Source organism: Lysinibacillus sp. NPDC096212 (assembly GCF_044763105.1).
Taxonomy (GTDB): domain Bacteria; phylum Bacillota; class Bacilli; order Bacillales_A; family Planococcaceae; genus Lysinibacillus.
Genome location: NZ_JBIWFQ010000011.1, coordinates 96,432 through 145,685 on the forward strand (window position 1 = coordinate 96,432; position 49,254 = coordinate 145,685).

A 49,254-nucleotide genomic window follows, 5' to 3' on the forward strand; every position below is an offset into this window, starting at 1 on the left:
TTTCCGTCACTTTGGCTCTTCTTTCCATCACTCTGTCGGGGCTATCCATGATTTTGGCTGTTCTATCCACGACTTTGGCGGGGCTATCCACGATTTTGGCTGTTCTATCCACGACTTTGACGGTTCTTTCCGTCGCTCTGTCTTCTATCCGTCTCTTCGCGGTGGCTTTCCGTCACTTTGGCTCTTCTTTCCATCACTCTGTCGGGGCTATCCATGATTTTGGCTGTTCTATCCACGACTTTGGCGGGGCTATCCACGATTTCGGCTGTTCTATCCACGACTTTGACGGTTCTTTCCGTCGCTCTGTCTTCTATCCGTCTCTTCAGGGTAGCTTTCCGTCGCTTTGACGTTTCTTTCCGTCACTTTGGCTCTTCTTTCCGTCACTTCGGCCTTTCTATCCGTCACTCTGTCTTGTATCCGTCTCTTCGAGGGTGCTTTCCGTCGCTTTGACGTTTCTTTCCGTCGCTTTGGCTCTTCTTTCCGTCACTTCGAGGGTGCTTTCCGTCGCTTTGACGTTTCTTTCCGTCACTTCGGCCTTTCTATCCGTCGCTCTGTCTTGTATCCGTCTCTTCGGGGGTGCTTTCCGTCGCTTTGACGTTTCTTTCCGTCGCTTTGGCTCTTCTTTCCGTCACTTCGGCCTTTCTATCCGTCACTCTGTCTTATATCCGTCACTTCGAGGGTGCTTTCCGTCGCTTTGACGTTTCTTTCCGTCGCTTTGGCTCTTCTTTCCGTCGCTTTGGCTCTTCTTTCCGTCTCTTCGACTCTTCTTTCCATCACTCTGTAGGGGCTATCCACGATTTTGACGTTTCTATCCACGATTTCGGCTGCTTTATCCACGACTTTGACGATTCTATCCGTCGCTTTGACCATTCTTTCGATCACTTCGCCGGTGCTTTCCGTCACTTTGGCCCTTCTATCCGTCACTTCGATGGTTCTTTCCGTCGCTCTGTCTTCTACCTGTCACTTTGGAGGGCGCTTTCCGTCGCTTTGATCACCTTGGCTCTTCTTTCCGTCGCCCCAATCTTCTATCCGTCTCTTCGCTGGTCCTTTCCGTCGCTTTAGTCCTTCTTTCCGTCACTTTGGTCCTTCTATCCGTCACTTCGCCTCTTCTATCCGTCGCTCCATCTTCTATCCATCACTTCGACCTTTCTATCCGTCTGAATCTAAAAAAGGGCTACCTCACAATTGAGGCAGCCCCATTTCTTATTGAATAACGCCTAGCTCACGACCGACTTTTTCATAGATTGCTAGAGCGTCGTCCAGCATTTCTTTTGTATGTGCCGCTGTAGGCATGTTACGAACACGTCCTGTGCCTTTTGGAACCGTTGGGAAAACGATTGATTTAGCGTAGACGCCCTCTTCAAATAGGCGACGTGAAAATTCCTGCGTAAGCTTTTCATCACCAATAATACATGGTGTAATTGGTGTTTCAGATGCACCGATATTAAAGCCTAGCTTAGCAAGACCCGCTTTTAAATAATCGCCATTTTTCCACAACTTATCGTGAAGCTCTGTTGAGTCAATCAGCATTTGTACTGCTGCTGTAATTGCTGCTACATCACCTGGTGGTAATGCTGTTGAGAATAAAAATGGACGAGAACGTACTTTTAGCCAGTCAATTAAATTTTTCTTACCTGCTACATATCCACCAACAACACCAATTGCTTTAGAAAGTGTACCAATTTGGAAGTCAATTTCTTTTTCTAAACCGAAATGCTTCACAGTACCCTTTCCTTTACCTGTTACGCCTGATCCGTGTGCATCATCGACGTATGTTATTAAATCAAACTCTTTCGCAATCTCAACGATTTCTGGTAATTTTGCAATATCACCGTCCATTGAGAATACACCATCAGTAATGACCATGACTTTATTGTATAAGCCTGATTCTTTTGCTTCCTTTGCCTTCGCACGTAAATCGTCCATATCTGAGTGATTAAAGGCAATGATTTTCGCACGTGATAAACGACAGCCATCAATAATCGATGCATGGTTTAATTGGTCTGAAAGAATCGCATCATTTTTATCCATAACAGCTGAAATAGCTGCCATATTACAGTTAAAACCTGATTGGTAAGAGATCGCTGCTTCTGTACCTTTAAATTCAGCAAGCTTTTCCTCTAATTTTACATGTAAATCAAGTGTGCCATTAATTGTACGAACTGCTCCAGCTCCTACACCGTATGTCTCAATTGTTTCTTTAGCAATACGCTTTAACTCTGCATTCGTTGCTAAGCCAAGATAGTTGTTTGATGATAGATTAATTAGATTTTTGCTACGTACCTGAATAATTGGTCCGTTTGCTCCCTCTACTGGATCAATTTCATTATATAAGCCTTGATCGTGTAAGGCTTTTAGGTTTTCATCTAAAAATGCATTCAATACTTTTGACAAGCGTATCATCCTTTCCTAGGAACACTATTCTAGTTCCTAGTGTAGCACAAGCATACTATTAGAAAAATTACTTTGTTAATCTTTCGAATAGTGGGGCAGTTTTTTCTCGCCAAAGGGATGATGATATACAATTATCTAATAATCGACGGACAGTATACTCCGCTTCTGCGTAACGCTTCGAATAACCCATTGCATCCTGCATCGCCTCTTTATACTTTGCCCGAATATCTTCAATTCGAACTTCTGCTTCCTGTGAAATTGCGCAATGTTTCCCTATATCGAAAATTTCATCCCCTAGTCTTCCGTCCTGTGGGTCAAAGATATGAGGCTCTGTACTATCAAAAATACAGAAATTCAATTCCGGGATAATAACCATGTCAACCGAGTTTGAATCCAAGCCACACCAAATAATTTGTGCATCGAGTCCTCTTGCATTTGCTTCGTCTGCTAAACCTTTCATTAAAGAAGATTTACCTGTACCTGGCTTCCCTTTGATCATCAATCTTTTAGATACATTTTTTGTTATGCTATCTACTGTATTTTCGGCGCCTCTCGGTGTTAATGTTCCGAGTAAGCGATGGGTGCGCATTCCTGTTTTGTTTAAGATGATTGATTGGAAAACATCTGTCTTTAAATTTTCAACCTGATCATTCAACGCCTGCCAGTTCATACAACTCTGAGTGACTACTTCCCAATCATCATGGATCTTTATAGCATTATTAAGCTTCGAAATACACTTCTCACACCATGACTCTCGTTCCGTCATTGCATCAGCGAGCTGTTCGCCGACCCTTTCAAGCTGAATTTCTTCTAAGCAATCATAAAATGACATCACCCGATGCTTTGTTCCAAGGAAAACCGGTTCAATCCCCCACCCCGATGACCATACAAATAGTCGATTACATCCTTGAACATACACTGCCTCAACAATATCCTCCAGCAAAGCATGCTTGAACCACTCCACTGCAAAGCCTTGCTTCACATAAAAATACCCAAGCTCTTTAAGAAGCTCTGATCCTTTAAACGTCGGTGCACCCTGCAAAATATAAACTAATTCAGCCTCATCCATCATTTCTTTATATAAATGTTTAATTCCTTGCCCAGTCAGTGCGTGTCCATAATAGTAGGTCACATTTCCGTTCAATTTCGATCCCCCTTTATCTTATGCCTTGCATTATATGAAGGAACCTTAAAAAAAATGAAGAGCTACTTTTATTTTTTACAAATAAAAGTAGCTTCTTATTTAATAGAATGGCTTCATGCCCTCTATATTACCAATACACTTCATCAATACCTTTCGACAATAAGGTAACGAATATTGCACAATATAGCCTGATGTTAAAGCAATCATCACAGTGCCAACGCCAACAGGACCTCCGAGTAACCAGCCAAGAATTGTTACAAGCACCTCGATACCCATTCGTGCTGTTTTAATCGTTCCTCCAAATTTTTCAACAAGAATCATCATTAATGTATCCCGAGGACCTGCCCCCATATTCGGAGCAATATACATACCACAGCCAAAACTTAAAACAAATAAACCTACCACAAAATAAGTTATCTGTATGCCATAAATATTTGTTGACGGCAATAGCCAATTAAAAACATCTATAAAAGATCCGATAAGTAGCATATTGAGCCATGTCCCGATTTTTGGCCATTCTCTTAAAACAATTGAAGTTGAAATAACAATTAAAAGCCCTGTTAAAATAGACCATGTACCAATTGATAAACCCAAATTCTGAAATAAACCCACATGCAACACATCCCAAGGGCTCGTTCCTACGATTTTCCCTTTAATGGACATTGTAATTCCAAGCGACATCACTATTAAGCCACCAATAAAAAACGTCCAACGCCACCCCGTAATTTTCCTCATTTCATATCCTTCTCTCTATGTATGATATTGCTCTAACAGCACCCTATTTTCTACAAAAATCCTACTCTTACTTCCTGACAACTTAAATAAAAAAACTACCCAGCATATCATTCTTGGGTAGTGATAATTGGTGCGAGCTTTGCCTTTGTTGCAGCGACTAAATCATCTAGTTGTACATGGATTTGCATGCCGATTTTCCCGGCACTTACAATAATACTTCCTTGCTCTTGAGCCGACGCGTCGATGACAGTTGGATAAAGCTTTTTCATCCCGATTGGAGAGCATCCGCCTCGTACATAGCCTGTATAGCTGAGCAACTCCTTGACAGGGAGCATGTCGATTTTCTTCTCGCCTACAACCTTTGCAGCAGCTTTTAAATCAAGCTCATCTGCTACAGGGATAACAAATACAAAAAGCTTTTGTGCACTTGCCTTTGCTACTAATGTTTTGAAAACGCGAGAAACTGGGTGACCAATTTTTTCAGCAACCGAAATTCCGTCAACTTGGCCGTCACCAGTCTCATATTCAATTACTTCGAACTGTATTTTTTGTTGCTCCAACAATCTTATAGCATTCGTTTTTGCATGCTTTGCCTTAGCCATGTTAAAAAACTCCCATCTGCAGCATTAGGCTATCATGGAGAACATAGAGTCACTTCCTGGTGGATAGCCATCTTTCGCCATTTGTATATGAGTAGCATATTTTTCAGAAGCGTATTTAAATGTTCGCGCCTTATATGCCTCTGCATAACTCTTACCGAAAATTGTATCTGCAAATGGATCCAATTTCAATTCCTTCGAAAAACGTTCTGGTACTTTAACTTCAATTACTTCACGTACAAAAGTAGGCTCATCTAGATCACTTTCATCTAGCTCTTGGCCATTTAATTGTGCTTGCATTTGTTGTATTTGAGCATTTGCACTTGCCGCTACACGAAAATCTTGTGGTGATGGCTGCGCGGGTGCTAGCGCTGTATTCCTCACCTGATCTAAAATTTGTAACGTCTCCTCATCTACATGCTCTAACTGTGAATTTTCAAGAGCTTCAGGCTTTTGCGTTTGCTCATGAGCGAGCACATTCTTTTTCGTTTGTTGCAAATCTTGAATGATTGCTTGCTGTTGAGGCGTGACTTCGTTTGCTTCCTCTTTTTGTTGCTCATAGAGTTCTTGATCTGTATGCCCTAAAAGTAAATTTTCTAGCTCAAGCAATAACGGATTTTTCTTTGGCTGAAAATACAGTGAGTTTTTTCGATATGCATCACCCGCTTGTTTTCGCTGTAAAATCTTTTTACGATTATACTGTGATGTAATTCTTTCTTGTTCTATTAAACTTGATAGTTTCATATAAATTCACCTCGGCTTTCTTATTTAATATGCAAGTTAAATAATAGATATGATAATCTCTTCTCTAATAGTTTCTGTACACTAATTATCGGAATTTTCTTTACCAAATTCAAGAACAAATTAATACTAAGCTCCTAAAGGAATAATCCATTTTCGATAAAACAAGCACAAAGACCTATCATCAAATTCGTTTTTTCGTTCATTTATTACTGTAATATATAATTTCAATAAAAATTATTACTGTTACCACTTTATAAATGGTGTTAATTCACCACTAAAAAAACAGCCCCTCAGCAAGGACTGTTTGTTTCTATCTATCTTTTTTAGGTTTAATAAGTATACTTTTATAGGCTAAGTAACCAAGCCATGCTCCGAGTGTATTTAAAATTAAATCATCAATATCTGCCGACCCAACTGTAAAAATAAACTGGATAGTTTCTACCGCTAGACTAGAGAAAAAGCCTGCCCAAATAACTGTCCGAGCTTTACGAAACTTTTTTGATAATAACGGAAGTAAAAAGCCCATTGGGGTAAATATTAATAAATTGCCTAGTAAATTAATAATAATGATATCCAAATTAAAATACTGAGAGTAATTTATATAGCGAAGAATTGTATCAAAGGGAATAAAATTTGTGGTTAAACGCCAGTCACTATAATCAAACAGCCCTAATTCATTTAGGGAATATTCGCCATTTAATAAAATAATGATTACATTCACAAGACGATCAATGACCAGTTTATAAAAAGCTATAACGGAATAAATACAAAAAAATATCCAACCTGTTACCTTGATTGGTAAATAATATGTATCTATCAATGAACGATAAGGTAATGGTAGCTTGGCACTACCCTGTATATTATTTTTTGTCATGCCTATACCACCTACTTCCCTATATCCTCTCATCATTTTAATATGCTCCACTTCCCCAAGCAAGTGGTAATAATAAGATGGGTAAAGCGTTTTAAAGCATACTAGCATATTAGGAGTACTTTTTCCCCCTATACTATACGTTTGTCCAGGTTCAATTAGAAAGACAAATAAACAAATTTTAACAAAATACCCCCTCAGATGAACAAAAAAAGCTGCCTCAATTTAACTGAGACAGCATTCTTTCAGACTTTATACTGGATTTACTCCGTGCTTACGTTCTGAGAATAATAAGTACTTCGACATATACAGCTCTAAACGTGATTCAAGTGCTTTTCTTAAATCATTTGGCTCAATAACATCGTCAATGATTAGCTCTGAAGCTAGACGATAAACATCGATTTCCTCTTGATATTCCTTGCGTTTCTCTGCAATAAAGCTCGCTTGCTCCTCTTTTGGAAGTTCAGCAATTTTATTTGCATATACTGCGTTGACCGCTGCCTCCGGGCCCATTACAGCAATTTGTGCGTTGGAAAGCGCAATACAGCAGTCTGGCTCAAAAGCCGGACCTGCCATTGCATACAGCCCTGCACCATATGCCTTACGAACAATGACCGTTAATTTAGGGACAGTCGCCTCACTCATGGCAAAAATCATTTTCGCACCATGGCGTATAATCCCAGCTTTTTCAACTTGCGTACCAATCATAAAGCCTGGTACATCTGCAAGGAAAAGAAGCGGAATATTGAAAGCATCACAAAGAGAAATGAACTTTGCTGCTTTATCAGCTGAATCATGGAACAAAACGCCACCCTTTACGCGCGGTTGATTGGCGATAATTCCAACGGATTGCCCATTAATGCGCCCTAATCCAGTAATTAATTCTGGAGCGAATAATTTTTTCACTTCACAAAACGAATCTTCATCAATAATACGTTCAATTAGTTTATACATATCAAAAGGAACGTTTTGATTTTTTGGTATTAGCTCTTCAATCGATTTATCAAATGAAGCTGGTGGCTTTGGAGCCTCTACCTTACCGCGCTCTGCATAATTATTCGGGAAGTAGCTCAAATATTTACGAGCATAGGCAATTGCTTCCTGCTCGCTTTTAGCAAGTACATCTCCGCAACCGGAAACAGAACAGTGCATTTTCGCTCCACCCATCGTTTCCAAATCTACCTTCTCACCAATAACCATTTCCGCCATACGCGGGGATCCTAAATACATCGATGCATTGCCCTCTACCATGACCACAATATCGCAGAATGCAGGGATATAGGCACCTCCTGCTGCAGAAGGTCCAAACAGTAAACATATTTGAGGGATTTTACCTGAAAGCTTTACCTGATTATAGAAAATGCGTCCTGCTCCTCTTCGACCAGGAAACATTTCTAATTGGTCAGTAATACGTGCACCTGCCGAATCGACTAGATACAGTAATGGGCAATTTAGCTTTTCGGCTGTTTCTTGAATACGAATCATTTTTTCTACTGTACGTTTACCCCAAGAGCCAGCTTTAATCGTCGAATCGTTTGCTAATACACAAACAGTACGGCCATGGATTTTACCGATTCCTGTTACAACGCCATCTGCCGGTAAGTCACCAGCTAAGCAGTTTGCGTACAAGCCATCCTCTGATTGCAGCCCATCATCTAATAATAATTCGAGTCGTTCACGTACAAATAGTTTTCCTTGCTGCGCATTTTTATCGTGATATTTTGGTAGACCACCTGCTAAAATTTGTTCCTTCATTGTTTTAGTCGTATTTTCTGTCGGTACATTGCTCATATTTAATTCCTCCTTTTGCCCATTCGGTTACGCCTTAACATAATTGCGATAGCACTTCGTATAACTTCTTCCTTACATTACAATAATCGGTTCATCACCCTAGCGTGGGGTTGATTTCCGTTACGGCTGGACGCTTTCCTGGGGGCGTCCGATGAGCCGCTTCACTCGCGGGGCTCGCTCCAGGGTCTCATCTGTGACGTTGATCCCCAAGGAGTCGCCAGCCTCCACTCCAATCAACTTATACATGTGGCATACTTTTAAAAAATATATCCACAACTTTTTGATGATGAGCATAGATTTTATTGTTTTTAAAATCCTACTTTAAAACCATTCAAAATCCTTCATCAGAGTCTTTACTTCCCTAAGTATTGCGGTGTTCGCTTTTCTTGGAAAGCGAGTAAGCCCTCTAATCGATCTTCAGTAGGAATCAGAGCATTATATGCAAGTGATTCGATTTTTAAACCCGTAGCTAAATCTACTTCAACCCCTTGATTCATGGCGATTTTCGCCTGAACTAAAGAAAGTGGAGCATTCTTTGCCATTTCGAGTGCAAGCTGCTGCGCCTTTTCAAGTACTTCATGCCCCTCATGAACATACTCCACAATACCGTAGCTTCTCGCTTCCTCTGCATTTAATCGACGTGCTGTATAAATTAATTCCTTCGCTTTTCCAATGCCAATTAGTCGTGGAAGTCGTTGCGTGCCTCCTGCCCCTGGGATGATGCCGAGAGATGTTTCCGTAAGGCCAATCTTTGCATGTGCAGCTGCAAGACGTAAATCACAGGCTAACGCTAGTTCGAGTCCGCCACCAAAAGCAACACCATTTAGTACGGCGATAACTGGTTGAGCGAGTGCTTCTACCTTTGCTACCGTCGCCCCGATTAATTGCACAATCTGCTTTACTTGTCGGTCTGGCATCCCTTTACGCTCTTTTAAATCTGCTCCTGCGCAAAAAGCTTTTTCCCCTGCTCCTGTTAGTAAGACAACTCGCACGGCCGGGTCACCGTTTATGTTGTCGAGAGTCGTGCTAAGTTCTTGGAGAAGTTGTACTGACATTGCATTCGCAGCTTCAGGTCTTGAAAGTGTAATAAGCCCAATGCAACCATCTAATAATTCAAAACGAACGAGTTGCGTCATAATTGACTCGCACTCCTTTCATTACGGGCAATCGCCATTTGTTTAGAGGCAACTGCTTTCCCTAGTTTCTGTTCAATAAATAGCGCAGCCTCTAGCACTTTATTCAGCTCTACACCCGTTTTAATACCCATTTCATCTAATAAATACAGTAAATCTTCCGTAGCTACATTACCTGATGCTCCTTTGGCATACGGACAGCCACCAAGTCCACCAAGCGCACTATCAAACTTCGTAATTCCCATTTTTAAAGATTGAACAATATTCGCTAGTGCTGTGCCACGTGTATCATGAAAATGCATCGCGAAATTTTCCGCAGGGTATCTTTTTAGCAATTCTTCTAAAAGACTTTCCACCTGTGTCGGTACACCAACACCAATCGTGTCACCCAGCGAAATTTCATCGACACCCATTTCTAATAATTTTTCTGTTACTCGTAAAACCTTTTCTGGTTGTATGTAGCCTTCATACGGGCACCCAATTACCGTTGAGATATAGCCTCGTACATTTTTATGCGCTGCCTTTGCCCCTACCACAACTTCCTGTAATATCGGAAATGTTTCATTAATCGATTTATTAATATTACTTTGATTATGGCTTTCACTTGCCGACATAAACACGCTCACTTCATCTACTTCAGCCTGCAATGCACGTTCTAATCCACGCATGTTCGGTACTAGTGCCGCATACGTGATATCTTTTTGGCGTTTAATGGCTTGAAGCACCTCCACTGCATCAGCCAGCTGTGGAATCCACTTCGGATGCACAAAAGAAGTTACCTCGATATAATTCAATCCAGTTTGACTAAGTAAATTCACTAACTGTACTTTATCGGCAGTTGCAAGATGCGTTTTCTCATTTTGCAAACCGTCACGAGGACCCACTTCCTTTAACGTGACATGCTTTGGTAGCTGCATAAAGAAACCTCCTTATTCGATTTCTAAAATATCATCATCAACGTTAATGAAATCCCCTTCGTTCGCAATGATTTTTGTGACCACGCCATCTTCTTCTGCTGCAATAGGAATCTCCATTTTCATCGACTCTAAAATTGCCACATCTTGTCCTGCTGTCACTTTCTCGCCCTCTGCTACAACGATTTTCCATACTGTTCCTGCCATGCTCGCTTTAACTGTTGCCATTGTAAATCCCTCCAAATGTATGAATGTACGTCTAGCGCATTCGCACTAATATTTAAGTGCGAATGCTTTAATTTATTTTGTCTCTGCTAATTGTGGTAGATAATATTCTTCTACAAATTTAGTTGTTGTATAGCCCTTTAAAAATTGTTCATGTGTGACTGTTTTCAGTAGCATTGGAATATTTGTTTGAATTCCTTCTACTTTATACGCTTTAAGCGCCTCGATAAGTCGTTCACACGCAATTGCTCGTGTTTCTCCCCACACTACTAATTTGCTAATCATCGGATCGTAAAAAGGTGTTACCGAAGTGCCAGCCTCTACGCCACATTCATGGCGAATACCTTCACCTGTTGGTAATTCAAAAGCCGTGATTGTGCCTGGAGAAGGGAAAAAGGTCGAAGGATTTTCGGCGTAGATGCGTACTTCAATCGCATGCCCTTTTCTTTGAATACTATCGCGCGTAAATGCTAATGGTTGTTTTGCCGCAATCTTTAATTGCTCCTCTACAAGATCCAGTTTCGTAATTTCCTCAGTCACCGGATGTTCCACTTGTAAGCGTGTATTCATCTCTAAAAAATAAAAGTTTTGCTCCGCATCTACTAAATACTCAATCGTTCCAGCATTCACATATCCAATATGCTGAACTGCCTTGACTGAAGCATCTAACATACTTTTTCTTGTTGCTTCAGAAATGAAAGGAGATGGTGCTTCCTCAACTACTTTTTGATTTCTACGTTGAATCGAGCACTCCCGTTCAAATAGTGGTACGACATTGCCATCATGATCCGCAATAATTTGTACCTCGACGTGATGAGGATTAGCAATAAATCGTTCCATATACATCGTGCCATCACCAAAGAATGACTGTGCACGCTTTTGATTTCCTTCAAAGGCTTTTGCCAATTCTTCTGCATTTTCTACGAGCTGCATTCCGATACCCCCGCCGCCAGCAGAAGCTTTTAACATAATCGGATAGCCTAGACGGGCAGCAATTTCAATAGCTTCTGTTACATCTTTCACCGGTGTCTCTACGCCTTCAACAATTGGTACACCTGCTGCCTTCATTGTTTTTCGGGCTTCTAATTTACTCCCCATCGAAGCAATCACGTCCGCGCTTGGCCCAATAAAAACTAAGCCCGCCTCTGTACAACGTTTAGCAAACTCAGCGTTTTCTGATAATAAGCCATAGCCTGGATGAACAGCTTCAGCACCGCTTTCCTTCGCTACTTCAAGAATACGATCAATATTTAAATAACTTTGTGCAACAGGTGGTTTTCCGATACAGAACGCCTCATCCGCTTCCTTAACATGTAAGCTTTCAGCGTCTGCCTCGGAATACACCGCAACTGTTAGGACATTTAGTCGTTTGCATGTTCTAATAACACGCCTTGCTATCTCCCCACGATTTGCAATTAAAACCTTTTTGAACATAACACCGGCCCCCTTCTTACTTCACTGCTGGAACAAAACTCTCTCGTAATCTATACTTTTGAACTTTTCCTGATGCAGTCATCGGATAGTCGTCGATAAAGAAAATATGTCGTGGTATTTTATGTCTAGAGATTTTATCCCGACAATAATCTCGAATTTCTTCCTCTGTTGCCTGCTCTTCTTCACGCAAAATGATCCAAGCTGCCGCTTCCTCTCCATAAACAGGATCAGGAACACCTGCAACCTGTACATCTGCAATTTTCGGGTGTGTGTAAAGGAATTCTTCAATTTCTCGAGGAGATATATTTTCACCGCCGCGAATAATCATATCTTTTAAACGCCCTGTTACACGTACATAGCCCGCCTCATCCATCGTTGCCAAATCCCCGGTATGCAGCCAACCAGCCCCATCAATTGCAAGAAGCGTTTCTTCTTGGTTTTTATAGTAGCCTTTCATGACGTGGTAGCCTCTCGTACATAGCTCCCCTTGCTCATTTTGCGCAGCTTCTTCGTCTGTACCAGGAACGACGATTTTAACTTCCAGATTCGGCAATGCACGGCCAACAGTTTCTACCTTTAACAATAGCGGGTCATCTGCTCTCGTTTGTGTAATAACAGGTGAGGATTCTGTTTGTCCGTAACAGATCGTAACATCCTTCATTCCCATTTTGTCGATCACGGCTTTCATCACCTCAATAGGACAATTAGAGCCTGCCATTACTCCAGTGCGTAACGTTGATAGATCGAAAGACGAAAAATTCGGTAAATTAAGTTCGCTAATGAACATCGTTGGTACACCATGTAACGCTGTACATTTCTCTTTTTCAACTGTTTGTAGCACTTCAGTAGGTGAAAATTCCTGCACTGGTACCATCGTCCCGCCACTAGTCGTAATCGCTAATGTGCCAATTACACAGCCAAAGCAATGGAAGAATGGAACAGGGATGCATAAGCGATCTTCGTATGTTAAACCCATACATTCTGCAATATTAATCGCATTATTAACTAAGTTATAATGCGTTAACATAACACCTTTTGGAAAACCTGTTGTTCCCGAAGTATATTGAACATTAATAACATCATCATAATGAAGCTCTTGCTGCCTTTGATCTAATTGCTCCTCCGTTATTTGCTTTGCAGCCGATAACACATCAGACCAGTTTAGCACTCCGGGGTATTTTGTCTCGCCAATTAAAATAACATTTTTCAATAAAGGCAGTCGCTTTGATTGCAAATTACCCGGTTCACAATGTTCAAGCTCTGGACATAACTCTTGCAGTGTATTCATAAAAGAATGGTCTCGATAATTTTCAATTAAAATAATCGTTTTTGCATCGGATTGCTTCAATAAATATTCCAACTCGCTTGAGCGATAATTCGTGTTGACAGTGACGATTGGAGCACCCATTTTACCTGTACCAAATTGCAGCTGTACCCATTCCGGGACATTGGTCGTCCATACTGCAATATGCTCGCCCTTCTCTATTCCAAGAGCCATTAACCCTCTAGCTACTAAACGACTTTGCCGATTGAGCTCCTCGTAGGTCATTCGTAAATTCCTGTCTGCATACACTAATGCTTCCCGCTGTGGATATTTTTCCGATTGTTCGTCTAGCAATTGACCAATAGTTTGATACACAAGTTCTGCCATGAAAATCCTCCTTTTATGCTATTTAAGAAATTAACAGCCAATTAAACGAGAAATAACGAGACGTTGAATTTCAGACGTTCCCTCACCGATTTCCATTAACTTAATGTCACGCAGATGACGCTCTACGTCGTATTCTTTCATATAACCTGAACCGCCATGAATTTGAATGGCTTGATTACAAGTCCGGAAGCCCATTTCAGAAGCAAATAATTTTGCCATTGCCGCTTCCTTACCGAACGGTTTCTTTTGATCTTTAAGCCATGCCGCCTTATGTACTAACGTACGTGCAAGCTCTATCTCCATTGCCATATCGGCCAATTTAAATTGTATTGCCTGTAGTTTTGAAATGGGTGCACCAAATTGTTCACGTTCTTTTGCGTATTTTAATGATTTCTCATAAGCTGCCTGTGCAATTCCTACAGATAATGCAGCAATGGAAATACGCCCTCCGTCTAAAGTATTTAAAAATTGGCTAAATCCGCGTTTTTCATCCCCTAAAAGATTAGCCCTTGGTACACGAACATTTTGCAAAATAATCTCACATGTATTGGAACCACGTACGCCCATTTTGTCGTAATTGCAGTTGATCGTTACGCCAGGAGTATTAGTTGGCACAATGATAGCTGAGATAATTTTTTTACCATCTTCACGTTTACCTGTCACTGCAGTCACAATAATTTGACGTGCATGGCCAGCATTTGTGATCCAGCATTTTTCACCATTAATGATGTAATCATCACCATCAATTACGGCTGTTGTACGTGTCCCACCAGCATCTGAACCTGCATTGGGCTCTGTTAGACCAAACGAACCTAATGTTTCTCCCTTCGCTAACGGAACAAGCCATTCCTGCTTTTGCTCCTCTGTACCGAAATTATAAATAGGCGAAGCACCTAGGCTAACTGCTGCTGCATAGCTTAATCCTGTGCCGCCACACGCACGACCGATTTCTTCAACAGCAAGTGCGTAAGAAACAGTATCTCCGCCTGAACCGCCATACTCTTCAGGAAACGGAATACCTAATAAGCCTAGCTCTGCCATCTTTTCAAAGCTCTCTATTCTCATCGTCGATGTCTCGTCAACCTCACGAGCATACGGTTTAATTTCATTTTCAGCAAAATCACGTACCATGTCTCGAATCATTGCTTGCTCTTTCGTTAGTTCAAAGTTCATCCCCAGTCCCCCTAATGTTTAATGTGCCATAGCGGATTTCGTTCAGATGTCAGTTGCAATAAATAAATACCGACTAGTCGGTTTGTTTTAAATATTAATAAAACCAGTCTCTTCCTTCGCTGCTGGCTTCTCCTTAACCATAAATTGAACTGCTTCTTCCATTGCTTGTTCAGTGACAATCGCACGCAATACCATATCCGTAAAGACTTCTGTAATTTCCTCCATTGTTAATGGACCTGATTGCTTAAACCATTTGTATGTCCAGTTAATCATCCCAACAATAGCCATCGTTACAATAGTACAAGGTAGTTCTGTACGAAAATCCTTTGTTTGCTGGCCTTCCTCTATGACTTTTTGTAAAATATCCCGATATTGATCTCGTTTTTTATGAATAATTTCACTATATTCCTCTGGCAATGAACGGCTTTCCTCATAAAAAACAGTAATATGTGCTTGATACACATCAAATACTTGGGTCAGTGTTTGTAGCATCGCACATAAACGTGTAATCGGTGTATCGTATTTGTCATATGCCTCCTGCGACTGTTTAATAACATACGAAATAAATACATCGTGAATTTCATACAACAATTCATCTTTCGATTTAAAATTATGATAAAATCCACCCTTTGATGCACCGATGTATTCAACAATGCGATCAACAGTTACATTGTGATAGCCATCTTGCTGAAATAGCACTACAGAAGCGTCAACAATGCGTTGTTTTAACGTTTTCTTTACCATAGGCATCTATCATCCTTCTTTATAACTCTTTACTCCATCACTCTTTATAATTAGAAAAAGTTTTGGGTCATCACCATAATGTGTGGTTGATTTCCGTTCCTGCTGGGCGCTTTGTAGCTGACGCTTTGCTTTCGCACAGAGCTTCCTGGAGGCGTCCGATGAGCCGCCCAGCCTCCACTCCAATCAACTTACGCACATGGCATATGTTTTAGCAAAATGCCATGCCATCTCCTTGTGAATAAACCTGATTTTTCTTAATTATAAAAAAACTATGACACCATTAATATAGCATTCACAAAAATTAGTGTCTAGCATCGAGATAGATTTTATTTAAAATTACGAGAATTTATTTTACATAAAGCAGAATTTTTTAAATATCCACAAATCAATTTCGCCTCGGTGTAATTGTAGCTGTCGCTGCAGAAAACATTTGTAGCTGGCGCTTTGCTTTCGGTACAAGAGAGATTTGTAACTGCCGTTTTACTTACATTACATAAAACACTTGCTGAATGAAGATACGCAAACATACAATTACTGTATGATTTCCAACTTGTTTTCATTACTAAAATCCAAAAAAATTCCCTAGCGCTGTATAAAAACACTAGAGAATCCCAAAAACATGATTATGAAGCTTTTGGTATTTTACGTAACCACGAGATGATGATTGCAATAATTAATGCAAAGCCTAAATACCCCATTGTTGAATAAACCTTCCCAACTAATGTCGTGAACCCTACTAAACTCGCGACAAAGCCTATTAAACCAATCACCACGATACCTATTTTAAAATATTTATGATCAGGTGCTATAAAACGTACTGCAAACGCATAAAGCATCCCTACAGCTGTATTGTACATCATGCCTAATAAAGCAATGGACATTAAGATACCCACTACAGGATGAATTTGTTTTGCTAGCTCTAATGTCGGCATTGCTGCCCCACCAACTACGTCCATTTTAACGAACATAGCGATATTAATTAGTATGATTAAGACACCGAGCATTAAACCCCCAAGAAGACCGCCTAAACCAGCAATCTTGCGCTCTTTTACTGTTCCCCCCATAACAATTAACATCGCAGTACCAGCAGCTATGTTATAAGATACATAGAGAAGTGCCCCCAATATCCAATTTGAAGCCGCAGATGTTTGCTCTTGCGCTAACACATTCTGTTCTGCGATGGTTAAGTCCATTGTGAAAATGGAGTAAATTAAAATAATAAAAACGATCCCCATTAAATATGGTGTCACTAAAGCTATTATATTAATAATATTTTTTACATTTAATAGCAATGTTAAAATCGTAATGATTACCATAAAAATACTGCCAATCATCGGATTTATATTAAACATTTGCTCGAATGTTGACCCCGATCCAGCAAACATAACAACCGCAACACCAAATAAGAAGAATGTAATGACAATATCTAATAGTACCCCTACATAACGTCCCCCAATTTGATAGATAACCTCTTTATGAGAGGTCGTTTGCGAATCTGCTCCTAATTGCGCTAGACTCATCCCTAAAAAGGCAAATGCGATTGTTGCGACAATTCCCCCAGCTATGCCGTAAAGACCGAAGCTCGTAAAGTATTGCATAATTTCTTGTCCTGATGCAAAGCCAGCACCAACGATTAATCCTACAAATGCGCCACCTATCTGCCAACTTTTTTTCATAGAACACCTGCTTTTTCTAATCAATTATTTTCATAGGCTTCCTAACGAAATATCATTCTTGTACTACTCAAGCCACGTTATTTATATGTTTTCTGCGCTACTGTGAATAAATCGATTGTCTCCCTATTCACTTCATAGCCGATCCCCGCTTTTTGCGGAACTTCAATATAACCGTCCTTCACTATAACTTCTGGATCAATGATATCTTTTTCCCAATAACGGCTTGAGCCTGCAGTATCTCCAGGTAAAATAAAATTCGATAATGTAGTTAATGCCACATTATGTGCACGACCAATACCAGACTCCAGCATGCCGCCACACCAGACCGGGATGTTATTTGCTTCACAATAATCATGTATTTTCTTCGCTTCTGTTAAGCCACCAACACGTCCAATTTTTATATTAATAATTTTAGTACTGCCTAACTCAACAGCTTTACGTGCATCTTCTAATGAATGGATACTTTCGTCTAAGCAGATTGGCGTCTCGATTAACTTTTGTAATGCAGCGTGGTCAATGATGTCATCCGACGCCAATGGCTGCTCGATCATTGTTAAATTAAATGCATCTAGCTGTTTGAGTGTTTCAGCATCTGTGAGACGATAAGCTGAGTTCGCATCCGCCATAAACGCCACATCAGGGAACGTTTCACGTAATGTACGCATTACTGCCACATCCCAACCTGGCTTAATTTTGATTTTCATTCGTTTATAGCCTTCATTCACAAAGCCATCTACTACCGCTACTAAATCCTCGATTGATTGTTGAATACCGATACTGATCCCTACCTCAATATTGTCCTTCTTGCCACCAAGTGCCGCCGCGAGAGATTGATTCGTCTGTTGGGCATAAATATCCCAAATAGCACCTTCTATCGTTGATTTCGCCATATTATTTTTACGAATCGGTTTAAATAGTTCATTGACCTCATCTGGATGCTGAAGCTCTTTATTTAAAATAAGAGGAATTAAAAAATCTTCTAGCATATGCCAATTCGTTTGCAATGTTTCCTCGTTGTACCACGGTGAATGGAACGCTACAGATTCTCCCCAACCGATTGTCCCTGCCTCATCCTTGGCCTCTAAAACTAAAAAATCTTTATCATCGAATGTGCCAAAGCTAGTTGTAAATGGTTCTTTTAATTTCATCTTTAAATGTCGAATTGTAATTTCTTTAATTTTCATATTAATTTGCTCCTTCCAGACTTAAAGTTTCTAATTTTACGAGGACATACTCGTTGTAATTTTCTTGCTGCTGCAATTGAACTGCAGCATAACCTTGTGCAAATAATCGCTGTAAAATATGTCGCGTTTTGAAACGCCATTCCAATGCTAATGTCGGGTCTTGCAGCTTCAATGCTTGAAAATCCTTCGGCACAGGCAATGTATATAGATTTTCTTTATATTTTAAATCTTCAGTTATATCTAAGTGTGGGAATCCTTGTTCATTTAGTACACAACTTGCCACTGGTATGGCATCAGTTGCATCTATTGAAACACTTTTACTTACGTAATCAGAGGTGATATACCAGCACACCTCAAAACGATCTGAAGGCAGTCCCTTATTTAAGCCATCCTGCATTTCACCGTAGCAATTTTCTATATACGTATAACAAATACCATTTAATTTGGACAGATTGAGAAAACCATTTCGTGTTTCCAGCGGATCAAAGGTCCACACCATTAAATCATAGCCTCGTTCAATAGCAATAGCTTGCTGGGCATATTTTAATTGTTCACCTATCCCTTGGGAGCGGTAATTTTCGTCTATCCCCAACATATGGGAACATAAATAGCTTTTGCCCTCTCGAAACCCCGAAAAGCCATAGCTAAAGCCAACTAATTGATCACCATCAAAGGCACCAACAACGATACCGCCATTTTTCACAGCTGTTAAAGTTTGATGAATGGGAATTGAAGGCATGCCCCAAACTTTATATTCCAATTGCTGAACTTGCTCCAGCTGTTCGATTGTCTTTATTTCCCTTATGTCAATCATCGCTATCACTTCTTTCTATTCTTTATCTCATATTCTATAAAGCTCTTAAAATAGCTCTCGTGATAATGTTCACTCCGGTAATAAGTCGCTCTCGATTAAAAGTCATTTTCGGATGATGTAATCCCGGTGTTACACCACAACCTAAGCCAAGCATTGTTGCTTTAAGGTTCGGACGTTCATACGTATAAAAATGAAAATCCTCTCCTCCAGGAGTGACGACTGGTGAAGCACATGCTTTTTCACCAACTACGTCAACAATAGCCGAATTCATATGTTGTGATGCCTCATCATTCACTAATGCTGCAACAATATGTGCATCTACATGTAAGGAAATTTTCGCACCATACATCACTTCTACCGATGCTTTTACACGTTCAATACCTTCCGTGAGAGCTTTCATTACTTCATTTGTTTGTGCTCGTGCATCGATGCTAAATGTTGCTTTCCCCGGAATAATATTCGTCGAGGTTCCTCCTGCATTAAATTGTGTCATTTTGACTGACGCAGAGACATTGGGGTCTGTCCAGATTTTTTGTAAACCTTCGACAATCGCTGCCCCTACTTCAATGGCATTAATGCCGAGTTCAGGTCGTGCGCCATGTGCCTCTTCCCCAAGAACTGTCCCAGTAAAAAGCTTTGCAGCACCGTGGTACAATGCTGGGGCATATGTTCCGTCCCGCAATTCTTTTAACGGACGAACATGGACACCAAATAAGTATTCTAAATGATCGATAAGCCCCTTCTCAACGAATGCGCGAGCGCCCTGTGCTTTTTCTTCAGCAGGCTGAAAAAGAATACGTACTGCGCCAGGGAGTGATTGCTCCATATCCTTTAACACTAGTGCCGTCCCAATAGCCATCGTCATGTGGCCGTCATGACCACAGGAATGATTAGCCTTAAATTCACCATCTACTTCCTGCCATAAAGCATCAATATCCGTACGAAATCCGACTTTCGGTATCCCTTCCCCAATATCGACATACAGTCCCGTCATATCCTCGAACAACTGAGGCTCCATCTGTGCCTCCTTCAATAAATTGGCGATGTATTGCGTTGTCTTCTTTTCCTGCCAGCTAATTTCCGGATGCTCATGAAGATGTGTAAAAATATCAGCCAATCTCGGCTGTAAGTTTTGTAAAACTTGATTCATTGTATTCAACTCCATCGATTTGCTAAAAAGCTATTTTGGAAATCATCATATTTTACGCGTTGATTTTCATAATAGTCGTGATCTTGTGCTGTCATACCTGCAATCAGTGTATTTAAAAATGAAATCAGTGCTGGCATTGCGTCAATCGTAGACATTTCCTGTTGTTCATTCACAAAGGTAATCGTCGCATATTGCGTAATAGGTGCAATTTTAGAATCTGTAATACCAATAATCTCGCAATTTTTTTCTTGAATTTCTGCTGCAAATTGAATCGGCTCTTTAAAATAGCGATGGAACGATAAAATAATGACCACACTATCCTCATTGATTTCTTGTAAAGCTCTAATGATTTCACTAGTTTCAAAATCTAAAAGCATTACGTTAGGACGTAGCATATTTAACGTAAAATACAACCATTGTGCCGCTAAATGGGAAGAACCATTCCCAGCAATATAGATTTTTTTCTTTGTATGTAGCAGGTTAGAAGCACGATTAAAATCTTCCTCGTTAATGTTCTTAGCAACATTTAAAATACTCGATGCATCCTTTTCCATCGTTTTTTCATAAAAACGTGGGGTTTCAAAAAGTACCTGCTTTGATTGCAAATAATTGTGCAAGCTACTAGTGTGGCCTTCATTGAATAGATGCATCGTAATCTCCCGCTGCAACTCAGCATAACCCGATAATCCTATAGCGTAGCAAAAACGGATAACCGTCGTTTCACTTACCCCCGCCTTTTCCCCCACATAAGAAGCTGAATGAACACCAACAGTCTGCAAATTTTTGAGGATAAAGATCGCTACCTTTTGCTGACTCTTCGAAAGCTCCTGATATTTATGTTGAATGACTTGTTGAATTGTTTGATTATCCATCAAAGAAGTACATCCTTTTTATTTTAGTTTTTGAAGTTTAAACTTCATTTTCATGTTACATACAGTAGCATAAATATTTTCATAATTCAATATATTTTCTGAAATTTCTGTTTATATGTAAAAATAGAAATTTTTCAATTTAATGGCGCAATATCATAACGAGGGTTGATTTCCGTTCCGACTGAGCGCTTTTCTAGGGGCGTCCGATGAGCCGATTCGCTTTCGCTGCAGGGTCTCGGGCCAACACGATGTTGGTCACGAAGGCGTTATCACAGGACGTGATGGTTTTAGCCTTCGTTCCTCTATTGCTGATCCCCAAAGAGTCGCCCAGTCTCCACTCCAATTAACTTATTCACATGGCATAAGAATGAATAAAATGTTATCCTCAACTGCCACTTTAGTTTCCATGTCCTTCATTTCATAATCCGAATCGCACGATGTCACAAAATGGCGCTCATATTTAGTGAAAACTAAAAAATGCACAAATGTTATTTTGATAACATTTGTGCAATAAAAAAATTTTATTTATCTAAATTAAATCCTTTTAATAGATCTGCAAAAGCATTATTTAACGGTTCTGCTTCTTTTTCTTGCTGTTTCATGTATTTCTGTACACTACGCTTATCTACTTTGCCACCGCCTTCTTTTTTACGACGGGCTTCAAATGCAGATAACTTTTCACGATAACCACATTTACATACGAAGATTTGGCCATCACCTTCACCACGTAGTTCTAGCTTTTTCTTACATTGTGGGCATCGTGCGTTTGTAACGCGTGATACGTTTTTACGATGTCCACAATCACGGTCTTGGCAGACAAGCATTTTACCTTTTTTACCGTTGACTTCAAGCATTGGCTTGCCGCAATCAGGACATGATTTTGTTGAGATATTGTCATGCTTATATTTTTTATCACTTGCTTTAATTTCAGCGACTATTTCTTGCGTGTGCTTTTTCATTTCATTGATGAACACATCTTTTTTCAACTTACCTTTTGAAATGAGCTCAAGCTTTTGCTCCCACTCGGCTGTTGTCGCAGGAGAACGTAATTCTTCAGGTACTAAGTCAAGTAATTGACGACCTTTGGATGTAATGTGAATTTCTTTGCCGCCACGTTTTTCGATTAAGAATGAATTAAAGAGCTTCTCAATAATATCTGCACGTGTTGCAACTGTCCCTAATCCACCTGTTGATTTCAAAGTATCTGCAAGCTTCTTGTCGTTCGTTTCCATATACTTCGTAGGATTTTCCATAGCTGATAGTAATGTCGCTTCTGTAAAACGTGCTGGTGGTTTTGTTTGGCCAGATGTTTGGGCGATTAGCTTTGTTTTTAATACTTGTCCTTGTTCTAAACGAGGAAGCAGCTGCTCTTTGACATCATCCGTTGATTCTTCATCATCAAAACGATTTTGATATACTTCTTTCCAACCTGCAACTGTTACGGTTTTCCCTTTAGCGATGAACTTCTCCTTACCGATTTGAGCTTGTACTGTTAATTGCTCATATTCTTGTGCTGGGAATAATACAGCTAAAAATCGTTTTACGACTAAATCATATATTTTACGCTCTTTATCATTGAATGCAGATAAGTTCACATAGCCTTCAGTTGGAATTATGGCATGGTGATCGGACACTTTACTGTCATCTACAAATGATTTATTCGCTTTAACCGGTTTTGTTAAAATTTTATTCGTTAATGTACGATATTCGCCGATGCCACATGCTTTTAGACGCTCAGGTAATGTGCCTACAATATCAGATGATAAATAACGTGAATCTGTACGAGGGTATGTCAGCACTTTATGAGATTCATATAGCTTTTGCATAATATTTAATGTTTCTTTTGCAGAATAACCAAATAGTTTATTGGCATCTCGCTGTAATTCTGTTAGATCATAAAGACCTGGGGCAAATGATTTTTTAGGCTTGCGGTCAATTGAAGCAATCTTTGCATCTTGATTGCCTAATGCTTTGACAATAACGTCGACTTTTTCTTTATTGAAGCTACGTGAATTACCATTTGCATCTTGCCATGTAAGCTTTAATGAATCTGTTTGTGCTTCAATACCGTAGTATGTTTGTGGTTTGAAGTTTTTAATTTCATCTTCGCGTGCAGCAATCATCGCAACAGTTGGAGTTTGAACACGACCACAGTTCAGCTGTGCATTAAATCTTGTCGTTAATGCTCGTGTCGCGTTTAATCCGATATACCAATCCGCTTCGGAACGGGCAACAGCAGCAGCATATAAATTTTCGTAGTTTTTACCCGGTTTTAAATTAGCAAATCCTTCTTTAATTGCTTTATCTGTAACAGATGAAATCCATAAACGTTTAATTGGCTTTTTCACATTTGCTTTGTCAATAATCCATCGAGCAACTAATTCACCTTCACGCCCAGCATCCGTAGCCACAATGATTTCGTTGACATCATTACGTGTTAATTGTGATTTGACTGCATTATATTGCTTGCCTGTTTGCTTCATCACTACTAGCTTCATTCGGTCTGGCAACATTGGAAGGTCTTCTAAATTCCATGTTTTATATTTATTATCGTAGGCTTCTGGATCAGCTAATGTCACTAAATGACCTAATGCCCAAGTAACTATATATTTGTCACCTTCTAAAAATCCATTCCCCTTTTTATTACATTTCAAAACATTTGCTATATCACGTGCAACTGAAGGTTTTTCAGCAATAACTACACTTTTAACCATATATTTTCGTACTCCTTTACTAACTATGTACTGTCTAATATACCATAAGTTCGGGGCAGAAATTGATTAGAGCTACCTTCTTATTCTTCATAATAGTCATTGTCGGGGAACTGATTAGGTAAGCAAGTTAAAATGATCAGGTTCCCCGCAGAGCTGATTAAACGGTTAATTTAAGGCTGTTTTCTAAAAGATTGTTGCTGTTAAAACATAAAAAAACAGAATAAATCTACAAAATGTGTAGAATCAACTCTGTTTTTTTGTTTGAAATTTCGTAAATTGAATATTTAACTAAAGTACCTGTTTATCAATATTAGGATTATCAACCATCACATATAACGTAGCCCAATCGGAAACTTCTTCCCTTGTCATTTCACTTTTAAGAACTAATTTTTACAGTTGGTTGCTCCATTCTACACCACCCAGCTATCCTAAACTCAAGCCCCCGTTAGTTCAGTAAGGATTTAACAATTAGTGTTACGAATTATTTTAATGTGTTAGTTTCTCTATCTATTAGATGTTTACCTAAATCTGCATTTGCTCTTTCATAGCCAGCCGTGACTTTCCAACCAAATATATTATTCTGGATTTTCACGTTTGATGTCGTATTAATAACATCTGAACCATTTGTTCTTAATAACAAATAATAAGTATTAGATACATCTGTTTCAACAACATCTATTAGCTGTGTAGAATCATTATCAAACACCGTTGTTATATATTTTTCAATTGCTTCATCACGAGTTGAAAAGTGAGTGGAATATTGATAAATACCAAAGGAAATAATAATTATGACCACGATTGAAAATAAGTAAATCAATAATTTTTTATACTTATTTTTCATGCTACCCCTCCTCTTTTACTTTTCTAGAAACTAATCCGACACCCTACAGAAAGTACCTACTTATTAAACTCGTTAGTTCAATAGGAATTTAATTGTTTGAACTAAACTCTATTAAATTAGATATATTGTATTCTTTTTCTATTTGTTCATTTTTATTGTTAGTCCATGACACGGTGATTTTTTCATTATTAAACGCTTTTCTAATATCATCATCATTCAAACCTTTTGTATAAAAAACAAATTCGTGGTGGTATGTTGCAAAATTTTCATTTTCATTATCCTGACTATACCATTCACCATTCCAATATCGTGTGATGTCATCTATTCCATTCAACACTTGCGGCAGATTCTCAAATTTATACATTTCGATTTTTCTTTCTTTCACTGAATCTGTATGTTCCATAGTGAAATTAAACTCAAAAATTTTAAAGTCTTCCTGCTTTGGTTCAATTAAATCTTTAGTAGCACCAATTTTTCTGTATTCTTCATCACTTACTGGAGAAACCTTGGCTTCAATTTCTATCAGTGGTGCTTTATCATTACATGCTGTTAGTAATACTAAACAAACTAACACAACGAAAATCAAACTTAATTTTTTCATAATCACACTCCAATATATTCAATATTTGGATATCCAAATTATAACATTAACTCTTCAACTAAACTGCCCCGTTAATTGAATAAAATTGCCTAATTTAAAGAGCAAATTCACGTTAATTGTGAATTTGCTCTTTTTCTATGCTTCAAAAAAATGTTTACGATGAACTGCATACTCAAACTCTCAAAACATATGTTGAGTTAACAGAATGTTCACAAAATCGAAAGGGGATGAATGAATGGATGCTCGAACTTTCAGACCTCGGAATGTGATTTGTATGACAATTGTTGTTTTTATATCGATGTTAATTGGTTACGGGATATATATAAATTTTATTGATGTTCCTTTTCCATGACGGCCTTATTTCTTTAACTGACTTAACAAGAATTTTCGGTTGTCTAGTATGCGCTGATCTTTTGGCTTAAATTTACGCGCTGCTTCATTATGCTGATATGCATTTTCATAAAGACGCAAGCAATTGTATAACAAGCTTAGCTGTAAATGTGGAAGCCATGTGGAATAAGCATGCTTGTGTGTAGCCATTGTCTGTTCTATAGGTTGCTGTAATGCTTGTGAATACCAGTAAATAGCCTCTTTATTTTTCGATTGCTTCATAAAAAAGTGACCGATTCGACAGCATGTTTCTGGTCTTGGTCGATCATATAATAATGATTGTAAAATAGCTTGTGTTGCTTGTTTTGAATCGTGTAGCTGTTGGTAGCAATCCGCTAAATTTAAGCAAGCTTGAATTTGATTATCAGCAGGTCCTTTTGCGGAATCTAAGAAAATATTATAGTGATTGATTGCTTCTAAAAATCGCTGATGAATTTTGAGCTCATTTGCGTAATGAAAAATTTCTCTAGCTGAAAATGGGTGCCCTTCTTTCTTTAAACGCTCATAAATATTAATATTGCGATGAATATCACTTTTTCTTGGCAAATGTGTAATTGCTATATCACTATGATAGAGCTGGCCTGTTACGTCTAAATATTCATGGACGGCACCCTGCCACTGAAAATTACGTGCACGTTTTACGAGACGAAATCTTTTTTCACTGGATTCTACACAGCCATCTGCATCGAGCGTTACATAATAATCCATGGAAACAGCATCGACATTTGGATGATAAAGTGACTGTTTAAGTTGTAGGAACTTTTGCTGATGTTCTGTTGTGATCACGTCATCTGCATCGAGCCATAAAATAAAATCTTTCGTAGCTTGTTGAAAGGAAAAGTTTCGAGCTTTGGCAAAATCATCGCACCAGGTAAAGTCGAAAATTCGAGAGGTATAGTTTCGGACGATATTTTTTGTACGATCAGTTGAGCCCGTATCAATAATATTGATTTCATCCACTAAATGTTGAACGGAGTCTAGGCATCTTTCAATAGTACATTCTTCATTTTTAACAATCATACATAAACTAATCGTAAACATCGGTCCCCTCCTTTTTTTGTAATAATATATGCAAACTTAAAAATTTAACGAGGCTATTTACCATTTTATCTCCTAACTTTTTGAATTTATCACCCAACTTTTCCGTTTTATCGACATACGCCTCAAAAAGCACAAAAAAACGAACGCTGCACACGTTCGTTTTTTGTCTTATAAATATTGTTCACGCCACCGTAGTTGTTCTTTTTCTGTAAGCTGTTGTTCTAGGTGCGAATCCCATTGATTTAACAGTGCATTCCATATACGAACGAACAAAATATTTTGTTCTTTATCGTGAAGGACAAATTCAAGGCATGGGATATCATTGATTTGTTTAGCGTCTGTTTCAACAATTTTTGAAATTATTTTTTGAGAGGCTCCGGCTCCAGCTTCAGCTTTTTCCCCATCCTCTTGCTGTAGCGCTTCTATTAACATTGCTTCTTCGAAATGCTCCTGCTTCTCAGCCTCTTCATCCACATAGCGATATAGTTCTGGTAGATCATCGTATTCTTCCATATTGTCCTCGTCGACAGCAAGAAATGCAAGATGGCATGGGCTATAGTAAAGATTAGCCATTTCTACATCTAGCTCCTCTTCGAAGATGCCACGTTCCAGTTGCTGCTGTCCTTTAGAGGTTAATCTATAGAAGTTTTCCATTTGCTCAATAAGACTTACTCGAGACATTAACGATACTAAATCCTCAATAAATAACGGATCGACTAGTAATAGCTCACTTAATTCTTGTGCGTTTGCAAAATCCGCTTCCTGTATGCTCATTAACAGCATTGTCATCAAGACATCCATCGTAGAACGACGAACTGGCTCATAGGTCACTTCTACTGTTCGAATCGGGATGCTCCATTCATCGGTTTTGACGATTTTAATATTGCGATTTTGCTGAATTTCTCGCATTAAGCGCTGCTGTAATTTTGACAATCTACATCACCTGTCCTTCATGATTACGCAAGCCGTTATAGGATTTCACGGTCTTTAACAGATTGCTGTACATCTCTCGTGTATCTGGATGCTTCGCACGTTTGGCAAACATCTCAGCACTTCCGACAAGTAATAATAGTTCCCGTGCACGAGATAAGGCAACGTTTAAGCGGCGATAATCTCTTGCAAAACCAACGTCTCCCCCTTTAGGCGTATTACGTACCATACTAACTAGTATGACGTCCATCTCCATACCTTGGAACTTATCGACTGTCCCAGTTCTAAATTGAAGATGCGGTAGCTGTAATTCCTGTTGCAGAAGGCGATTGATTTTCTTTACTTGCTCCCCATAGAAGCTAATTACTCCAACACTTTTTTGTGCATCCTGAGGTATACGTCCAGCTGCTTTAGCTTCAATAACAGACTTATTCAAATCTATTAAAATACGACGAATTGTTTGTAATTCACCCTCATTGTAACGACTCGTTCCGCCCTTTACCTGCTCCTCTAAATAAGGTTTTTCAGTTGGAATATCAACCCATAACAAATGATCATCTCGGTTTACAAATTGTCCTTCTAGGCAATGGTCTCGTGCTGCATCCGAATCTGGTAAACCACATTGCAAACCATTTTCCTCTTTCGCGTAAAACGGTGTAATACTGTGCATAATTTTTTCATGCATTCGATACTGCAATGCCAGCATTTGCTTATGTGTTTGCGGTAAGTTATTAAATAAGCGTTCAAACAGTGATTCACGCAGTAAATTTTTCAACTCCTGTGCGCCGTCAAAGTTTGGATTTCCATCGAGCATTGCTTTTAATGTTTCCTCCAACGTATCGTCTCCAAGTAGTGGAGGTAGCTGATGATGGTCGCCTACTAAAATAACTTTCTTCCCCTTAAGCATTGGCAATAATAGCTCTGGTGGTGTTGCCTTGGATACTTCATCAATAATGACAACATCAAATGTCGGGTAGTTCTCCATAAACTCCTTACTTGCCGAAGCAACACATGTTGTACCGATAACATTCGCATGACGCACATATAATTTACGAATTTCATCTAAATCATATTCAGTAGCATTTTGCAGCTTGTCACGCCATTGCTCTTGTAATTTTTTTCGAAGAGGTAGTTGCTGTTCCTTGCGCTGTAATTCCACTATTGCTGTTTTCGAAGATGCAATTGCTTCCACCACTTCCTCGGAAGTGCGCTCTGGTGTTGATTGTAGAAGCTTTGTGCAAGCTGTGAGCTGCTTCTCCTTCTTCAGTCCAGCTATATTAATTTCTTTTATATTTTCTTCTAATTGTGTTAGCTGTTGTTCAATCTCTTGTAAGCTAGTCTGCGCTGTTTGAAGTGCCGCTTTCTTTGGTAGAAGCTGTGTATGAGCATGCTCTACTGCCTCAAGCTGTTGACGTGCTGTTTGAAGAGAAGATTTCGATTGTGACACAAGCATTTTTAAATGTTCTACAGACTCTTCTGGCTCGGCATCAATTTGGAATGCCTCAGCTAGCTGCTGAAGTCGTTCTGTATGTTGTAAAAATGGCTGCAATTGTCGCTGTAAGCTTTGAACGTCAAAGCTAGTAATCGCGCATTCTTGATGTACTAAGCCACCAATACCTTTACGCAAGGATTCAAATTCCCGATCTTTATGATCTTGTTGTTGTTTAAGAGCTACACCTTTTTGCCAGACAAAATCACGACGCATATATAAACCGAGCAAGAAACTCTCAATTTGCTCGGCAGGCGGTGTTTGTTCATCTTGAAAGGCTGTATTAAGCTGCGCAAAAACACCTGTTAAATTTTGCAACGAAAACGATTGAACTTGCTGCACTCTACTTTTAGCAAGGGCACGTTCTTTTTCTTCACCAGATACTAACGATTCCAGCTTTGCGATCGCTTTTTGCAAACGTGAATTGATGGTTGCCCATGCCTCTAAATCTTTGGCATCCTCTAAATGCTGCAAGCGATTAATTTGCTGTGACAGCACATAGGATGGGCGAATGTGATAGTGCTGTAAAAATCGTTCAATTCGCTCATAGGACGTTAAATTACTAATATATTGTTCGGCTTCCTTCATTAATCGAAGACGATTATTTTCCTCTTCATATTTCGATTGGATATCTTTGAACTGCAGTGCTAAATGCTGCTTTTGCTCTTGCAGCTCCTTATATTGAGCAGCTGCTTCCAATTGCTCCATTTTTTGAGTAGTTTCTTCTATAGTAAGCTTTAGCTGCTCTATAGATGGGCTTTCAGCAAGGGTTTGCTCGAGCGACTTTACAGCAGGCTCGATTTGCGCCAGCTGTTTTTCGTAATGCTCTTTATGTGCCTCATTCTCCTGCTGTTCAGCTTTTGCTGCCTTTAATTCTTTCTTTAACGCTTGTATTTCCTGCTGTAAAATGGGCTCGTCAATTGTGGCCTGTTCTTTTGCAGCTATTTCCTTTGTTAACTCCTCAAGCCACGCCTCAAGCTTTTCTAGCTCTTCTTCAGCCTTGGTAATACTTGATTTTAGTTCTTGTTCACGTTCTGTAAAGGCTGTAATTTCCTCTTCGATCGCTGCAAGAGTTTGCTCACGCCAATGAAGCGCAACATTTTCCTCAATAAATTTCTTACCCTCTTCTTCAATACTTTCCGTTCTACCGTAACGTAAAATTCGAATTTCTTGATTGGAAAGAAGTCGTCCTAATGCATTATCCACGGCTAGATTTGATTGAGAAGCCACGAGTGTTTTTAAGCCAGCCTTAACATTTTGCTGACAAATTTCAGAAATAACAGTTGTCTTACCTGTACCAGGAGGACCTTGAATGACATACAAATCTTCAACAGACAATGCTCCTAAAACAGCCCGTCTTTGATATTCGTTTAAATTATTGTGAAAAACAATATCCTCTCGAAGCTTTGATGCTCGGACAGTTGGGCGTTTTTCAAATAGTATTGTCTCTAAATTAGGGTTAACTGCCTCGCCTTTTTCTAGCTTTGTAAAACCATTGCGCAATCGTCTAATTTGACTCAATGTCGCAAAATTACTAAAGCTTGCTTGCTTTGAACGAAGGTTAAGTTGATCTTTACGTGCTAAATCCTGCACAAAGGGCTTTAAGTCAATTTCTATTGTCTGCTTCCCTGCATGAGCCTTTAATACTTGTCCAATTTCACCGCGTACCCCTTGAATGCTCACACTTAACCCTTCAAGCTTCTTCCATTCCTTCGATTTTATATATGGGCAGACAATTGTCAGCCTAGTAAAATCTTCATTAAAATAGCTTTGCTTAAACTCTGTATGAATATCATCAATGGTCGCATCCCGTTCTTGAATTTTTAAATAGCCTTCCCAGCTCGAGATACGCTTTTTCACATATTCCGTGCGTTCCTCGGCTATCGGTAGCCCTCTTATTTTCGTATGAAGATCAAGCGGTATCCCTGCTCCATTATTAGGTCTTGTAACAAATTCTAATGCTGCTGGTAAGCGCCGGTTTGTATTGATTGGGCCCCGCATATGTACAAAACGAATATTTGTAGCTAGCAATCCTTCAACCTTTAGCACACAATCCATAATGGCTGTTTTCTCAGCAATGACGTCGGTTAGCTTTTCATTTTGCTCCGCATTAAAATAAATCGATAAAAATGTTTCACCAACTGTTTTTGCTTTGCGCTTTTCGATATAGACGGTGAATGTTTTTTGTAAGGCAAAAAAGGCATGCTCATTTGCTGAGCATTCCTCTACCGCTTCCTTCGCCTTATTAGTCAATATTAGACTACAGCGTTGTTTTTCTAGTATAGCGATGTCCTGCATGAGCAGCCCTCCCTTCCGTTTCACTAAAAATCTATTTTATCACATCGTAAAAGGATACTTGAAAAGAAAAATCCCCTGCACAGTGATTTCTTTCCACTGCACAAGGGATGAATTTTATTTTAATGTTGATCAATCGGTTCTTTCGGCAATGTTTTGCTCATTTCACAATACTGTACAAAAACACGAGCCAATTCACGTAAACGACTATGAACATCTTCGTCGACAATCTTATTATCTGCATCAAAGTGAGATGTGTGTGTGTATACATAGTTCGGCGTTACAAGTGCACGGAAGTAATCTAAAATTGGTTTCAACTGATTTTCTACTACTAAATGGTGCTGATACGTACCACCATTTGCCACAATCGATACAGGCTTATAGCGCATTGTTTTCGGATGCAAGAAGTCAAATGCATTTTTTAAAACGCCTGGAATCGATGCTTGGAAAATCGGTGTAGCGATAATATACGCGTCCGCTTCTTCGAACTTTTGAATCATTTCCTTCATGTCATCATTTAACGGTGAACCGTCTACAATTTGATGCTTATATTGACTAAAATGCATAATTTCTAACTCGAAACTTGCATCTAATTCTTTAATATATTGCTCCACTTGTTCTAAAATAGCACCAGTTTTACGACCAAACATTGTGCCATCAACGAGTAAAATTTTCATTTTCACTTTGCCTCCACATTCATTTCTACAATAATATTGTAACAAATGAAAAGAGGCACGGAAAGAATTGTGGTGGTTGAAAGCGTAAATTCAGTCTTTAGGCGGAATGGAGTCTACGCAGGAAATATGATTTTGAAAAAAACTTTTGGCATGTTGATTGTTTGTTATTAAAATAATATTTTCACAAATGAATTTGTTACTACTACTTAGAAGACGCTGATTATTACTACGGGCTACTCGCTTCCCTGCGTATTAAGTTGATTGGAGTGGAGACTGGGCGACTCCTTGGGAATTAGCGATAGAGGAACGAAGGCTAAAACCATCACATCCTGTGATAACGCCTTCGTGACCAACATCCTGTTGGCCCGAGTCCCTGCAGCGAAGCGAAGCGGCTCATCGGACGCCCCCAGGAAGCTTTGCTCTGTGCGAAAGCGAAGCGACAGCAACAAAGCGCCCAATCGAAACGGAAATCAACTCCACGTTACGGTGATGAACCTTTATTTATCCTGACGACGTTGGAATTTTACTTCTTTATCAACAACGGTTTCCTCTATTTTATATTTATCTCGATTAATCACGACTTCCCGATTTACTTTATCGCCTTCATCGTTAGAACTCGATAATTTGCGATTATCCCAATTAAATAAATTCTCCCTTGAAACATCCTCACCCTGCGTTTCAGGGAAATCTAGCTTAGCCAATTCCTGAGATGGATAAATTGTAACCGGCTGTTTATTGCCATACAGCGCAATAACGATCATCGCCTTCGCAACCTGGGAAGCTTCTATAGCTCTTGAACGCTTTAATGGCCCAACTAATAACGGCTTTACTAGCTTTAAAGCTTTCTCTCCCGCCTTTTCACCTAAGCGAAATTCCTCTCTATCGCCAACCAATAAAGATGGGCGAATAATTGAAAGCCTCTGTAAACCTAGCTCTATAAGGTCATGTTCAAGCTTTCCTTTTACTCGATTATAGTAAAATGATGAACTTTCATTTGCCCCCATTGCTGTAATGACTAGCATATGTGGGATTCCTCGATTTTTCGCTAATGAGGCAATTGTTAGCGGATATTCAAAATCAACTTTCTCAAATTCCTCACGTGATCCTGCCTTTTTAATCGTTGTTCCTAAACAACAATAAAGCTCATGTGCAAATTCGATATCTTTTTCCTCTAAAGTATCAAAATTACGAATTTTTACTTCTAGCTTCGGATGCGTAAATGCTAGCGCTCTTCGTGCAATAACCGTAACTGAAACATATTCATCGTTTTCACATAATTGTTCTACAAGAGAGGTACCTGTTAATCCAGTAGCCCCTACAACAATCGCTGCGCGCATTCCCATTGGTTGTACCCCCTTCTATGTTCATATGTCCCAGAAGTCACTCTGCCGGAACAATAGTTTTGCTGAAAAACTGCAACAATCCTATGTATCTTCTTGCAAACTCTACTTTATTTATCGGTCAAAGAAAGAGCTCTTACTCATTTAATTTTATGTTTTTATCAATTATGCCTCGGTCAAAATGATTTAATAATCCTAATTTTTTACACATACTTGCCCTTCATCCACCATAGTTTAAATAGACGGATGAAAGGATGGGATACATTTGCAAAACGAAATTCAAACAACGGAACTAAAAAAGACGATTGTTTTCATTATTGAAAGCTGTATCGATAAAGGGCTGTATCCTTTTGAACGGGTTGCCACGCTGGCCAAGCTACTTACAAATGAAAAAGTTTTCATATTTGTAAAGACCCCTTCAAATGATGGGATTCAAATTTTAATGAATGAAAATCTCTCGCCAATCTTATTTGAACATTTCGATGAGCTACCAAAGCAAATGAAAGGTATTCAGCCTGATTTAATTGTAAGGGATGGTCGTAACTCTGAAAGCTGGCAAGTACAAAATTTACGACCATTCTGCAAAACAATCATTCATTTTGATGATTTGGGTGAAGGTGGCCAAGCCTGTGACTGTGTATTGCTAGCACTCTATCAAGAAGTTAAAGATTATTTACCATCTCATTATATTGGTGGTAGTTTCAACTTCGCATTACCACAAGCTTTTCAGAATTTTGATGATCGACCAGACAGTAAAATACCTGAAAACCCACCTCATATTGTTGTTGCTTTTGAGGATGGGGACGAGCATAACTTAACCTACCGTACTCTTCGACACTTAACGCAGCTACAAATTCCACTACAAATTACAGTGATGATTGATGATAGCTATCGACACGCAACAGATGATTTGCAAATGATGGTGCTTAGTCGTCGTAATACTGCCATTCTTCGTGATAAAAACGCACTCCTTAAACTATTACCAAAAGCAGATGTTATTATTTGTAACGCTAACTATACACCTTATAAAATCGCCTCTTATGGTGTACCTTGTATTACTCTTGCACAAACTGAGGCTGAGCTATTACATGCCTTCCCTCGCGAACAGAACGGCTTTATTCACCTTGGACTTGGTCGCAAAATGAAGCAATCACAAATCCAAAACGCTGTCATGGAATTTTTATTACATGAGGCCCGAAGCGAACGAGCTGTTAAAAAACAACGACAGCTCAATCTAGCAAGTAACAATGAAGCACTACAGTCCTTGCTTTTAGATTTCGCTTACGATCGACATAATATCGCTTCTACTTAGTGATTCTTTGCAGGTGGATATGATACAATATAGTAGAAATTTCACTTTCACTTATCTGTAATTACAAGAAGTGAATTCAAGCAACATAAGTACCCGATTGATAGTAACTAATAAGCGGTGGGGGATATAAAAACCTCCATCGCTTTTACACGCATTCGTTATACAACTAAACACATAAAGGAGCAATCATCATGCCATCAAAAAGTGATATTGAATATCAAATTAAAGAACTTAAAATGGATTATATGAATTTACAGGGCGACATCGAAAAGCTTGAATCTACAGGTCATAATGATCAAGTAGCAAAAGCAGAGCAACGCCTTGCAAATATGGAAGCCACGCTAGCGGAATTAAATAAACAATTAGCAGAACTATAAAAATGATATTAGCGGTTATAAAAAAAGCTTAGCCGCTATCTCGGAGGAACATATATGGCAATATTAACAGTTGAAAATTTAGGTCATTCATTCGGTGACCGCACACTTTTTAAAGATGTCTCTTTTCGTCTAGTTGAAGGTGATCATATTGGTCTTGTAGGTGCAAACGGTGTTGGTAAGTCAACATTAATGGGCATCATTACGGGCCAAGCTATCCACGATACTGGTAAAGTTGAATGGCTTCCAGGAACGCATTATGGCTATTTAGATCAGCACACTGTATTGACAGCTGGCCGAACTATGCGTGATGCATTACGTGACGCTTTCCTTCCTTTATATAAAAAAGAAGAAGAGCTCAATGAAATTACAGGAAAAATGGCTGAGGCAACACCTGAAGAATTAGAAGTTTTATTAGAGCAAATGGCTGAGGTGCAAGATGCTCTGGATGCAGGTGATTTCTATTCGCTTGATATGAAAATTGATGAGGTTGCACGAGGTCTTGGTCTTGATGCAATCGGCTTAGAACGTGATGTTGCTGCCCTTTCCGGTGGTCAACGTACAAAGGTTTTACTAGCCAAGCTATTACTTGAAAAACCAAAAGTATTATTACTAGATGAGCCGACAAACTATCTTGATGAAGAGCATATTACATGGTTGAAAAACTATTTAAAGAACTATCCACACGCTTTCTTACTAATTTCGCATGATACAGAGTTTATGAATGAAACGGTGGATGTTATCTTCCAACTAGAGTTTTCAAAATTGACTCGCTATACTGCGACATATGAAAAGTTTTTAGAGCTTGCTGAAATCAATAAACGCCAGCACATCGATGCTTATGAAAAACAACAGGAATTCATTAAAAAACAAGAAGATTTTATTGCGAAAAATAAAGCTCGCTACTCAACTACTGGTCGTGCAAAATCTCGCTCCAAGCAGCTTGACCGCTTAGAGCGTATCGACCGTCCTGAAACAGCTGTAAAGCCTGAATTCGGCTTTAAAGAGGCACGTTCTTCTGGTCGTTATGTAGTAGAGGCTGAAAACTTAGTCATTGGATACGACAAGGAAAAGCCATTACTTCCTCCACTTACATTCGCTATTGAACGTGGAGAAAAAATTGCTCTAGTCGGTATGAATGGTGTCGGTAAATCAACATTATTAAAAACGATGTTAGGCAAAATAAATCCGCTAGATGGAAAAGTGATTCGTGGTGACTATCTTTACCCATCTTACTTCGAACAAGAAGTAAAAGCTGGAAAAATTACACCTATTGATGATGTGTGGAATGCCTTCCCTTCTATGGAGCAAGCACAAGTACGTGCAGCATTAGCACGCGCAGGACTAAAAACGGATCATATTACTCGCCCACTTAATTCTTTATCTGGTGGTGAGCAAGCAAAGGTACGTTTATGTAAGCTCATGATGGATGAAGCAAACTGGCTTCTATTTGACGAACCGACAAACCACTTGGATGTCGATGCAAAAGATGAGCTAAAGCGTGCCATGAAAGAATTTAAAGGCACAATCGTACTAGTAAGCCATGAACCTGATTTCTATGAAGGTTTAGCGACAAAGGTTTGGGATGTCCAAGACTGGTTTACTTCAGGACAACAAAACTAGAAATATTATCAATATGGGCAGTTACCGGCGTGATTCATGGATCACTCGGGGCTGCCCTCTTTTTTGTTTTGTGCCTCGATTGTGGGTAGTATCAATTTGACGGTGGCTTTGAGCTACATGAGTGGTTTTTTGGTCTACCTGAGCAGTTTTTCGACCTACCTGAGCAGTTTCTTGGCATACCCGATCAGTTTCTTCGTCTACCCGATCATTTTTTTGGCCTACCTGAGCAGTTCCCCTACTATCCAAGCTTTTGAAAACAGCCCTCTTCCCGGCCCCAAAATAAAAAATTTATTTATCTATGCATAAAAGCCAGCATAAAATCATATTAATAATCAGTGGATTAACAATATATCTATCTCCTTTAAAACAGACTATTTCTCTCTATATTAGAACAGCTCTCTTTATACTATGAACTTCTATTATTAATATTGAGTAAACTTACATCATTGTAAGCTGAATTTGCGAAACTTTTCGCTCTTTTACGCGTATATTTTAGTGTAGTAGAAAAAATTCATTTCTGTTTAAAATTTTTCAAATAACTATTGATTTATATATAGCTTACTAGTAAGATATATGTATAACCTAATTAACTTACTAATAAGATATATATTAAATATAATCCTAAAAAAGAAAGCGGGGAATGAAGAATGACAGTTACAATTTATTCACAAGCGAGCTGTTCTTCATCCAGAAAAGCATTAAAATGGTTAAAAGATCACAAAATCGAATATAAAGAAAAACGTATTACTTCACATCCACTAACACTTGCTGAATTTAAAGAAATTTTAAGCATGACAGAAGATGGAACAGACGAAATCATTGCAACTAACTCAAATGATTTTAAAAATTTAAATGTTGATATTGATCAGCTCTCTATTCAAGAGTTGTTTGCCATCATCCAAGCTCACCCAAGAATGTTACGAAGCCCAATCTTAATTGATGAAAAACGTATTCAAGTTGGGTACAATGAGATGGACATTCGCCGTTTTATTCCACGCAGAGTACGTGCTTATGAGTTAAACGCGATGACAAGATTGGCACAAGAAAGTTAAAACAGTTTTGGAGTTGACCTTATATGGATCAAGAAAAAGAAAGAGCCATTACCTCGTTGTTTGAAGTAGTATCTTCCATTGAGCGTAAGTGGGCAAACGAGTGGAATAATCATAATGTACTCGGCTTTTCAAAATCCCATATTTTAATTTTAGACTACTTATCGCAGGAGGGACCAAAGCGCCCTTCTGCCATTGCTGATCGGTTAAAAGTGACGACAGGTGGTGTCACTGTTTTAACAAGTAAGCTCATTAATGCTGGCTTTATTGAAAAAACACAGCATGCAACAGATCGCCGAGCATCCCAATTGAAAATTACAGTTGATGGCGAAAATATTTTAGAAGATTCCCGTCAGCAAGTTAGCGCAATTATACAAAATATGTTTGGTATGCTGTCAGCTGATGAGGTACAAACATTACGAGATATTTTTGCAAAATTACTCAACGTTGAACCTAATCGACATGAGTAAACGCTTCATTTTCACACCGTAAAAAGTTAGATATGAATCTAACTTTTTGCGGTGTTTTTCTTTTTGGGCGAGTTTACGGTAACTTCCCCACCCCAATCGCTTCTATCAGCGATTTCCGATGCTTTATCAGCGATACTTGCTCTTTTATCAGCGATGTTTGGGGTTTTATCAGCGATTCTTGCTCTTTTATCAGCGATGTTCACCGGTGTTGACGGAAATAACTGCAGAGTGATGGATAGAACAGGCAAAGTGACTTGACTAAAGTCACTTTGTCTAGCGGTGGGATTTCGAGGTTTAGCAGAGTTCCTTGCTAGCGGCGTTCTTTGCTTGGTTTGCGGCGCAACTCTTTGCTTTAGCGGCGTTCTTTGCTTGGTTTGCGGCGCAACTCTATGTTTTAGCGGCGCTCCTCCTTTGGTTAGCGGCGCAATTCACAGTTTTAGCGGCGAATCCCAGTATAAGCTGGGAAATTTAGCAAAACTAAAGTCAGGGTTGAAAAACTTTGTATAGAATTTTACACAATATTAAGGGTTTGACTCGGTTTACCGGCGATTCTTGCTCTTCTATCAGCGATGTTCGGGTTTTATCAGCGTTTCTGCCCTTTTACCAACGATGTTCGAGGTTTTACCAGCGATTCTGAACCTTTTATCAGCGATGTTCGAGGTTTTATCAGCGATCCTAGCTTTTTTACCAGCGATGTTCGGGGTTTTATCAGCGATTCTTGCTCTTCTACCAGCGATATTCGAGGTTTTACCAGCGATTCTGCCCTTTTACCAACGATGTTCTAGGTTTTACCAGCGATTCTGAACCTTTTATCAGCGATGTTCGAGGTTTTATCAGCGATCCTAGCTTTTTTACCAGCGATGTTCGGGGTTTTATCAGCGATTCTTGCTCTTCTACCAGCGATGTTCGAGGTTTTACCAGCGATTCTTGCTCTTCTATCAGCGATGTTCGAGGTTTACCAGCGATTCTGAACCTTTTACCAGCGATGCTCGGGGTTTTACCAGCGATGTCCATTCTCCACCAACTTTCACCATCAACGATGTTCATCCTCCTTGCTATAAAAATCCATACAAAAAAAAAGATGCATCGCAAAATAATTTTGCGATGCATCTTTTCTTGGATTGGCCGAGCGAATACTTCCGACTAAGTAATTATGCTAGTGCGACCAATGCATTTAATTATGCTGGCAGCACAGACTCTACTATGGATGCATCGGCCATTAGCATTTCTTTTAAACGAGCTTTTGCTCGGAATAAGCGCGATTTCACAGTACCAATTGAAACTTTCATAATTGATGAGATTTCTGCAAGTGAAAATTGGTCTATGTAGAAATACCATAATGTTTTACGATAGATTGTATCTAATTGACCCATTTTATCCTGTACTAATTTAGTAACAATATCTTTTTCAATTTTTTCTTCTGTTGAAATGTCATTGTTGGGAACCAAATCTAATATCGGTACGTCTAATGTTTCAGGTTGGTTCATCATGTATTTACTACGTCGTGTCTTTTTACGATAGCGATCTCTAAATGTATTCATTGTAATTGTTGTTAGCCAAGCTTTAATATGCTCCACCTCGGCAACGCTATCTTCATAGCGCACAACTTTTACCCATACTTCTTGCATTAAATCTTCAGCTTCTACATTATTGCGAGTAAGTTTTAAACATAAGTGGTATATGTAACGATTGTATTCTTCATATACGCCTTCTAATTTTTCATTCATTGTGTATTCCTCCGCTTCTTGTTCTTGCTTCTATACACATTCTCGCAAAATAATGTATTACACTCTATCGTATTGGCTTTCAATTACATTACAATCGTGTAAGCTTAATTGCTTTCACTTGTAATATTCGTAAATAATGTTTTATTACTATATTTATTATTCGGAGAAAAGCTTTATAACACGCCCCTACTCCTTCTTTTTTATTGTATATTCAATAGTATTCCCTTAAATTTTTTAACGCAAATTAATTCGGATTTTTCATACATTTTAAACACTTAATACAACAGTCCCATTCGAAAAGCAGAAGCGACAACTTGAGTACGGTTTTTTGCTTTTAGCTTTGTCATTAAACTACTGACATAATCTCTTACTGTGTGCTCGCTTAAAAACAGGAAGCTACCTATTTTTTTATTGTCATACCCTTCTGCTAATAAACCCAAAATCATTGCTTCCCGTTCAGTTAAGTGAAGCTCTGAGGATTTCTCCGCTTTTTCACCTTTTCTTGATAAAAATAACCCTAAGCGTTGCCCAACTTGTTCAAGTAACTGTAATTCATCTTTAGTGCAATCAAATTCTTCACCTAGCTGATCAAATGTCAGCCACCCAAACAATTGATCTTCATGAATAATCGGTATAAAAATCACAGAGGACAAATCAAATAATTTTATATGCGCTTCTTTTACATAATTTTTAGGGTTTCTTAAATAAATAGGTTTCTTGGAACCAAAAACTAAATGTTGTGCAGTGAGCTGCCCCTTCATGCTCTGTACTTTTGAAAGCTCCGCCCCAATGACCCCGTAGAATTGATTTGACCATGGGGCATATGCATAAAAGACGCATCTTTTATATCGAAAATACTCTTCACATTTTTTTAATATATAGGCTAAATCTTGATATCCCGAGCAACGAATTAATAGCTTATTAAATTGATCTAGGAATAGAAGGTTTTTCAGTTCCAAACTTTCATGTGATTTGGAATTTGTCTTATACTCTTCCTCATACTTGTTATAACTTTGAACAAGATAAGTAAACATCGATAGTAAAAACATTAATATTACGTTCATTCGGCTATGTTTCTGTTGAATCATAAAGGTAATCAAGGACTTCTCAAAAATTAATTGAAACAGGTTAAAGCTTCTCATATCTATAATGGATAATTGTGATTGAAGCCACGTATCTAAATAATCACCATATGCTTCATTTATATCTTCAATATCGATATGAGTTAACAGAAGAATAAACGAATCCAACAGCATCGTAGTCCTTTTTCGTTCCGACTCAGAAATAGAAGGCTCTAGATTAAGATAGATATTTATATTTTCTTCTAGCTGTTTGCTATAGATTTTAATAAACAAGACGAATTCTTGGAATGTAACTTCTTCATTTGAATGGGTCATATAAATCCTGCTCCTTCACAATTAATTACCCTATAAATGGACGATATAAACTCAATATTATACAGCATCTTATAGGATAGTATTTCAGAATCAAACGAGTATGATGTAAATATACCAACAGCAAAATAAAAGGCGGGATAAAAAATGAAATTAAAAGATAAAGTAGCAATCGTAACAGGTGGCGCAAGTGGCATTGGCGAAGCGACTGTTCGCCTATTTGTTGAAGAAGGAGCAAAAGTAGTTATTGCAGATTTTTCTGATCGTGGACAAAGCGTTTCAGAAGAATTAAATAGTAATGGATATGATACTCTTTTCGTCAAAACAGACGTAACAAAAGAAGAGGATATCAAAAACATGATTAATGAAACGGTTAATAAATACGGTAAGCTAAATATTATGTATGCAAACGCTGGCGTAGCTGATGATGCTCCAGCACATGAATTATCCTACGAAAAATGGAAAAGAACGATTGATATTAATTTATCGGGTGTATTTCTTTCTGATAAATATGCAATTGAACAATTTCTTAAACAAGGTACAGGCGGTGTTATCGTTAACGCTGGTTCCATTCATAGTTTTGTTTCCTTACCAGCTCCAACAGCCTACTCCTCTGCAAAAGGTGGCGTAAAACTGTTAACACAAAACTTATGTACTACTTATGCAAAAGAAGGCATACGTGTTAATGCCGTATGTCCGGGATACATCGAAACTCCCCTACTCTCTGAAGTAGATGCTCAACAGAAAGAATATTTAGCTTCACTTCATCCACAAGGCAGACTAGGAAAACCAGAGGAAATAGCAAAAGCCGTGCTATTTTTAGCAAGCGATGATGCAAGCTTTGTCAATGGTACTACCCTACTTGTTGATGGCGGCTATACAGCTCAATAATCTATTACATGGTCTGAATTCGGTACATTTTACCGGGCTCAGATCATTTTTTTCTCTCAAATTCAAAAAAATGTTATATGATAAATGAAATACTATAAAAGGAGCTGGTTATATTATGATCTTTTCACCATTATTTGAACACGATGTACCTGAAGTTATTCTCCCTTAACGGAGAATCTTCATATCTCCGTTAAGGACAGGTATTGTCTAGAGATAACGGAGGGGAAAAAATGAAAAATACCTTATTAGGTTCCTTATATTTATCACTTGCTGCTAGCATTTGGGGCGGCATGTATGTAGTAGTAAAGGTAGTTGTCGATACCGTACCACCTTTAGAATTAGTATGGCTACGCTATATGATTGCAATAATTGCTTTGATCATCATTGGCATTATTACAAAACAATCGTGGCGAATTGATAAACGAGACTGGCTGTTAATCTTTATGATTGGGCTAATTGGAAATACGATTTCTATCGTTGCCCAAGAGATGGGTACTATGCTGTCTACTGCTCAAATGGGCGCCATCATTACAGCAACGACACCGGCATTTATGGTTGTTTTTGCGAGATTCATTTTAAAAGAAAAAATCACTTTAAAAAAAGCTGTTTCTATTATTCTAGCGACATTTGGGGTCTATATGATCGTAGGAAGTGCACATATCGATTCCTCACATCAATTAGGTGGGGTTGCTTTACTAATCGCTGCCCTAACCTGGTCACTGATGTCCGTCCTTATTAAACGGGTACCGGAGCAGTATTCACAAATCGTTGTCACTAGCTACGGAACACTTGTCGCTATCATTGTTTTAACACCTTTAGCCATTCCACGATTAAAAAATTTAGACTTCCATGCTATGGTAGAACCATCAATCTGGGGCGGCCTACTCTACTTAGGCGTTATCTCTACAGCGTGTGGTTTCTTACTGTGGAATCGTGGATTACAGATGCTGAACGCCGCAAGTGGTGGTTTATTTTTCTTCTTTCAACCAATCGTCGGTACCTTCCTAGGATGGCTATTACTAGGCGAACAAATCGGCCTATCCTTTTGGGCTGGAACTGCATTAATCTTTAGCGGTGTACTATTAGTTATTCGAGAATAAACATACTAAAAGCTGAATGATCTCATTCAGCTTTTTATAATTTAGCGAGAACCTAGGTTAGTTAGAAATAAAAGATTCCGAATTCAGGTGCTCACAATATTCTCTTATTAGTTTCCATTCATCATTTTGTTCTTTCCTAAATCTCTGAACAAATAATTTCACTACATTAAAAGCAAACGTAAGGAGTAAAACCCATTAATTCATCTTTCATGACCTCTAAATATTAAATTTTATAAATATTTCTACCACACTAATGCCCAGATTTTTTGAAGCAGAACCCGTATTAAAAAATGTGGAGAGGAAATTTAATCAATATCCATTTTCTTTAGGGGGTAAGCACTTATGACTAACCAATTTTTTGATGACATGATGAAAAGTATTCAACAAGCGCAAGATTTTATAGAGGGTAAGCCAGGTAGAACAAGATCCCGTGAGATTATTGTAAGAGAGTTACCACAATATAATTCTCAAGCTATTAAAGAATTACGTACTCAATTACAATTAACGCAAAAATTATTTGCTGGTTTAATGGGCGTATCAGTTCGAACAGTGGAATCTTGGGAAAATGGTCAAAATCAACCTAATGGTTCAGCAGTACGCTTGATGGAATTTCTTAAAAATCATCCTCAATTAAAAGAAGAGATCATTAGTGGCGATGATGAAATGTACTTATAATGATAGTCACAACCTCTGAAGTTGATCCAAGAAGTCCTTTTTTACATGACTTTCTGGATCAACTTTTTCCTTTTATCTAAATAAATAATATCCCCATATAAAACTGCACCTTAGATTTCTTATCAACAGTTTGACTAACACCTGTGGAATGTATAACCAACTTGAGGTTTAAATCAAATTCATTGAACTACTCCCACCCTAATGCAGTCTCACAATCAACTTCCGCCAATATTTTATATGACGATAAAAAAATTTAGTTACATTGATATTGACCCTCCCCTTACAGGAAGCATTATATTTAAAACAGGAGGTGATTGTTATGCTTACAATCGGTGAGTTTTCAAAGATCTCACATCTCACATTGAAGACTCTTCGCTACTATGATGAAATTGGACTTTTAAAACCTGCATTCATAGACGCTAAAAACAACTATCGCTATTATAATATTTCTCAATTAGAAACAGCTTTATTGATTGCACGCTTAAAAAGCTATTTATTTTCGTTAGAAGAAATCAAGGTTATTTTAGCTAATTGGGAGGATGCCGAACTTCTTCACTCTAAAATGAAAGCCAAGCAGGAAAATCTGACACAACAGATTACATTTTATTCTTCGTTGTCAAAAAAATTAAAGCTTGATATTCAGCTATTAGAAGAAGAGGAAAATATCATGGGTTATTTAGATCAGATTGAGATTAAACTTGTGGATCACTTAACCTATCATATAATATCTCAACGAAAACAAATAAATACCGCTGATTTTCTAAGACACTTTAATGAGTTGTTTAGTAAAATTTTGTTTGAGAATTTATCACCTATTGCTAAACCACTCGCTATTTTCCATAGTTCAGAATATGAACCTGAAAATTATGATGTAGAAATTGCCATTCCTCTTGCATTGCCCACAAATAAAACAAAAGTATTTAATCCTGGTCTTTGCGCAATGGCTACGCTTATTGGCTCTTACTATGAATTACCTTCTATTCATACAAAGCTGCATGTTTGGATTGCTGAAAATAACTATAAACTGAACGGTGCTCCGTTTGAAATTTATCAAACGGACCCCTATAGCACACCGGAGGAGAGTAATATCATTGAGGTATATTTTCCTATAAAATAAATGAAGGAGCGTCTCACAATGTATGGTATTAACAAGTCAACGATAAAAGAAAAATTCTTGATTTTAGTTGCTGAGATTATCTATTTAATCATTGCCTATTATTTACTTTTCATTACATATGACAAATCAGGCATTTCACTAGGGCTTTTTATTGCATTAATTATTACAGCTATACGATTAACAGCTATGATGTTTATATGGTTGCCTAGGGGGATTGCATGGCAAGAAGCCATCATGAATAGTCTAGCTTTCGGGATTTATTATTTAGGTTTCCCCATTTTAATGATTACTAGTAATCAGGATCCAAACTTAATAGTACTTATTGTAGGCTGGATATTATTTTTAGGTGGCAGTATGTTAAACACGGTTTCAGAATTACTTAGAAAACCTTTTAAAGACAATCCTGAAAACAAAGGTAAACTATATACAGGCGGTTTATTTAAATATGCGATTCATATTAATTATCTCGGAGATTGCCTTTGGGTACTAGGCTTAGCGCTAATCTCTAACAATATTTATAGTTTGCTTATCCCTCTATTTTTATTCTTAGTATTTATTTTTGGCTATATTCCAAAATCTGATGATTACTTACAAAACAAGTACGGAGAACAATTTACATTATATAAACAGAAAACTAAAAAACTAATTCCTTTTATTTGGTAAATAGTAACGAAATTTGAAAACGGAGTATTCAAGATCACCTATTGTAGGGTGATCTTGAACTCGTTAACCAATTACCATTTCAACCAGTTATCTAAAGTAGCATTTCCTAACTCAATGTTGTAATCAGCAAACGCTTGTTGTTTCGGTGTTAATTTCTTTTCCACAAAAGAAAAAGCCTTACTGTGCTAGAAGTAAGACCTTTCTACTGCGGTAAAATATTTAATTGTCGATAGCTAATTTTAGATACCTTGGAAGAGCTACGCCACCATATCGTAAGGTAGAATTGTGCTTTATAGTGCATCCGTGCACTTGTTGATTATGTTATTTATTAATCTCGTTTACTAAACTATTGATAAGGTCAATAAGTGATTGCTTGGTGCTCTCGTCTTTCACTGTGGCATTATCATTAAATTTAGTTCCGACAGCCGGAACTAGCAACGATCCATTTTCAACAATAATCGTATCAATCATGCCTAGAGTAAGTAGTAAAGATTCATGCGCTTTGTCTCCTCCAGTAACTGATGGAGAAGCTGTTATAACAGCTACGGGTTTTTTATAAAGTTCGGCAGACGAAACAAGCCACTCTAAAGAATTTTTCAAAACTCCTGGAACACTTTTTGCATATTCTGGCGTACAGATTATAAGTGCATGTGCTTCAGCTAACGTTTTTCTAAAATTCTCTACAACAGCTGGTGGTTCCGTTCCATCTATATCTGGGTTGAAATGCGGAAGATCTTTTATTCCGTTATAAATAGAATAATCAATACCTTCAGGAATAAAAGTTGCTAAAGCCTTTAATATATTCGTATTGGAAGAGCCTTCTCGAATGCTACCTGAAATAGCTATTATTTTTTTATGTTTCTCCATTCTATCACCTCTTGCATAGAATACTTGCACAAATACATAAAAATCAAAAATTTTGAACTATCTTATTGAATAGTAACTTAATCCCGCATTCATCTCACCTATAGAGGTGAGAGACTTCCATACCTGACACTTTGCTTTCGCTTCGTATGTTTAAGATATTGTATCCCCTTGTATTGGCTCATTACCATCTTTAAAAAGAATACGAATGGACTTTCCATATACAATATCCGGGGAATCCATTACCTGAAAATGAATATGAGGTTCTGATGAATTACCAGAGTTTCCGCATTTCCCAATAAGTTGCCCTTCTGTTACGATGTTGATTTTACTAAAATTGCGTTCTTTTTAAAATGTGCAACCATACTAAATTCATTATTAGCATGTTCAATCACGACATAGTTTCCTGCTGCATTACGTTCATCCATTTCAACGCTTCGATTTCTTTTTAACAGTTATATTAATTTGTAGGATATAGCCATGTCTTTGGGGTTTGTGGGCTAGATTGGATATAAAATAAAAAACGCCAACTTGATAGCTGGCGTTAACATTTTGTGGCTGAATCCTATGTGATTGATCCAATAGTTCAGGGAGAGACTCATAAATCATTTTATTTTCCTAGCTTTTCATCTTTGATTGGCAAGTCGTTTAGTAAAATATCTTGAAGGGCGTTTTTCAGCTGCACATACTGCTGCTCTGAAATGTTGGTTTGCTTCATTACTTGACGTGACACTTCAGGTAGCTTTTGGCGTACTTCAATTCCTGCTTTTGTTAAATAGATTTGCATTTGTCGCTCGTCGTCTTTGGAACGCTCACGACGGACGTAGCCTGTTACCTCTAACTTTTTTAATACTGGTGTTAATGTACCAGAGTCTAAAAATAAACGTTGCCCCAATTCCTTCACTGTAATTTGCTCATCGTCCTCTATCGCTAGTATGGCAATATAACCTGTATAAGTTAAATCGTATGGCTTTAATAACAACGTATATTGTCGAATGATTTCCTTTGAAGTCGCATACAAAAGAAAGCATAGTTGATTATCTAAATGATTCGGCATGGGAATCCCCTCTTAAAGTACTTTTGATACTAATATTAAAAATAAAGTTTCTACTTGTCAAACACAATTAAATTGTATACAATCTATTACGCACAATTAAATTGTGCACAATCTAATTTAATTGTGCCACATAAAAGGAGGTTAATCTTATGAAAGAATTATATACAACAACAATGATTAATAACGGTGGCCGTAATGGTAAATCGTATGCAGAGGATCAATCATTATCATTAAATATTGCACCACCTGGCTCGAAATTAGCGGATGTTACAAACCCAGAACAACTATTTGCAGCAGGTTATAGCGCTTGCTTTAATAGCGCGTTAGATTTAATTAAACGTCAAAAGAAAATTCAAGGGGCATCAACAATTAAAGCAACGGTTAAACTAATGGAGCAAGCTGCATTTGACTACGTGCTTGCTGTTGACATTGAAGGACATATTGAAGGCTTATCGATTGAAGAGGCACAGCAATTATTAGAAATTACACATACCGTTTGTCCATATTCAAAAGCGACAATGGGCAATATCAATGTAACAATTAAAGCGGTTTAATTTATATTTAGTAAAAGAGGGAAATAAAATGACAACAACTAAACCAGTAAAACAAATTATGCACGAGCGTAAATCAGTTCGTAAATACAATGCTAACACAACGATTTCTCGTGAAACGATTATGCAACTGTTAGAAGATGCAACTTCATCCCCATCTTCAAGCAATATGCAGCCATGGCGCTTTATCGTCATCGATGATAAAGAAATCCAAAAGAACATTAATATTTTTTCATTTAATCAAGAACAAATCGAAACAGCATCTGCCATTATCGCTGTCATTGGAGATACAGAAATGTATCTAAATGCAGAGGAAATTTATGCAAAAAATGTTGAGCTAGGCTATATGCCTGAAGAAATTGCAAGTAAGCTTGCCCAGGATTCCCTAGCAATGTATGGTGCGATTCCAAAAGAAGCGCTTCTAAATATCGTTCACTTTGACGCAGGCTTAATTTCAATGCAAATTATGCTATTAGCGAAGGAAATGGGCTATGATACAGTCGCAATGGGAGGCTTCGACAAATCAAAATTTGCTGAATACATGGAGTTACCACCGAACGAAGTACCTATTTTATTACTAGCGATTGGCGAGGCAGCTGGACCAGCTTATGGTTCTTCACGTCTTCCAATTGAGCGCCTTGTACGCTTCAATAAATAATTTATCGGTTGTACGATCGATTTTGGCAATGTCCTTGAATGCATTTGGAGGACATTGCTTTTTTATAAATGACGGATTGTAATATTAAGTGCAACACCTAGAAGTCAATATAAAGGAAGCCCATAACGACCTCGTGTAGAATGTAGTTACCACACAAACATTC

At 38.3% G+C, this 49,254-nt stretch carries 48 protein-coding genes; 15 read left to right on the forward strand and 33 right to left on the reverse strand.

What is annotated here, in order from left to right:
* On the forward strand, positions 1–347 hold a 347-nt coding region (locus tag ACIQ7T_RS12830; RefSeq protein ID WP_402870789.1), incomplete at its 5' end, for a hypothetical protein.
* 244 nt (positions 348–591) lie between these two features.
* Positions 592–1,062 (forward strand): hypothetical protein, encoded by a 471-nt coding sequence (locus ACIQ7T_RS12835; protein ID WP_402870792.1) that lies wholly within the window; start codon positions 592–594, stop codon positions 1,060–1,062.
* A gap of 141 nt (positions 1,063–1,203) precedes the next feature.
* Here ACIQ7T_RS12835 and ACIQ7T_RS12840 read toward each other — a convergent pair whose 3' ends face one another.
* The 27 genes from ACIQ7T_RS12840 to ACIQ7T_RS12970 all read right to left on the reverse strand — a co-directional run bounded on the left by ACIQ7T_RS12840 (position 1,204) and on the right by ACIQ7T_RS12970 (position 33,569).
* The gene (locus tag ACIQ7T_RS12840) at positions 1,204–2,403 is read right to left on the reverse strand and encodes a glycine C-acetyltransferase (RefSeq protein WP_370082449.1); all 1,200 of its coding nucleotides are present in this window, start codon (positions 2,401–2,403) and stop codon (positions 1,204–1,206) included.
* 58 nt (positions 2,404–2,461) lie between these two features.
* Positions 2,462–3,538, reverse strand: coding sequence for a nucleotide kinase (locus ACIQ7T_RS12845; protein ID WP_402870795.1), 1,077 nt, complete (start codon positions 3,536–3,538; stop codon positions 2,462–2,464).
* Positions 3,539–3,637: 99 nt separating this feature from the next.
* Entirely contained in the window at positions 3,638–4,273 is a 636-nt protein-coding gene (locus ACIQ7T_RS12850; RefSeq protein WP_370082453.1) for a YczE/YyaS/YitT family protein, read from the reverse strand.
* A 107-nt stretch (positions 4,274–4,380) separates the two neighbouring features.
* Entirely contained in the window at positions 4,381–4,875 is a 495-nt protein-coding gene (gene ybaK / locus ACIQ7T_RS12855) for a Cys-tRNA(Pro) deacylase (RefSeq protein ID WP_370082455.1), read from the reverse strand.
* Between the two features lie 24 nt (positions 4,876–4,899).
* A complete protein-coding gene (locus ACIQ7T_RS12860) occupies positions 4,900–5,616 on the reverse strand; it encodes a hypothetical protein (RefSeq protein WP_370082458.1) in 717 nt (238 codons plus the stop codon).
* Between the two features lie 310 nt (positions 5,617–5,926).
* On the reverse strand, positions 5,927–6,490 hold the full coding sequence (locus ACIQ7T_RS12865; RefSeq protein ID WP_370082460.1) for a VanZ family protein: 564 nt from the start codon (positions 6,488–6,490) through the stop codon (positions 5,927–5,929).
* A 249-nt stretch (positions 6,491–6,739) separates the two neighbouring features.
* Positions 6,740–8,278, reverse strand: coding sequence for an acyl-CoA carboxylase subunit beta (locus ACIQ7T_RS12870; protein WP_370082462.1), 1,539 nt, complete (start codon positions 8,276–8,278; stop codon positions 6,740–6,742).
* Between the two features lie 353 nt (positions 8,279–8,631).
* Complete coding sequence (locus ACIQ7T_RS12875) at positions 8,632–9,414, reverse strand: enoyl-CoA hydratase (RefSeq protein ID WP_370082464.1); 783 nt, start codon at positions 9,412–9,414, stop codon at positions 8,632–8,634.
* Positions 9,411–10,328: a hydroxymethylglutaryl-CoA lyase gene (locus tag ACIQ7T_RS12880; protein WP_370082466.1), complete on the reverse strand. Its 918-nt coding sequence runs from the start codon at positions 10,326–10,328 to the stop codon at positions 9,411–9,413. The genes ACIQ7T_RS12875 and ACIQ7T_RS12880 overlap by 4 nt, the downstream gene beginning before the upstream one ends.
* 12 nt (positions 10,329–10,340) lie before the next feature.
* A complete protein-coding gene (locus ACIQ7T_RS12885) occupies positions 10,341–10,553 on the reverse strand; it encodes an acetyl-CoA carboxylase biotin carboxyl carrier protein subunit (protein WP_031418413.1) in 213 nt (70 codons plus the stop codon).
* Positions 10,554–10,625: 72 nt separating this feature from the next.
* A complete protein-coding gene (locus ACIQ7T_RS12890) occupies positions 10,626–11,984 on the reverse strand; it encodes an acetyl-CoA carboxylase biotin carboxylase subunit (RefSeq protein WP_370082468.1) in 1,359 nt (452 codons plus the stop codon).
* A gap of 16 nt (positions 11,985–12,000) precedes the next feature.
* Positions 12,001–13,635, reverse strand: a complete 1,635-nt coding sequence (locus tag ACIQ7T_RS12895) for an AMP-binding protein (RefSeq protein ID WP_370082470.1) — start codon at positions 13,633–13,635, stop codon at positions 12,001–12,003.
* Positions 13,636–13,665: 30 nt separating this feature from the next.
* Positions 13,666–14,808, reverse strand: a complete 1,143-nt coding sequence (locus ACIQ7T_RS12900) for an acyl-CoA dehydrogenase (protein ID WP_370082471.1) — start codon at positions 14,806–14,808, stop codon at positions 13,666–13,668.
* 87 nt (positions 14,809–14,895) lie between these two features.
* Positions 14,896–15,552: a TetR/AcrR family transcriptional regulator gene (locus tag ACIQ7T_RS12905; protein WP_370082530.1), complete on the reverse strand. Its 657-nt coding sequence runs from the start codon at positions 15,550–15,552 to the stop codon at positions 14,896–14,898.
* 623 nt (positions 15,553–16,175) lie between these two features.
* Positions 16,176–17,228, reverse strand: coding sequence for a YkvI family membrane protein (locus ACIQ7T_RS12910; protein ID WP_370082475.1), 1,053 nt, complete (start codon positions 17,226–17,228; stop codon positions 16,176–16,178).
* Positions 17,229–17,305: 77 nt separating this feature from the next.
* Positions 17,306–18,412, reverse strand: coding sequence for an o-succinylbenzoate synthase (menC, locus tag ACIQ7T_RS12915; RefSeq protein ID WP_402870805.1), 1,107 nt, complete (start codon positions 18,410–18,412; stop codon positions 17,306–17,308).
* A gap of 1 nt (position 18,413) precedes the next feature.
* Positions 18,414–19,226, reverse strand: coding sequence for a GNAT family N-acetyltransferase (locus tag ACIQ7T_RS12920; RefSeq protein WP_402870807.1), 813 nt, complete (start codon positions 19,224–19,226; stop codon positions 18,414–18,416).
* Positions 19,227–19,260: 34 nt separating this feature from the next.
* Positions 19,261–20,376, reverse strand: coding sequence for a M20 peptidase aminoacylase family protein (locus tag ACIQ7T_RS12925; RefSeq protein ID WP_402870810.1), 1,116 nt, complete (start codon positions 20,374–20,376; stop codon positions 19,261–19,263).
* A 5-nt stretch (positions 20,377–20,381) separates the two neighbouring features.
* A complete protein-coding gene (locus tag ACIQ7T_RS12930; protein ID WP_402870856.1) occupies positions 20,382–21,248 on the reverse strand; it encodes a MurR/RpiR family transcriptional regulator in 867 nt (288 codons plus the stop codon).
* A gap of 521 nt (positions 21,249–21,769) precedes the next feature.
* Positions 21,770–23,962, reverse strand: coding sequence for a DNA topoisomerase III (locus tag ACIQ7T_RS12935; protein ID WP_402870813.1), 2,193 nt, complete (start codon positions 23,960–23,962; stop codon positions 21,770–21,772).
* Between the two features lie 481 nt (positions 23,963–24,443).
* Positions 24,444–24,803, reverse strand: a complete 360-nt coding sequence (locus tag ACIQ7T_RS12940) for a hypothetical protein (RefSeq protein ID WP_370082484.1) — start codon at positions 24,801–24,803, stop codon at positions 24,444–24,446.
* Positions 24,804–24,891: 88 nt separating this feature from the next.
* Positions 24,892–25,404 carry a hypothetical protein gene (locus ACIQ7T_RS12945; RefSeq protein ID WP_370082486.1) on the reverse strand — a complete coding sequence of 171 codons (513 nt, stop codon included), beginning with the start codon at positions 25,402–25,404 and terminating at the stop codon, positions 24,892–24,894.
* A 357-nt stretch (positions 25,405–25,761) separates the two neighbouring features.
* Positions 25,762–26,835: a glycosyltransferase gene (locus ACIQ7T_RS12950; protein WP_402870817.1), complete on the reverse strand. Its 1,074-nt coding sequence runs from the start codon at positions 26,833–26,835 to the stop codon at positions 25,762–25,764.
* Between the two features lie 168 nt (positions 26,836–27,003).
* Positions 27,004–27,768: a hypothetical protein gene (locus tag ACIQ7T_RS12955; protein WP_370082490.1), complete on the reverse strand. Its 765-nt coding sequence runs from the start codon at positions 27,766–27,768 to the stop codon at positions 27,004–27,006.
* 1 nt (position 27,769) lies between these two features.
* Entirely contained in the window at positions 27,770–31,552 is a 3,783-nt protein-coding gene (locus ACIQ7T_RS12960; RefSeq protein WP_402870820.1) for a DEAD/DEAH box helicase, read from the reverse strand.
* 119 nt (positions 31,553–31,671) lie between these two features.
* Positions 31,672–32,226: an NADPH-dependent FMN reductase gene (locus ACIQ7T_RS12965; RefSeq protein ID WP_402870823.1), complete on the reverse strand. Its 555-nt coding sequence runs from the start codon at positions 32,224–32,226 to the stop codon at positions 31,672–31,674.
* 497 nt (positions 32,227–32,723) lie between these two features.
* Complete coding sequence (locus tag ACIQ7T_RS12970; RefSeq protein WP_370082496.1) at positions 32,724–33,569, reverse strand: oxidoreductase; 846 nt, start codon at positions 33,567–33,569, stop codon at positions 32,724–32,726.
* A gap of 262 nt (positions 33,570–33,831) precedes the next feature.
* On the opposite strand from ACIQ7T_RS12970, the gene ACIQ7T_RS12975 reads away from it, so the two are divergent.
* The 6 genes from ACIQ7T_RS12975 to ACIQ7T_RS13000 all read left to right on the forward strand — a co-directional run bounded on the left by ACIQ7T_RS12975 (position 33,832) and on the right by ACIQ7T_RS13000 (position 38,652).
* Complete coding sequence (locus ACIQ7T_RS12975) at positions 33,832–34,878, forward strand: PseG/SpsG family protein (RefSeq protein ID WP_370082498.1); 1,047 nt, start codon at positions 33,832–33,834, stop codon at positions 34,876–34,878.
* Positions 34,879–35,069: 191 nt separating this feature from the next.
* Positions 35,070–35,255 carry an SE1832 family protein gene (locus ACIQ7T_RS12980; RefSeq protein ID WP_285397488.1) on the forward strand — a complete coding sequence of 62 codons (186 nt, stop codon included), beginning with the start codon at positions 35,070–35,072 and terminating at the stop codon, positions 35,253–35,255.
* A gap of 54 nt (positions 35,256–35,309) precedes the next feature.
* Positions 35,310–36,875 carry an ABC-F family ATP-binding cassette domain-containing protein gene (locus ACIQ7T_RS12985; protein ID WP_402870827.1) on the forward strand — a complete coding sequence of 522 codons (1,566 nt, stop codon included), beginning with the start codon at positions 35,310–35,312 and terminating at the stop codon, positions 36,873–36,875.
* A 647-nt stretch (positions 36,876–37,522) separates the two neighbouring features.
* Positions 37,523–37,927 (forward strand): transcriptional regulator Spx, encoded by a 405-nt coding sequence (gene spx, locus ACIQ7T_RS12990; RefSeq protein WP_053484570.1) that lies wholly within the window; start codon positions 37,523–37,525, stop codon positions 37,925–37,927.
* 23 nt (positions 37,928–37,950) lie between these two features.
* Positions 37,951–38,394 (forward strand): MarR family winged helix-turn-helix transcriptional regulator, encoded by a 444-nt coding sequence (locus tag ACIQ7T_RS12995; protein ID WP_402870830.1) that lies wholly within the window; start codon positions 37,951–37,953, stop codon positions 38,392–38,394.
* Positions 38,395–38,457: 63 nt separating this feature from the next.
* Entirely contained in the window at positions 38,458–38,652 is a 195-nt protein-coding gene (locus ACIQ7T_RS13000) for a hypothetical protein (RefSeq protein WP_402870833.1), read from the forward strand.
* Positions 38,653–39,141: 489 nt separating this feature from the next.
* Here the strand turns inward: ACIQ7T_RS13000 and ACIQ7T_RS13005 are convergent, their stop codons facing one another.
* The 3 genes from ACIQ7T_RS13005 to ACIQ7T_RS13015 all read right to left on the reverse strand — a co-directional run bounded on the left by ACIQ7T_RS13005 (position 39,142) and on the right by ACIQ7T_RS13015 (position 41,518).
* Positions 39,142–39,441, reverse strand: a complete 300-nt coding sequence (locus ACIQ7T_RS13005) for a hypothetical protein (protein WP_402870836.1) — start codon at positions 39,439–39,441, stop codon at positions 39,142–39,144.
* Between the two features lie 131 nt (positions 39,442–39,572).
* The gene (locus tag ACIQ7T_RS13010; protein WP_132360114.1) at positions 39,573–40,121 is read right to left on the reverse strand and encodes an RNA polymerase sigma factor; all 549 of its coding nucleotides are present in this window, start codon (positions 40,119–40,121) and stop codon (positions 39,573–39,575) included.
* 275 nt (positions 40,122–40,396) lie between these two features.
* The gene (locus ACIQ7T_RS13015; protein ID WP_402870839.1) at positions 40,397–41,518 is read right to left on the reverse strand and encodes a LuxR C-terminal-related transcriptional regulator; all 1,122 of its coding nucleotides are present in this window, start codon (positions 41,516–41,518) and stop codon (positions 40,397–40,399) included.
* 144 nt (positions 41,519–41,662) lie between these two features.
* Here ACIQ7T_RS13015 and ACIQ7T_RS13020 point away from each other — a divergent pair, with 144 nt between their 5' ends.
* The 5 genes from ACIQ7T_RS13020 (at position 41,663) to ACIQ7T_RS13040 (ending at position 45,961) form a co-directional block, all read left to right on the forward strand.
* Positions 41,663–42,406, forward strand: coding sequence for an SDR family NAD(P)-dependent oxidoreductase (locus tag ACIQ7T_RS13020; RefSeq protein ID WP_370082511.1), 744 nt, complete (start codon positions 41,663–41,665; stop codon positions 42,404–42,406).
* Positions 42,407–42,636: 230 nt separating this feature from the next.
* Positions 42,637–43,506: a DMT family transporter gene (locus ACIQ7T_RS13025; RefSeq protein WP_370082513.1), complete on the forward strand. Its 870-nt coding sequence runs from the start codon at positions 42,637–42,639 to the stop codon at positions 43,504–43,506.
* Between the two features lie 342 nt (positions 43,507–43,848).
* Positions 43,849–44,181, forward strand: a complete 333-nt coding sequence (locus ACIQ7T_RS13030) for a helix-turn-helix domain-containing protein (protein WP_370082519.1) — start codon at positions 43,849–43,851, stop codon at positions 44,179–44,181.
* Between the two features lie 319 nt (positions 44,182–44,500).
* A complete protein-coding gene (locus ACIQ7T_RS13035) occupies positions 44,501–45,298 on the forward strand; it encodes a MerR family transcriptional regulator (protein ID WP_370082520.1) in 798 nt (265 codons plus the stop codon).
* Positions 45,299–45,316: 18 nt separating this feature from the next.
* Positions 45,317–45,961: a methyltransferase family protein gene (locus ACIQ7T_RS13040; protein ID WP_402870844.1), complete on the forward strand. Its 645-nt coding sequence runs from the start codon at positions 45,317–45,319 to the stop codon at positions 45,959–45,961.
* A gap of 321 nt (positions 45,962–46,282) precedes the next feature.
* Here ACIQ7T_RS13040 and ACIQ7T_RS13045 read toward each other — a convergent pair whose 3' ends face one another.
* From ACIQ7T_RS13045 to ACIQ7T_RS13055, 3 genes are all read right to left on the reverse strand, one after another.
* Positions 46,283–46,828, reverse strand: coding sequence for an NADPH-dependent FMN reductase (locus ACIQ7T_RS13045; protein ID WP_370082524.1), 546 nt, complete (start codon positions 46,826–46,828; stop codon positions 46,283–46,285).
* A 150-nt stretch (positions 46,829–46,978) separates the two neighbouring features.
* Positions 46,979–47,152, reverse strand: coding sequence for a peptidoglycan DD-metalloendopeptidase family protein (locus ACIQ7T_RS13050; protein ID WP_370082534.1), 174 nt, complete (start codon positions 47,150–47,152; stop codon positions 46,979–46,981).
* Between the two features lie 283 nt (positions 47,153–47,435).
* Positions 47,436–47,882, reverse strand: a complete 447-nt coding sequence (locus tag ACIQ7T_RS13055) for a MarR family winged helix-turn-helix transcriptional regulator (protein WP_402870847.1) — start codon at positions 47,880–47,882, stop codon at positions 47,436–47,438.
* 149 nt (positions 47,883–48,031) lie between these two features.
* Here ACIQ7T_RS13055 and ACIQ7T_RS13060 point away from each other — a divergent pair, with 149 nt between their 5' ends.
* Positions 48,032–48,436 carry an Ohr family peroxiredoxin gene (locus tag ACIQ7T_RS13060; protein WP_049667871.1) on the forward strand — a complete coding sequence of 135 codons (405 nt, stop codon included), beginning with the start codon at positions 48,032–48,034 and terminating at the stop codon, positions 48,434–48,436.
* Positions 48,437–48,464: 28 nt separating this feature from the next.
* The gene (locus ACIQ7T_RS13065; protein ID WP_370082528.1) at positions 48,465–49,091 is read left to right on the forward strand and encodes a nitroreductase family protein; all 627 of its coding nucleotides are present in this window, start codon (positions 48,465–48,467) and stop codon (positions 49,089–49,091) included.
* The last annotated feature ends 163 nt before the right edge of the window (positions 49,092–49,254 follow it).

What these genes read in the sequence shown, in the direction of transcription:
- ACIQ7T_RS12840 (WP_370082449.1), bottom strand. Translation starts at nt 2,403, where the DNA reads ATGATACGCTTGTCAAAAGTATTGAATGCATTTTTAGATGAAAACCTA.
- ACIQ7T_RS12850 (WP_370082453.1), bottom strand. Translation starts at nt 4,273, where the DNA reads ATGAGGAAAATTACGGGGTGGCGTTGGACGTTTTTTATTGGTGGCTTA.
- ybaK (WP_370082455.1), bottom strand. Translation starts at nt 4,875, where the DNA reads ATGGCTAAGGCAAAGCATGCAAAAACGAATGCTATAAGATTGTTGGAG.
- ACIQ7T_RS12860 (WP_370082458.1), bottom strand. Translation starts at nt 5,616, where the DNA reads ATGAAACTATCAAGTTTAATAGAACAAGAAAGAATTACATCACAGTAT.
- ACIQ7T_RS12865 (WP_370082460.1), bottom strand. Translation starts at nt 6,490, where the DNA reads ATGACAAAAAATAATATACAGGGTAGTGCCAAGCTACCATTACCTTAT.
- ACIQ7T_RS12870 (WP_370082462.1), bottom strand. Translation starts at nt 8,278, where the DNA reads ATGAGCAATGTACCGACAGAAAATACGACTAAAACAATGAAGGAACAA.
- ACIQ7T_RS12875 (WP_370082464.1), bottom strand. Translation starts at nt 9,414, where the DNA reads ATGACGCAACTCGTTCGTTTTGAATTATTAGATGGTTGCATTGGGCTT.
- ACIQ7T_RS12880 (WP_370082466.1), bottom strand. Translation starts at nt 10,328, where the DNA reads ATGCAGCTACCAAAGCATGTCACGTTAAAGGAAGTGGGTCCTCGTGAC.
- ACIQ7T_RS12885 (WP_031418413.1), bottom strand. Translation starts at nt 10,553, where the DNA reads ATGGCAACAGTTAAAGCGAGCATGGCAGGAACAGTATGGAAAATCGTT.
- ACIQ7T_RS12890 (WP_370082468.1), bottom strand. Translation starts at nt 11,984, where the DNA reads ATGTTCAAAAAGGTTTTAATTGCAAATCGTGGGGAGATAGCAAGGCGT.
- ACIQ7T_RS12895 (WP_370082470.1), bottom strand. Translation starts at nt 13,635, where the DNA reads ATGGCAGAACTTGTGTATCAAACTATTGGTCAATTGCTAGACGAACAA.
- ACIQ7T_RS12900 (WP_370082471.1), bottom strand. Translation starts at nt 14,808, where the DNA reads ATGAACTTTGAACTAACGAAAGAGCAAGCAATGATTCGAGACATGGTA.
- ACIQ7T_RS12905 (WP_370082530.1), bottom strand. Translation starts at nt 15,552, where the DNA reads ATGGTAAAGAAAACGTTAAAACAACGCATTGTTGACGCTTCTGTAGTG.
- ACIQ7T_RS12910 (WP_370082475.1), bottom strand. Translation starts at nt 17,228, where the DNA reads ATGAAAAAAAGTTGGCAGATAGGTGGCGCATTTGTAGGATTAATCGTT.
- menC (WP_402870805.1), bottom strand. Translation starts at nt 18,412, where the DNA reads ATGAAAATTAAAGAAATTACAATTCGACATTTAAAGATGAAATTAAAA.
- ACIQ7T_RS12920 (WP_402870807.1), bottom strand. Translation starts at nt 19,226, where the DNA reads ATGATTGACATAAGGGAAATAAAGACAATCGAACAGCTGGAGCAAGTT.
- ACIQ7T_RS12925 (WP_402870810.1), bottom strand. Translation starts at nt 20,376, where the DNA reads ATGAATCAAGTTTTACAAAACTTACAGCCGAGATTGGCTGATATTTTT.
- ACIQ7T_RS12930 (WP_402870856.1), bottom strand. Translation starts at nt 21,248, where the DNA reads ATGGATAATCAAACAATTCAACAAGTCATTCAACATAAATATCAGGAG.
- ACIQ7T_RS12935 (WP_402870813.1), bottom strand. Translation starts at nt 23,962, where the DNA reads ATGGTTAAAAGTGTAGTTATTGCTGAAAAACCTTCAGTTGCACGTGAT.
- ACIQ7T_RS12940 (WP_370082484.1), bottom strand. Translation starts at nt 24,803, where the DNA reads ATGAAAAATAAGTATAAAAAATTATTGATTTACTTATTTTCAATCGTG.
- ACIQ7T_RS12945 (WP_370082486.1), bottom strand. Translation starts at nt 25,404, where the DNA reads ATGAAAAAATTAAGTTTGATTTTCGTTGTGTTAGTTTGTTTAGTATTA.
- ACIQ7T_RS12950 (WP_402870817.1), bottom strand. Translation starts at nt 26,835, where the DNA reads ATGTTTACGATTAGTTTATGTATGATTGTTAAAAATGAAGAATGTACT.
- ACIQ7T_RS12960 (WP_402870820.1), bottom strand. Translation starts at nt 31,552, where the DNA reads ATGCAGGACATCGCTATACTAGAAAAACAACGCTGTAGTCTAATATTG.
- ACIQ7T_RS12965 (WP_402870823.1), bottom strand. Translation starts at nt 32,226, where the DNA reads ATGAAAATTTTACTCGTTGATGGCACAATGTTTGGTCGTAAAACTGGT.
- ACIQ7T_RS12970 (WP_370082496.1), bottom strand. Translation starts at nt 33,569, where the DNA reads ATGGGAATGCGCGCAGCGATTGTTGTAGGGGCTACTGGATTAACAGGT.
- ACIQ7T_RS12980 (WP_285397488.1), top strand. Translation starts at nt 35,070, where the DNA reads ATGCCATCAAAAAGTGATATTGAATATCAAATTAAAGAACTTAAAATG.
- ACIQ7T_RS12985 (WP_402870827.1), top strand. Translation starts at nt 35,310, where the DNA reads ATGGCAATATTAACAGTTGAAAATTTAGGTCATTCATTCGGTGACCGC.
- spx (WP_053484570.1), top strand. Translation starts at nt 37,523, where the DNA reads ATGACAGTTACAATTTATTCACAAGCGAGCTGTTCTTCATCCAGAAAA.
- ACIQ7T_RS12995 (WP_402870830.1), top strand. Translation starts at nt 37,951, where the DNA reads ATGGATCAAGAAAAAGAAAGAGCCATTACCTCGTTGTTTGAAGTAGTA.
- ACIQ7T_RS13005 (WP_402870836.1), bottom strand. Translation starts at nt 39,441, where the DNA reads ATGAACATCGTTGATGGTGAAAGTTGGTGGAGAATGGACATCGCTGGT.
- ACIQ7T_RS13010 (WP_132360114.1), bottom strand. Translation starts at nt 40,121, where the DNA reads ATGAATGAAAAATTAGAAGGCGTATATGAAGAATACAATCGTTACATA.
- ACIQ7T_RS13015 (WP_402870839.1), bottom strand. Translation starts at nt 41,518, where the DNA reads ATGACCCATTCAAATGAAGAAGTTACATTCCAAGAATTCGTCTTGTTT.
- ACIQ7T_RS13020 (WP_370082511.1), top strand. Translation starts at nt 41,663, where the DNA reads ATGAAATTAAAAGATAAAGTAGCAATCGTAACAGGTGGCGCAAGTGGC.
- ACIQ7T_RS13025 (WP_370082513.1), top strand. Translation starts at nt 42,637, where the DNA reads ATGAAAAATACCTTATTAGGTTCCTTATATTTATCACTTGCTGCTAGC.
- ACIQ7T_RS13030 (WP_370082519.1), top strand. Translation starts at nt 43,849, where the DNA reads ATGACTAACCAATTTTTTGATGACATGATGAAAAGTATTCAACAAGCG.
- ACIQ7T_RS13035 (WP_370082520.1), top strand. Translation starts at nt 44,501, where the DNA reads ATGCTTACAATCGGTGAGTTTTCAAAGATCTCACATCTCACATTGAAG.
- ACIQ7T_RS13040 (WP_402870844.1), top strand. Translation starts at nt 45,317, where the DNA reads ATGTATGGTATTAACAAGTCAACGATAAAAGAAAAATTCTTGATTTTA.
- ACIQ7T_RS13045 (WP_370082524.1), bottom strand. Translation starts at nt 46,828, where the DNA reads ATGGAGAAACATAAAAAAATAATAGCTATTTCAGGTAGCATTCGAGAA.
- ACIQ7T_RS13055 (WP_402870847.1), bottom strand. Translation starts at nt 47,882, where the DNA reads ATGCCGAATCATTTAGATAATCAACTATGCTTTCTTTTGTATGCGACT.
- ACIQ7T_RS13060 (WP_049667871.1), top strand. Translation starts at nt 48,032, where the DNA reads ATGAAAGAATTATATACAACAACAATGATTAATAACGGTGGCCGTAAT.
- ACIQ7T_RS13065 (WP_370082528.1), top strand. Translation starts at nt 48,465, where the DNA reads ATGACAACAACTAAACCAGTAAAACAAATTATGCACGAGCGTAAATCA.